Origin of the sequence: Collinsella sp. Sow4_D11, from assembly GCF_052116465.1 — a bacterium.
Lineage (GTDB): Bacteria > Actinomycetota > Coriobacteriia > Coriobacteriales > Coriobacteriaceae > Collinsella.
This window is the reverse complement of sequence record NZ_JBQKLA010000013.1, coordinates 1-57,671: the sequence shown is the minus strand read 5'-3', so window position 1 is coordinate 57,671 and position 57,671 is coordinate 1. Positions and strand designations below refer to the sequence as shown.

The following is a 57,671-nucleotide window of genomic DNA, read 5'->3' as shown; positions in this document are numbered from 1 at the left end:
AGCTCCAGCAATACCGTTAAGCTCGCGACGAGCGAGATGGTGAGCGCTATCAAGCAGGATCGCGTCGAAGATCTGACCTATACGGTTCAGGACGGAAGCGTGACGGGTCATTACTGGAAGGCGAAAAAGGACAAGGGCGACACGAGTGAGCTCAAGAGCTTTTCCTCGACCTATGTCGGCTCCGATTCGCTTGCCGAGCTCATGGCGGAGCATCCCGACACTAAGTACATCGTCAACACCAACGACCCCGATTTTTGGGGCGACTTGGCGATGAGCGTACTGCCGACGATTGCCCTGATCGCCATCATGTTCTACTTTATGCGCCAGATGATGGGCGCCAATAATAGGAACATGCAGTTTGGCAAGACCAACGCCAAGACCAACGAGGCTACGCGTCCCAAGGTCAAGTTCGAAGACGTTGCCGGCGTGGACGAGGCTGTTGAGGAGCTCGAAGAGATTCGCGATTTCTTGAGCGATCCGGACCGTTATCGCAAGCTGGGTGCCAAGATCCCGCGCGGCGTTTTGCTGGTGGGCCCTCCGGGTACCGGTAAGACGTTACTGGCCAAGGCCGTTGCCGGAGAGGCCGGTGTCCCGTTCTTTAGCATCTCGGGCTCTGACTTTGTCGAGATGTTCGTGGGCGTCGGCGCCAGCCGCGTGCGCGACCTCTTTAAGGAGGCCAAGTCTCAGGCTCCGTCGATCATCTTCATTGACGAGATCGATGCCGTGGGACGTCAGCGCGGAGCCGGTCTGGGCGGCGGTCACGACGAGCGCGAGCAGACGCTCAACCAGCTGCTGGTCGAAATGGACGGTTTTGAGGAAAGCGAATCGGTCATCCTGATCGCCGCGACCAACCGCCCCGATATTCTGGATCCGGCATTGCTGCGCCCCGGTCGTTTTGACCGCCAGGTTACGGTCGACCGCCCGGATGTGAAGGGGCGCGAGCAGATCTTGCGCGTGCATGCCGAGAACAAGCCAATGGATGAGGACGTTAAGTTTGAGAAGCTCGCCCAGATGACCGTTGGCTTTACCGGTGCCGATCTGGCAAACCTGCTCAACGAGTCCGCACTGCTTGCCGCTCGCCGTCATCGCTCCGTGATCTCGATGGACGAGGTCGAAGAATCGATGGAGCGCGTGATTGCAGGACCGCAGCGCAAGGGGCGCGTGATGACCGAAGCCGAGCGCACCACGATTGCCTACCACGAGAGCGGTCATGCTCTGGTGGGTCACATCCTGGAGCACTCCGATCCGGTTCACAAGATTTCGATTGTCAGCCGCGGTCAGGCTCTGGGCTATACGCTGCAGCTTCCGCAGGAGGATCACTTCCTCAAGACCAAGAACGAGATGCTCGACGAGCTTGCCGTGTTCTTGGGCGGTCGCGTTGCCGAGGAGCTCATGTGCGATGACATTACATCGGGCGCGAGCAACGATCTGGAGCGCGCGACCAAGATGGCGCGCGAGATGGTTACGCGTTTGGGCATGAGCGAGGAGCTGGGCACGCAAGTGTTTGGCGAGGCACAGCATCAGGTGTTCCTTGGTCGCGATTATGCCGATCACCAGGATTACTCCGAGGAGACGGCGCGCCGCATCGATATCGAGGTTCAGCGCATCATGCGTGAGGCCCATCGCCGTGCTGTTGAGATTTTGGATGCCCGTCGCGATCAGCTCGATCTGATGGCGAAGGTGCTGCTTGAGCGCGAGACCGTCGAAGGCGACGCCGTGAACGCCCTGCTCGACAACGACTGGGATGCCTACCTTGAGCGCGAGGGCGACATTCTGGCAGCCAAGGAGGAGCGCAACGCCAAGGCGGGCGGCGTGCCGACCAAAAAGCGCACGCCTCGTATGAGCGAGGAGGAGCTGGCGGCTGATGCCGCAGCTTTTGCGCAGGCGGCCATGCAGGAAGATGCCGAAGTCGCATCCGATAGCGCTGACGATGTCGAGGCTGCTGACACAAAAAAGGCCGATGGCGACACCGAGGCCGACGAGTAGTCTTTGTCGCGAGAGCCTCCGCGGGGAAACCTGCGGAGGCTTTTTTCGAGCGATATGGGGCCATCTGTTGATTGGGGACAGACTTAAATGAGCGTTTTCACGCATTTAAGTCTGTCCCCAATTAACATTGCTGCGGTACTTTGCTTGACTAAAGCGTACAATACCGCCTATGCGAAAGGGGAACAGATGATCAACGAAACCATGTTTGCTCGCGGCGCGGAAAGCTCTATCATCCGCGAGATCTTTAGCTATGGACTTGAACGCAAGGCACGGATCGGTGCGGAGAACGTATTCGATTTTTCGCTGGGCAACCCGAGTGTTCCGGCGCCCGCTGCCGTGGCGGAGTCCATCAAAAAGGCCTTGGAGCTGCCGAGCGACCAACTGCACGGATACACGCCCGCACCAGGCCTACCGCAATGTCGTGTCGCTGTGGCCGAGTCGCTCAACCGTCGTTTTGGCACGAGCTATGAGGGTAAAAATGTCTTTATGACCGTGGGTGCGGCGGCTTCGCTCACCTGCACGCTCAACGCTGTTACCAACCCCGGTGACGAGGTCATTGTTATCGCCCCGTACTTTCCGGAGTATCGCGTGTGGATTGAGAAGGCCGGCTGTACGTGTGTCGAGGCACCCGCCGATGAAGACACGTTCCAGCTGAGTGTGGGCAACGTGCTCAAGGCGATTACTGATAAGACGGCGGCCGTCATTATCGACTCGCCCAACAACCCGACCGGTGCCGTATATACGCGCGACACGCTGACGCGACTGGCCAATGTTCTGCGCGAGGTCAATGCCAAGCGTGATCCCGAGAATCCGATTATGCTCATCTCGGATGAGCCGTACCGCGAGATCGTGTACGGTGCCGAGGTGCCCTGGGTACCCTCAATCTACGAGAACACCGTCGTGTGCTATTCGTATTCCAAGTCGCTGTCGCTGCCGGGTGAGCGTGTGGGCTGGATCTTGGTTCCCAACACCAATCCTCAGGCTGCTCGCCTTATGCCGGCCGTCGCCGGTGCCGCCCGTACACTGGGTTTTGTGTGCGCACCGGCGCTCTTCCAGCGCGTGATTATCGACTGCATCGATGAGCCGAGTGATGTCGAAGCCTATGCTCGCAACCGAACGGCGCTCACCGACGCATTGGCGGGGTACGGCTACACCTACGTTGAGCCGGACGGCGCTTTCTATCTGTGGGTGAAGGCGCTCGAGCCCGACGCAAACGCTTTTTGCGAGCGTGCAAAGAAGTACGAGTTGCTCGCGGTGCCTTCGGATAGCTTTGGCATGCCGGGTTGGTTCCGCTTGGGTTATTGCGTGAGTTACGAAACGATTATCAATTCGCTACCCGCTTGGAAACAGTTGGCGGACGAGTATCGTTAAAAGCAGAGCGCTCTGCCTACAATGTTTTACGTGAAACGGGGTTTGGTGTTAAACCGGACCCCGTTGTCATGGACGTTGTGTCTTTGGGATGGAGCGGTTTTACGACTATCGAAGGCTATGCGTACAATGAATATACGCGACGGCCATACCAGATAAGGAGACCTGATGCCCTACCTGCTTTCCTGTGACATTCATACCCATACGATGTTCTCTGCGCATGCATATTCGACCATTGAGGAGAATGTGTACTGGGCGGCAGAGCGTGGCCTGCAGGTGCTTGGATCTGCCGACCATCTGAGCTCTATGGTTACGGCTTGCCCCAATGACCTGCGCAGTTACCAGTTCTTTATCAACCAGGATATATGGCCGCGCATTTGGAGCGGCGTGTTGGTGCTGCGTGGCGCCGAGGCCGATATCGTTTCGCTGGACGGAAGTCTGTTTGGTGAGGACACTCCTGTCACGCTCGATATTGCCGGCGATTCGTACAGCCGTCAGCATTCGCTGTTCGATCGGGTTACGCGTAATTTGGATTATTTGGTTGCAAGCGTGCATAATCCGCAGTTCGCTGAAGGCGCGACGCTGGCCCAGACGACCGAGATGTATATCAATGCTCTGGAGCACCCCAAGGTGTTTATGCTGGGGCATACGGGTCGATCGGGCGTGCCGTTCGATATCGACGAGGTGTTGCTTGCTGCTAAGGCTAAGCACAAGATCATCGAGATCAACAATCACAGTCTTGAGCATGGCGTGGATGCCGAGCATTGGGACGTGTGCCGCAAGATTGCCGAGCGGTGCGCCGAGCTGGGCGTGGGAATTGGCGTCTCGACCGATGCGCACATTGGTATGGCAATTGGTAAGCTCGACCAAGCGCGCAAGATGCTCGACGAGATTCACTTTCCGCTGGATTTGATCGTGACGCGCGACCGCGAGACGCTACTGCGCGAGATGGCGGCAGCCGGCGTGTGTGACCTGCGCAAGAGGATGTAGCGGAGTTCATGAACCAAGTAAGGGGGCGGCCCAGACGGGTCGCCCCCTTCTTGTACCGGTGGATTAGCGGCGCTCGAGGACCGCTACAGTTTCGGTGTGGTCGGTATGGGGGAACATGTCGACGGGCGTGATCTTGAGCAGGCGATAGCCACCGTCGAGGAGCTGGTACAGGTCACGCTCTTGGGTCACAGGGTTGCAGCTGATATAGGTGATGCGGCGAGGTCTAAGCGCGCAGGCGGCTTCGAGGAACTCGGGGGTAGAGCCGGCACGCGGCGGATCGATGGAAAGGACGGTGACGCGCTCGTTGTTGTCGGCGGCATCTAGGATGTAGTCGGTGGCATCGTCGGCCATAAACCAGGCGCTGCGGGTAAGACCGTTGAGCTCGGCGTTGCGGCGTGCGTCGGCAATGCCCGCCGGGTTGCGCTCCACGCCAAGTAACATGATGCCGATGCCCTTGTTCTGAGCTTCTTTAGCTGCGCAAAGACCGATGGTGCCGCTGCCGCAGTAGGCATCCATGAGAACATCGCCCTGGTGCAGATCCATACCGTCGATAGCGAGCTGGTAGAGCAGCTCGGTCTGCTGCGGGTTGGTCTGGTAGAACGCGGTGGGGGAGATATCGAACTCGCAGCCGAGTAGCTGGTCGCGCATGCATTCAGCGCCATACACGATGTGGGTTTCCTCACCCAGGATGGCGTTGCCAGGGCGTCCGTTGATGTTTTGGGCGACGGTGACGATACGCGGATCGAGTGCGGCGATGGCCTCAAAGAATTCCTGCGCATGCGGCAGGTCGCGCTGGGCGGTAACGAGGGTGATCATGATCTGGTCGGTGCGCCAGCCGCAGCGAACGACGGCATAGCGAAGCAGGCCCAGATGCTTGTCCTCGTTAAAGGCGGGAATGTGCAGGCGCTCGGCCTCACGCGCAATGCCGTTAAGAATCTGACGGGCTCCCGGCGCCTCGACGGGGCATTCGGGAACAGCGACGATTCTGTGCGTGCCGCGCTCAAAAAAGCCGCAGCGGACAGCGCCCCCTTTGCCGGGGGCAAAGGGAGTGGCGGCCTTATGGCGAAAACCACGCGGCGCAGGATATTTGCCCGGGTCGCCCAGAGTAACGTCCATACCGCGAATGGGATCGACGGTTATGCCCTCACGCTCGCAAAGAGCAGCAAAAAGTTCATCCATAGCAGCCTGCTTGGTCGCCAGCTGCTTCTTATAAGGCCTGTTGAGCGCCGTGCATCCACCGCAAGCTTTCATGATGGAACAAGGCGACTTGGGATCAACGGCCTTATGAGCGGACCGGGACGACTCATTATGCGAGCGCTTGGAACGAGCTTGAGGCGCCTTATCCTCGCCCCGACGAAAGCTGGGGCGCTTGGTCTTAGCCTTGCCCTTGGCCGACTTACCCTTCGTGTCCTGAGACGACTTGGATTTCTTAGAAGATTTTTTCTCTTCCGACCCCTCAGCCGCCTCGATCAAAGCACGACGAGCCTTACGCTCCGCACGAGATTCTGCCATCAATAACTCCACTAATTCATGAATTAAAGCTGCAAGTATTGTACCGTGCCAAGCAAGCAGACGATATGCAAGCGGTTTAATCGTGTCAGTGATAAGCCCAACGACGGTTGCCCGCCGCGTGAGGGGTGTGGGGGTTAAGTTTATCGCGAGTTCCGCACGAACAGGAGGCCACTTAATGTGGCCTCCGTCGTGAGCAGGACTGTAGAGCAGGAAACTTAACCCCCACACCCCTCACGCGGCGGGCAAACTCGCCTTGTGCTCTATCACGCTAAAGTGTATGATTCTGAACGTTACATGACTCACTTTACTTAGCTAAAGTGCCATCAAGGGGGAATACCATGAATACCGATATGTCTCGTCGTCAGTTTGTTGGTCTAGCCGGCTCGCTCGCCACGGTGCTTGGCCTTGGTCTTGTCGGCTGCGGCGGTGGTGCCGACAAGGGTTCCACTGCCGGCTCTGCCGCGGCAAAGGACGCCAAGGGCGTTGTGGAGTCTAAGAAGCTCGTGGTGGGCTTTGACAAGTCCTATCCTCCGTATGGCTTTGTGGGCGACGATGGCGAGTACACCGGCTTTGATCTCGATTTGGCCAAGGCAGTTGCCGATAAGCAGGGCTGGGAGGTCAAGTACGAGGCCATCGACTGGGACGCCAAGGATACGCTGCTCAACTCGGGCGCCATCAACTGCATCTGGAACGGCTTTACCATGGAGGGCCGCGAGGACGACTACACGTTCTCCGAGCCGTACATGCTCAATGAGCAGGTGCTGGTGGTCAAGAAGGATGCGGGCATCAAGAATTGGGACGACCTTGCCGGCAAGACCGTGATTACCCAGACCGATTCTGCCGCGCAGGATGTGCTAGAGGGTGACCAGAAGGATCTGGCGGCGACGTTTGCCACGCTCGATACCATCGGCGAGTACAACACGGCTTTTATGCAGCTCGAGAGCGGCGCGGTCGAAGCGGTGGCTTGCGACCTTTCGATCGCCCAGTATCAGCTTGCCGCCAAGCCCGATGCCTATACGCAACTTGACAAGCCGCTGTCCAGCGAGCACTACGCCGTTGGCTTTAAAAAGGGCGACACCAAGTCGGCCGACGCCGTGACCGAGTCGCTCAAGGCGCTCTATGAGGACGGTACAGTCAAGGACCTGTGCGACAAGTATGCGAGCTACGGTCTATCCTTCGACAACTGGGTTTTGAAATAGCCACAGCACCCAACCTTGCGGCTCCAACCCTCCTCGCGTACCAAAGTACGCTTCGTCGGGCTTGTCGCTCGCAATCTTGGGCACTGTGCCTATTTCAATTAACACCTGCTGTTCTGTTGCTGTGAAAGAGAGCTTGGGTTGTCTATTCAGGTCATGATGCAGATGCTTGGCCAGGGTTTCTTGGTCAGTTTGCAGTTGTTTGTGCTCACGCTGTTGGGCTCGATTCCCCTGGGAATTCCCGTGGCGTTCATGCGTATGAGCAAAATCGCGCCGCTGCGTTGGATTGCGCGCATCTACATTTCGGTCATGCGCGGTACGCCGCTCATGCTGCAGATGTTTGCCATCTACTTTGCTCCGTATTATGTCTTTGGTATTTCGCTCACGCCCGATTCCAAGTGGACAGCGTGCGTTGTGGCATTCATCATCAACTATGCCGGCTACTTTGCCGAGATCTATCGCTCGGGTTTGCAGTCTATCCCGCGTGGTCAATATGAGGCCGCCGAGGTGCTGGGTTACTCACGCCTGCAGACGTTTTTGTACATTGTGATGCCGCAGGTCGCCAAGCGCATTTTGCCGGCGATGGGCAACGAGATCATCACGCTGGTCAAGGACACGTCGCTGGCGTTTGCCATCGGCGTGGGGGAGATGTTCTCGACGGCCAAGGCACTGGTTGCCTCTCAAGTGAGCATGGTGCCGTTTGCGATTGCGGCACTGATCTACTGGGTCTTTAACTTTGTGGTCGAGATGCTGCTGGGCGCCGCCGAAAAGCGACTTGACTACTACCACGACTAGCCTGTTCCGTCGTGCTTTTCAAACACATGGAGGTTCCCGTGTCCGGAACGGTAATGAATATAACGAGCGCGCGCAAGGCGTTTGGTGGCAATGAGGTGCTCAAGGATATCTCGCTCGAGGTAAAGCGCGGCGAGGTCGTGGCGATTATCGGACCTTCGGGCGGCGGTAAGTCAACGCTGTTGCGCTGCGCCACGCTGCTCGAGACGCTTGACGGCGGCTCGCTTTCGTTTGGTGATCTAGCCGTTGCGACGGATGCGGGATCGGGCACGGTGTATGCGAAAGGCGATGTGCCCAAGCAGGCGCGCTCGCGCTTTGGTCTGGTGTTTCAGAACTACAATTTGTTCCCGCACTATACCGTGATGAAAAACATTACCGACGCTCCGATCCGCGTGCTCAAGCGCCCGCGCGAGCAGGTCGAAGCACGTGCGCGTGAGTTGATCGCGCAGATGGGGCTTACGGGCAACGAGAACAAGGTGCCATGCGAGCTTTCGGGCGGTCAGCAGCAACGTGTGAGTATTGCGCGCGCCTTGGCGCTCGATCCAGAGATCTTGTTCTTCGATGAGCCGACCTCGGCACTCGATCCCGAGCTAACGGCCGAGGTGCTGCGCGTCATTAAAGACCTTGCCGCGCAGAATATGACGATGGTGATCGTGACCCATGCGATGCAGTTTGCGCGCGATGTTGCCGATCGCGTGGTCTTTATGGACGGCGGTCGCATTGTAGAGGAGGGTCCTGCCGAGCAGGTTATCGGCCATCCGCGCGAACGGCGAACGCGCGAGTTCCTGAGCCGTATCGAGGGCTAGGCTCAAGTAGACATTGAGGCGAAACCGCTGCAGGTCTTATGGCCTGCGGCGGTTTTTATTTGCGCCGATGGGACTTAATAACCGCCTCAGGCGTTTGCCCCCTCCTCTCGCCGCCCGTATTCATACGTGCGCCGAAAGGTGTGCATGGACAGTCGCCCGCGAGGGTAGGGTGGTGGCATAGGACATTTGGAGGGTGAGCCGGATCGGCTGCCGACCATGCTGCTCCCGGGACGGCATCGACCGCGAACTCTCCCCGTTGGCGTCGCGCATTGCGCGCGGCCCTGCAAGGAGGTCATCATGGGTGCTCCCAAGACCGGTAACGTAAGGAACGTGGTGCTCGTAGGCCAAGGTGGGGTGGGCAAGACTTCACTCGCCGAGGCCATGCTCCACCTTTCCGGCAAGACCGCCCGCCTGGGCGGCCACGACGGCACCAAGCCCACGCTCGACTATGACCCCGAAGAGGTCAAGCGTGCGTTTTCCATCTCGACGACCATTGCGCCGATCGACTGGAAGGGTGCGCGCATCAATGTGCTCGATGCCCCGTGCTACCCCGATTTTATCGGCGACGCCTTTGCCGCGATGAGCGTCTGCGAGACGGCTCTGTTTGTGGTCGACGCCGAGGCCGGCCCGCAGCCTACGACGGTTAAGCTCTGGTATGCCGCCGAGGACCTGCGTCTGGCGCGTGCGGTGTTCGTAAACCGCCTGTCGCGCTCCGAGGCCAGCTTTGCGACCACGATGGACCTGCTGCAGGAGCGCTTTGGCACGCGCCTGGGCGCCGTGACCCTTCCCTGGGGCGAGGGCGAGGACTTTGACGGTATCATCGACCTGGTGCGCATGAAGGCGCGCCATTGCAACGGCGCCGAAGCCGTTGAGTCGGAGATTCCCGAGGAGTATCGTGCCCAGGCCGAGGAGGCCCATGACCATCTGTGCGAGCTGGTGTCCGAGGCTGACGACGAACTGATGATGAAGTACTTGGAAGGCGAGGAGACGCTGACGCAGGAGGAGCTTGAAGGCCTGCTGTCGAAGGCGATCGCCGAGCGCATCTTTGTGCCGGTCTTTGCGGGCGATTGCATTAAGGAGCAGGGCGTCAACTCGCTGATGGACGACATCGCCACGTACTTCCCGGCGCCGACGGACTACGGCGAGATGCCGCTCATCGACGGTGATTCGCTCAAGATCTCGAGCGACGATGACCGCCCGGTGGCGTTTGTGTTTAAGACCCTGGCCGATCCTCAGCAGGGTCGCATCAGCTTCATCAAGGTGCTGACGGGTACGCTTGAGCCGGGCCTTGAGCTGATCAACGCGCGCACCCGCAAGAGCGATCGTCTGGCTCACCTGTATGTGATGTGCGGCCGCGACATGACCGAGGTCGGTCACGCCTATGCCGGCGATATCATCGTGGCGCCCAAGCTGGCGGCCGAGACGGGCGATACGCTCTCGATTACCGGCAAGGTCGAGGCCGCGGCGTTTAAGTTCCCCAACTCGCAGTACCGCATCGCCATCGAGGCCGAGAATCGCGGCGACGAAGAGAAGCTCTACACGTTTATCGAGAAGGCATGCAAGGCCGATCCGACCATGAGCATCGACCGCGACGAGGAGACCGGCCAGACCATCATTTCGGCGGTGGGCGAGGCGCAGGTTTCGGTCCTGCTCAATCGTCTTGAGGACCGTACCAAGGTCGCGGCCAAGAGCGTGCCGATTCGCATCCCGTATCGCGAGACCATTCGCCGCACGGCAACTGCCCAGGGCCGCCACAAGAAGCAGACCGGCGGCGCCGGCCAGTATGGTGACTGCTGGCTGCGCGTAGAGCCGCTCATTGGGCCCGACGGTACGAGCGACGGCTATGAGTTTGTGGACGAGGTCGTAGGCGGCCGCATTCCGCGCTCGCTGATCCCTGCCGTGGACAAGGGCGTTCAGGAGACCATGAAGGACGGCATCATTGCCGGCTACCCGCTTACGGGCATTCGCGTGGCTGTGTACGACGGGTCGTATCACAGCGTCGACTCCAACGAGATGGCGTTCCGCGCGGCGGCTCGCATCGGCCTGCGCAAGGCATGCGCCGACGCCGACCCGGTGGTGCTGGAGCCCATCGAGGAAATCACGGTGACTATTCCCGAGAGCTACGCCGGCGCCGTGATGGGCGACATCTCGGCCTCGCGCGGTCGCGTGACGGGTATGGAGACCGATGAGCGCGGAGACACCGTGGTCATCGCTCAGGCGCCTCTCGCCGAGCTGACGGATTACTCGACGCGTCTGCGCTCCATCACGCGCGGCACGGGCGACTTTACCATGAAGCCTGCGGGCTATGAGCAGGTGCCTTATGACGTTCAGGCCAAGCTGGTCGAGCGCTATGAGGAGGGCCGTGCCAAGTAGCGTTGGGCGTTGTCTGTAACATACATGCCGATGCAAGGGCCGCTCTGGGCAATCCAGGCGGCCCTTTTTGATCCCTGGGGGATGGAGGAAAACGGTTCATTTTAAGTTTTGGGGCAGCTTGGCCGGCCCTAGTCTCCCGAGGCCTGATTGCGGCCGGTAGCGTAGTCGATCTGCACATGCGGCTGCAGATTGTAGCAGTACACGTGGAAGCAGAGGGCCTTGCCGTGGTCCTCGACCGATTGCGCCTCAAGACGCACGCCACGGCAGACGAGTTCCTCTTCGTTGTACATGGGCGTGACACGGTAGAGCACATGGTTGCCCGTCTCGCGGATGTAGCCGAGAATCTGCTCCTCAAATGGCAGCATGCCCGTTTCGTTGAGATAACGCGTGCCGGTGAGGAGATTCTTGCGGTTGGCGTTTTCGCCGCAGAGCGACCAGGCGATGAGGTGACAGCGATTGTAGAGGCTCTGGCCCGGAATAAAGTCGTAGCGCTGCTGGCGCCATCCGGCGGGATGGATACGCGAGATATCGCCGCGCTCGCCTTGACCGAGCGATTCGGGGCCCACGCAAGCGAGCGCTTTGCGGGTGCGGCCCAGGCTGTCGAGCTTGGAGAACTTCTTAAAGCAGCCCTCTTCGGCGGCGTGCTCGTATTCATCGAGCGTGAATGATGGTGTGCCCAACGGGTGCGTACTGTCGGCTCGCAGGGCAACATAGGGGTTACCCGCGTAGTCAGGAATGCTGCTGAGGTATACGCCGCGGGCGCGGTCGAGATTGGGGTTTTCGACCTCGTCGATGGGGGTGGCGGCGCTGTCCGCGGAAGCGTCATCACCGGTGTCGGGTGCGGCGGAATGTGGCTTATCGCCAGAGTTCGGGCTGTTTTGGGAGTCTGTGGAGTTTGCCGTTCCCGATTCGAGTCGGGCAACCAGGTCTGCCTCGTCGTCGGTGCGGCTGGGACTCTCGTCTTGCTTCTCGGCCAGGGCTACCGCCTGCTCATCACTTTGCGGCGAGAGCAGTCTGGGCGCTCCGTCGAGCGATCCCGTAAACAGCGCAAACCCCAGCACCACAGCGGTGCCGATAGAAAGTGCTTGCTTGTAGGCGGACTTGCGCGACATGGTGACTCCTGGACGGACGGTTGGGAGTCTACCAGTCTAGCAGGAGCCGCCGAGGGGCGTTCTATCGAACAAATACTTAAGATTTGGGACAAACGCTACGGATTCATTTGCCTCATTTTTGACGTATGGCTAGATCGAGGTAGAACCGAGCCAGTTGAGCTTGCATTCGAGAATACGCTGCTCACCGGGCGTGCTGCTGCCATCGAGTAGCGCGAGGAGCATCTCGGCCGCCTCTCTGCCTTCCTGGTCGACGGGCTCGATGATGGTGGAGACGGTCGGCGTGGTGAGGTTGGTCCAGTCTTCGCAGTTGAGTCCCAAAAGGCCGATTTGCTGCGGAAGCAGATGGGCCATGGGCTGGAGGGCCTTGTAGACACGGGGAAGTGCCCACTGATTTTGCACGAAGATAAGGGTTCGCTTGGCGGGGTTGAGCTTGTATTTAAAGTACTCGGTAAGCTCACTGACCGACGGCTTGTTGTGGTCGATGGAAATCGCTTTGTAGAGCTGTCCGTTCGCTGCCAGCGCCTCGGCATACCCCTGAAAACGCTCCATGCGGGTGCGCATTTCGGTCATGTTGGCGGCAATGGAAAAGAAATCTTCGTAACCGGCGTCGAGGAGTACCTGCGTGGCGTTGTACACACCGTCGTAAAGGTTGGTCTTGATCCAGCTGGTACCTGGGCTATAGATGGCCGCATCGAAAAAGACGACCGGCTTGCCGGCGCGTCTAATGCGGTCGTGCACGGCTTTGAAGTTTGCCGTGGGCTGGATGATAAAGCCATCGACGCCCAGCGAGAGCATTTTGTCGACATACATGAGCTCGGTCTCGGGGTTAAAGTTGCTCGTGCAAACAACCGTCTGGTAGCCCGCGGGGAGCATGACCTGCTCCATGCCGTTGAGGACGAGGCCCGCCCATTTGTTGGTGTTATCCAAGATGATGATGGCGATGACGCGGGTCTGTTTGCCGGTGAGTGTTTGCGCCTGGGCGTTGGGGACGTATCCCAGCTCCTTTATAACGCGCGCGATCTTTGCCTGCGTTTTGTCGCTGAGCTTGTCTCGTTTGTCGTTGAGGTAATACGAGACGCTGGCTGTTGAAGTTCCCGCCTCGCGGGCGACGTCTGCGATCGTAACGCGCTGTTTGGTCACAGCGACTCCTTCCGACAAATTGCGTTGTTTGGCGCGGTGGTTCACGTTCGGGTTGCGGGCACACGATTCTGCCTGTCCTTTCGCCCTTTTATGAGTATGCAACAATACCGTATCCGTGGGGTCCGAAATTCGTGGCGGTTATGCAAGCCTGCCGTCTACCGAGAAATCTAAATACTTCTTGACTTTTAAAAAAGAGATCAAAAACGCAGGATTCATTTTTGGTTAAACGCATAACTAAATTGCATAACCAACGCTCTGACCTGCGCGTTTACCGAAATAAGCTGGTATTAAGAAAAATGAGCACCTATATTGGTCTTGTCGAAAAGACAGCAAGTCCAAACGGCAGGGGATGCTCCGGAGGCCTCCGCAAACGGTGTCTTGCGCACGCAACTCTATGAAAAGAGGGAAGCAATGAAGATCGTAGGCGTTGCCGCCTGTACCGTGGGTATCGCCCACACGTATATGGCCCAGAAGGCGATTCAGGATGAATGCGCCGCCCGTGGCATCGAGTGCAAGGTCGAGGCTCAGGGTGGCCTGGGTATCGAGAATGAGCTCACGCAGGAAGACGTGGACTCCGCCGACCTGGTCCTGGAGTCCGTCGACGTGGGTGTCGAGAACGAGGACCGTTTTGAGCAGAAGATGGCCGAGGGCAAGTTCCTCAAGGTCGGTACTTCCGATGTGATCGCCGATCCGGTCAAGATCATCGACCAGGCTGTTGAGATTATCAAGGCGACGGGTGGCGCCGTTGACGCGCCCAAGGCCGAGGCCAAGGCAGAGAAGAAGGCCGTCTCCGCTGCCCCGCAGGCCCCGACACCGGCGTCCAAGCAGTCTATCTTTGCCGATCCTGGTAAGACGCTGCTCAATGCATTCAATACCGGCGTTTCCTATTTTATCCCCATTGTCGTTATCGGTGGCGTGTTCCTCGCCTTCTCGTTGGCATCCGGTACTGCCGGTGCTAACGGCATGGAGGTCACCAACCCGTTGATGGTGAGCCTTAACACCATCGGTATGGCCGGCATCTCTATGATGATTCCGGTGCTTGCGGCATACATCGCTTACTCGATGGCCGGCAAGCCCGCGCTTGCCCCCGGTTTTGTCCTGGGCTACTTGGTCAACAACGCCGTCGTCACCCCGAGTGGCAACAGCGTTTCGACCGGCTTCTTGGGCGCCATGATCATGGCTGTCATCTGTGGTTACTTTGTCCGCTGGATGAAGACCTGGAAGGTCAACAACACCATCCAGACCATCATGCCGATCCTGATCATCCCGATTCTGACCTCGCTCGTCCTGGGCATGGCCTACATCTACATCCTGGCCACGCCGCTTGGCTTTGTGATGGATTGGCTCACCAGCGTGCTCGGAAGCCTGCAGGGCGGCTCCGCCGTCGTCCTGGGCCTGGTCATTGGCGTTATGACCGCCTTCGATATGGGTGGTCCCGTCAACAAGACCGCTTCGACCTTTACTATGGCCATCATGGCATCCGGCATCTACGGCCCCAACGGTATGTTCCGCGTCGCTGTCGCCATTCCCCCGATTGCTTGCGGCCTTGCTGCGCTCATTGCCAAGAACAAGTTCGATGACGCTGACCGTCAGATGGGTATCTCCGCACTGTTTATGGGCTGCATCGGTATTACCGAGGGCGCTATCCCCTTCGCGGTCAAGGATCTCGGTCACACCCTTCCCGGCATTTGCATCGGTTCTGCCGTGGGTGCGGCGCTTGCCGCCTTCCAGGGTATCGACTGCTACGTCCCGCACGGTGGCTTTATTGTCGCCCTTGCCACCAACAACGTCGCGCTGTTCTGCCTGGACATCGTGATTGGCTCCGTGGTCGCCGCTGCAATCCTGATTGCCATGAAGCCCACGCTCGACAAGCAGGCCAAGTAACCCTTTAAGGGCTCCGGTTGTGCGGAGGGATGGATTTGACTCCGCACAACCGCCCCTACACAACAAAATCCATCCGTACTGATAGGGCCCGCATCTGGGTCCCAGGGAACTTTTGTCAAAAATCCTCTGGAGAAGGAGAACAAAATGTCCAACCTCACCATCCGCCAGGCCGTTCAGGGCATGCTCAAGCTGCAAGATAGCGGCGATCACGCAACCATGGTCGGCATTGGCCCCATGAGCCCCAACCTGATTCAGGCCGTGTTCGAGCTTGCCAAGGACGAGGATTTCCCGCCCATGTTTATCGCTAGCCGCAACCAGGTCGATATGGACGAGATGGGCGCCGGCTACGTCAACGGTTGGGACCAGAAGCGCTTTGCCGCCGACATCAAGAAGGTTGCCGACGAGGTGGGTTACACCGGCCCGTACTACCTGTGCCGCGATCACGGCGGTCCGTGGCAGCGCGACGAGGAGCGTAACGCCCACCTGCCCGAGGACGAGGCCATGGAGCTCGCCCGCAAGTCCTTCGTCGCCGACATGGAGGCAGGCTTTGACCTGCTGATGGTCGACCCCACCAAGGACCCCTATCAGATCGGCAAGGTTATTCCGCTCGACGTGGTGCTTCGCCGCACGATCGATCTTATCGACTACCTTGAGCAGTACCGTCGCGAGCATAACCTGCCCGAGGTCGCCTATGAGGTCGGTACCGAGGAGACCAATGGCGGCTTGACCTCTACCGATAAGTACGAGGAGTTCATTTCTCAGCTGCAGCCCGAGCTCGAGAAGCGCGGCTGCCCCATGCCCACCTTTATCGTCGGCCAGACCGGTACGCTCACCCGTTGGACCGAGCAGGTTGGCCATTACAACTTTAAGAACGCCCGCGAGCTCGCCGACATGGCAAAGCGCTACGGCGTGGGCCTGAAGGAGCACAACGCCGACTACCTGGACGACGCGACGCTGCTCGAGCACATTCCGGCTCACGTGACGGCTTCCAATGTCGCCCCTCAGTACGGCACCGAGGAGACCCGCGCCTACCTCAAGCTCTGCGCTACCGAGCAGATTCTGGTCGACAACGGCCTGTGCGACGATCCCTCCGACCTGTATCACACGCTGCTGGTCAAGGCTATCAAGACCGAGCGCTGGCGCAAGTGGATGACCGGCGATGATGTCAACCTGCAGGTTGACGACATTCTGGCCGACGACGAGCTCAGCCTGAAGATTCTGGATGTCTCCGGCCACTACGCGTTCAACGATCCCGAGGTCAAGGAGCAGGTCGAGAAGCTCTATCGCAACCTCGCTGCCCAGGACATCGACGGCAAGCGCTTTGTGATCGAGCACATCAAGCGCCCGATTAAGCAGTACGTCGTCGGTCTTAACCTCAAGGGCGTCACGAGCCGCATCGAGAAGGCTCTCGAGGACTAGGTAGTTCCGGCGTTTTGACAAACGCCGGACCGGTCGACGCTGCGCGAGCATCTGCCGGGCAATCTGGCGCTCAAGCCGTCGCTCGCGTACCAAAGTACGCTTCGCTCCTCTTTCGCACCACCTTGCCACGGCAGCTGCCCGCTCGCTGACGTTGGTTCGACCAGTGATTGAGCCGTTGTCCTTAGATTGCTAGCTATTCATTCGAAGGAGTTTGTACCATGAAGTTCTTTATCGATACCGCCAACCTTGACGAGATCGCCGAGGCCAAGAGCTGGGGCTGCCTTGCCGGCGTCACCACCAATCCGTCCCTGTACGCCAAGACCGGCGGTAAGCTCGCCGACTTTGAGCCCCATATGCTCAAGATTGCCGAGCTCTGCGAGGGTCTGCCCGTGTCTGCCGAGTCCACCGCGACTACTGCCGAGGGCATGATCGAGGAGGGCAAGCGTCTTGCCGCCCTGGCCCCCAACATTGTGGTCAAGCTCCCCGTCTGCGAGGCCGGCCTCGCCGCCTGCCGCGCGCTGGCCGATGCGGGCGTGCGCGTCAACATGACGCTCGTCTTCTCGCCGACCCAGGCCTTGATGGCCGCCAACGCCGGCGCCCGCTACATCAGCCCGTTTGTGGGACGCTTCGATGGCATCGCCGAGGACGGTATCTCGCAGCTCGACAACGTTGTGACCTGCATCAAGAACTATGACTGGACCGGTAAGAACGTCGACGACACCGTCGAGATCATCACCGCATCCGTCCGCACGCCCAATCACGTGACCCAGGCGGCGCTACTCGGTGCCGATATTGCGACCGTCCCCATGGCCGCTCTTAAGAAATGCCTGCATCACCCGCTGACCGACCAGGGCCTTGCTTCGTTCGAGGCCGACTGGAAAAAGGTCGTCGAGGCACAGTAACGATGGTTCTGCCGGCCTAGCATTTGTTATGCCGGGCCGGCGTGCTCAAGAGAGGAAACTCCATGACCGATCAGGAACTGGCCAAGATTGCCAATGAGGTTCGCCGCGGTATTGTCGCGGGCGTCCATGCCGCCAAGTCGGGGCATCCGGGCGGGTCGCTTGGCGCCGCCGACATTATGACCTACCTCTACTTTGAGGAAATGGATGTCGACCCGGCAAATCCGAGCCGCGCCGACCGCGACCGCTTTGTGCTCTCCAAGGGCCATTGCGCTCCGGCACTCTATGCCGTGCTCGCCGAACGCGGGTTCTTTCCCAAGGAGGAGCTCGAGACGCTCCGTCATATCGGCAGCCGCCTGCAGGGCCATCCCAATATGAACGACACGCCGGGCGTCGACATGTCTACCGGATCGCTCGGTCAGGGTATCTCCGCCGCGGTTGGAATGGCGCTCGCCGCAAAGCACTGGGGTGACAGCTATCGCGTCTACACGCTGTTGGGCGACGGCGAGTGCGAGGAGGGGCAGGTATGGGAGGCGGCCATGTTCGCCGGCAACCACGACCTGGATAACCTCGTCGCTATCGTCGATCACAATGGCCTGCAAATTGACGGCAGTATCGACGAAGTTAACTCGGCTATGCCGCTTGCCGACAAGTTCCGTGCCTTTAAGTGGCATGTGATTGAGCTCGCCGACGGTAACGACATGGCGCAGATTGCCGCCGCCTTTGCCGAGGCCCGCAAAGTGAGCGACTCGCCTGTGGCCATTATCGCCGAGACGGTGAAGGGCAAGGGCGTTTCCTTTATGGAAAACCAGGTGGGCTGGCACGGCAAGGCACCCAACGATGAACAGTTTGAGCAGGCCATGGCCGAACTCGCAGCAGCAGGGGAGGAGCTCTAATGGCAGACGTCAAGAAAGTCGCCACGCGCGTTAGCTATGGCGAGGCACTTGTCGAGCTGGGCAATGAGCACGATGACTTTGTGGTTCTCGATGCCGACCTGGCTGCCGCCACACAGACCGGCAAGTTTAAGGCTGCGCACCCTGAGCGCTTCTACGACGCCGGCATTGCCGAGAGCAACTTGATGGGGCTCGCCGCCGGCATTGCGACCACGGGCCACGTCGCCTTTGCGAGCACCTTTGCCATGTTCGCCGCCGGCCGCGCGTACGAACAAGTGCGTAATTCCATCGGCTATCCGCACCTCAACGTCAAAATCGGCGCCACGCATGCGGGCATCTCGGTCGGTGAAGACGGCGCCACGCATCAGTGCTGCGAGGACATCGCGCTCATGCGCACGATCCCGGGTATGACGGTGATCGTTCCCGCCGATGACATCGAGGCTCGCGCTTGCGTGCGCGCCGCCTATGAGTTTGAGGGGCCGGTCTACATGCGTTTCGGCCGCCTGGCAACACCGGTCATCAACGACCGCGAGGACTATGAGTTCAAGATTGGTCGCGGCGTGGTCGTGCGCGAGGGGTCCGATGTGACCATCATCGCTTGTGGCCTCATGGTTGCCGAGGCGCTTGAAGCTGCCGAGGCCCTCGCTGTCGATGGTATCGATGCCGAGGTTATCAACATGCACACGATCAAGCCGCTTGATGAGCGCCTGGTAGTTGCCAGCGCCAAGAAGACTGGTCGCGTGGTCACTGCCGAGGAGCACTCGATTATCGGCGGTCTTGGCGAGGCCGTGGCCTCGGTGCTCGCGGAACAGCATCCGGTGCCGATGCGACGCGTCGGCGTGCGTGATGTGTACGGCGAGTCTGGCCCTGCGGTCGATTTGCTGCACGAGTTCGGTTTGGACGCCGACGGTATCGAAGCTGCGGTCAGGTCTGTGTTGTAAGGAAGGTTTCCATGGGATTTGTATCTGCCAACCAAGTGACGATCGGGTATACTGCCGCCTCGCGCGAGGACGCCCTGCATTATTTGTCCGAGCAGGCCATCGAGCTCGGTTTTGCCGATGACGCATCTGCCGTAGAGGCTGCCTTTATTGCTCGCGAGAACGAGGCCGAGACCGGCCTTGTCGCCGGTTTTGCCGTTCCGCATGCCAAAAGCGACGCGATTCACACGCCGGGCGTTGCCGTGCTTAAACTGGCCGAGCCCGTTGAATGGCCGAGCTTCGATGGGGTGCCCGTCGATGTTGCGCTCGCACTGTACGTGCCTGCCGGCGAGGCTGGAACCACGCACCTGCGCTTGCTCTCCAAGGCTGCCGTGATGCTGATGGACGCCGGCTTCCGTGACAAGGTGCGCGCGAGCAGCGATCCCATTGAGATTGCGGAGCTCATCAATAGCGGACTCGAAGACTAGAACGGTCATCCCGTTCAACCAATCGATCCTTCTCCAAGGAAAAGGGCCGCGACGCCATAGAGGTGTCGCGGCCCTGTTTGCGTTTCCCCAGATAAAACCTGCCAAAATAAACCTGTCCCTTTTTGGCAGGCTGCGTCATAAAGCTTCTGTCTATGTAATAAAAGTACAATATGATATATACGTTATATACAAGCTTATAACGCGCAGCAGATTTGCGGTAACGCAAGCCGATGAAGGGGTCGATATGATCAAGGCTGTTATTTTTGACATGGATGGAACGCTGATCGATACCGAGCGTTTGGACATGAGGGCATGGAAGGTGGGCGCGGCCGAGCTGGGGATCGCGATTGATGATGCGTTAATCCATCAGTTTATCGGCCGTTCGAATGCCGATGTTAAGGACATCCTTGAGGCGCATTACGGCAAGGGCGAAACCGCCGACGCGATTTTTGCCCGCAACATTGAGCTACACAGCGAGATGGCCAAGACCGACCTGGAGCTTAAGGCCGGCGCCGCCGAGTGCCTCGACGAGCTGCTGGCTGCGGGCTATCACGTGGGCCTTGCGACGTCGTCACGCCGCGTCGCGGCCGAGCGCAATCTTAAGACGGTCGGCCTCTTTGACAAGTTTGAGACGGTGACCTGCGGCGAGGACGTCGTGCACGGCAAGCCCGACCCCGAGATGTATCTGCTTGCCTGCGAGCGCGCGGGCTTTGCCCCCGAGGAATGCGCTGTGGTCGAGGATTCGCGCAACGGCTGCGTCTCGGGTATTACGGCCGGCTGCCATGTCTTTGCCGTCCCCGACATTGTGCCGCTGCCGCAGAATGTGGTGGATGGCTGCGAGGCCGTGCTCGATACGCTGTTCGACCTGACGGCGGCGGTCAAGGCCGTGCGCTAAAGGTATGCGCCGAGATCGATGACGGTGGCTTCGGAGTGGCCGCTTGCCTGGGTGCCGGCGCGCTCGGCGATCTGGGCGCCGATGCCGTGGCCGTCGGCTGCGGCATTCCGCTCTCCGGCGTCAATGATCTCAATTTTGATATCGGGATACAGGGCGAGGGCCTTGTGGATGCCAAGTATGCGCAGGGCGAGCTGCATGAATGCCTCCCTGTCCGTAACGGTGATTTGGCGTGGCACTCTTCGCGTTTCCCCAGATAAAACCTGCCAAAATAAACCTGTCCCTTTTTGGCAGGTTACTGGTTCATATTGCCGTGGATGTAGGAGGTGACTTCGGGGGAGATGTGGCTGCAGCCCAGCTCGCGCAGTGCGGACTCGATGGCGGCGGGCAGCGGGGTCTTGCCCTCGGCATTGACGGTAGCACCGCCGAGAGCGGCAATCTTGGCGACATCTGCGTGAGCGGCTTCAATACGCATGCAGCCGCCGACCAAGCGCGCGCGAACCTGCGACAGACCAAGATCGTGCAGGTAGTCCTCGCAGGCGCGGATTAAATCGACCTTCTCATGCGTAAGCTCCTCGCCTGTGGGGACGCGCGTGGCAAGACAGGCTCCCGCCGGCAGGTTCCAAACGGGATAGCCCCATGCGCGCAGCAGCTCGCGCTCTTCGTCCTTGGTAAAGCCGACCTCCATAAGAGGGGAGCGTACGCCGAGCTCTTTGGCAGCGCGCATGCCGGGACGGTAGTCACCGCGATCGCTTGCATTGCTGCCATCGATGACGGTGGGAAAGCCGAGCGACTTAGCGTGGTTGACGATGGCGGTAAAGCCGGCGTGCTTGCAGTGGTAGCAACGGTTGGCGTCGTTGCAGGCTACTTGGGGGAGCTGCAGCTGATCGACCGAAAGATTGAGCACGGGGAGCTTAAAATGCGGTCCCTCATTGGTTTGCCTGTCAACGGATCGCTCAAACGAGGTCTGTTCGGGCGTGCCGATGAGCGGCGTGGTGAGGTGAACGAGAAGCGTGCTGGCAGGCATGATGCGGGCGCAGACCGCGGCCAAAAAGCTGCCGTCGACGCCACCGGAAAAGCCGATGGCGACGCGTCCGTATGCCAAAAGCAGCTGTTCGAGCGCCGCGAGTTTGTCCTGAAGCTCCTTTGCAGGTGCGGTAGTGTCTGAAAGCATAAAACAATCCTTACCATTGAGTACTCGGTCGAAAACTATAATCCTATCAGACTGCTCGGCATATGACTTCTGGCTATGTAACGATAGTGCAATATGCTATATACGTTATATACAAGTTTGTAAAGTGCGCTAGAGTGGCCGTAATGCAATCCGGTGAGGGGACCGATATGATCAAGACTGTAATTTTTGACATGGACGGAACGCTGGTCGATACCGAGCGTTTGGGCATCAAGGCATGGAAGGCGGGCGCTGCCGAGCTGGGGGTCGCGATTGATGATGCGCTGATCCATCAGTTTATCGGCCGCACTCTGCCCGATGTCATGGACATCCTTGATAAGCATTACGGCAGCCATGAAACCACCGAGGCGATCTATGTTCGCCACAAGGAGATTCGCGACGAGATGGTCAAGACCGATTTGGAGCTTAAGGCCGGTGCCGCCGAGTGCCTCGACGAGCTGCTGGCTGCGGGCTATCACGTGGGTCTAGCGACGTCGTCGCGCCTCGCTACGGCCGAGCGCAACCTTAAGATGGTCGGCCTTTTTGACAAGTTTGAGACGGTGACCTGCGGCGAGGACGTCGTGCACGGCAAGCCCGACCCCGAGATGTATCTGCTTGCCTGCGAGCGCGCGGGCTTTGCTCCCGAGGAATGCGCTGTGGTCGAGGATTCACGCAACGGCTGCGTCTCGGGTATTACGGCCGGCTGCCATGTCTTTGCCGTCCCCGACATTGTGCCGCTGCCGCAGAATGTGGTGGACGGCTGCGAGGCCGTGCTCGATACGCTGTTCGACCTTACGGCGGCGGTCAAGGCCGTGCGCTAGACAGCTGCGGCGTTGAAACGGGCAATTGCCCACATTTACGCTTAAGCATAAGGGGTCCGGCAATGGCCGGGCCTCTTTTGCTTAAGCTGCGTTTTGGCATACTGGTCGACGTGCTATAGATACGCGCCCAGGTTGATGGCGGTGGCTTCGGCTTGGCTGCTCGCCTGGGTACTGGCGCGCTCTAAGAGGAACGGCCGCACGAGTTCCTGACGGTTGATGTCCTCGGCGGCTGTGACCTCGGTGACGGTGCGTGCGGCGGAGCCGATACGGACGCGTTTGGTTTTTGTCGGCGCCTTGTTCTCGATTTGCTCCACGAGCAGCTGCACGCCCTTGCGGCCAATTTCGTAACCCGGCGGTGCTACGGTGGTGAGAGGGACCGACCCGCTCCATGCAAGCGGGTTGCCGTCGCAGCCGGCCACGCGAACTTGCTTGGGGACGGAGATGCCTTTGTCGATCAACGCCGAGATAACACCCGAGGCCAATACGTCGGTTAGGCCGATGACAAAATCCGGACGCTCGTCAGCAGAGCGCTCGGCAATCTGGGCGCCGATGCCGTAACCGTCGGCAGCGGTATTCCATTCTCCGGCGTTAATGACCTCAATTTTGATATCGGGATACAGGGCGAGGGCCTTGTGAATGCCAAGCACGCGCAGGGTGAGCTGCATAAATGCCGCTCTGCCCACAACGGTGATATGGCGTGCGCCGCGGGCAATGGCGAGCTCGGCGATAATGCGCCCCTGCGCCTCGTTGTCGGCGGCCACGTAGTAACCGGGCTCGGAACAGTGGATGTCCAGATGGACAATCGGCACGGGCATCTTGGTCATGGCGGGGTGCCAGTCGGGGGATGCCATGGGCTGAACCATGACGCCGGACATCTGCGTGCCCATAAAATAGCGCAGGTAGTGGTCTTCGAGGATGTCGTCGTTATCGGCGTTGGCGATAAGCAGGTCGTAACCGTGCTTGCGGGCCTCGTTATGGGCGCCGCTGGCAATTTGGAGCGAGAAGCCGTGGTCGAGACGGGGGAGGACCAGGCCAAAGGACTTGGTGGTGCCTCCTGCGAGCTGACGGGCGCTTTGGTTGGGTAGGTAGCCAAGGCGATTGATGGTCTCGTTGATGAGTTTGAGGGTCTCGGGGCGCAGCTTTTCGGGATGGTTGAGCGCGTTGGATACCGTGCCCAGCGAGACCCCTGCCTCGCGCGCGACGTCGCTGATTTTTACCTTTGCCATAGCGGTCCCTTTGATGCGTTTCAAGTACAAGCCAGATTGTAGCATCGCCCGTCCCTAGGGTGTCAAAACCTGCCAATTAGGGACAGGTTTATTTTGGCAGGTTTTATCTGGGCAAACGCTATTGCCAGCGCGACCACCACGAAGGGGGCAGGCACCTTTGTGGTGGTTTGGACCGGCTGGACGTGTGTGCATCGGGTGGTATCTAAGTTGAGATACCACTTCTGGTATATCAGCTTGCGCTTGCGTGAGTACAATACTCGAACGTTATACGTCTCAGCGCCCCTTGTGCGTGGACGTTTTGCAGTCACGCGAGCGAAGGGATTTATCCTATGTGCGGAATTGTCGGCTACACCGGCTCTGATATTGCAAAGAACATCCTTGTCACGGGCCTTAAGCGTATGGAATATCGCGGCTATGACTCCTCGGGCGTCGCACTCGAGGTGGGCGAGGGCACGGCGGCTCACCTCGACGTCATTCGCCGCGTGGGCAAGGTCGCGGGCCTGGAGAGCGAACTTACCAATGTCGACAGCGACGCCACCTGCGGCATCGGCCACACCCGCTGGGCTACCCACGGCAAGCCCTCCGTTGTCAACGCCCATCCCCACACCAGCTGCGACGATCGCATCGCCATCGTCCACAACGGCATCATCGAGAACTTTGCCGAGCTGCGTGAGGAGCTGGAGGGCCGCGGCCATCACTTTAAGAGCGAGACCGACACCGAGGTCTTTGCGCACTTGATCGAAGAAGCCTATGCCGAGACACACGACCTGATGGCTTCTGTGCACGAGGCCTGCACTCACGTGGTGGGCGCCTATGGTTTGGCCGCCGTTTCTGTCGATGAGCCTGGCGTGATCGCCGTGGCCCGCAAGGACTCCCCGATTGTGGTCGGCGTCGGCGAAACCGGCTCCTACGTTGCCTCCGACGTGATCGCGCTTATCGATGCCACCCGCGATGTCGTGGTGCTCGAAGACGGTCAGTTTGCCAAGCTTACGCCCGCAGGCGTCGAGTATACCGACGAGGCTGGCAACGTGATTGAGCCCAAGCTTACCCATATCGACTGGGACCTGGATATGGCCGAAAAGGGCGGTTATCCCGACTTTATGCTTAAGGAGATCCATGAGCAGCCTCGCGTCGTGCGTGATACCCTGGTGGGCCGCATGACCCCCGCCGGTGAGCTCGATATCGACGAGCTGGGCCTTTCGCTCGAGGAGCTCAACGATATCGACCGCGTGTATGTGATTGCCTGCGGCACCAGCTACCATGCCGGACTTATCGCCAAGAACCTTATTGAGGGTTGGGCTCGTATTCCTACCGAGGTCGAGGCGGCAAGCGAGTTCCGCTATCGCAACCCCATCATCACGCCGACGACGCTTGTCGTGGCCGTGTCCCAGTCGGGCGAGACGGCCGACACCCTTGCCGCCATTCGCGATGCGCGCATCAAGGGCGCCAAGGTCTTTGGCATCACCAACGTGCTGGGCAGCCCGGTGGCGCGCGAGAGCGACGGCGTTATCTACACCAAGGCCAACAAGGAGATTGCAGTTGCCTCGACCAAGAGCTTCATCGGTCAGGTCGTGAGCCTTACGCTTTTGGCCCTGCTGCTGGCGCAGGTTAAGTACCGTCTGACCACCAAGCAGGCGCGCATGCTGTTCCGCGAGCTTTCCGATACGGCCGAGCAGATCCAGTGGATCCTGGATACGCAGACCGAGGCCGTGCACGAGGCCGCGCTTGTCTGCAAGGACGCGCAGTCTGCACTGTTCGTGGGTCGCGGCATGGGAGCCGCCATTTCCTACGAGGGCGCGCTCAAGCTCAAGGAGGTCAGCTACCTGCATGCCGAGGCATATGCTGCCGGCGAGATGAAGCACGGCCCTATCGCGCTGATCGACCCGGGTTTCCCCGTTATCGCGGTTGCAACCAAGAGCGCAACATACGACAAGACGGTGTCGAACCTCATGGAGTGCAAGGCGCGTGGCGCCAAGGTCATCGTCGTTGCTACCGAGGGCGACGAGGAAATCAACAAGATCGCCGACTGCATCATTCGCGTGCCGGCCGTCCGCGACGTATTCAGCCCCATCACGGCGAGCGTTCCGCTGCAGCTGCTCGCCCGCGAGGTTGCCATCCTGCGCGGTTGCGACGTTGACCAGCCCCGCAACCTGGCCAAGAGTGTCACAGTAGAGTAATCGAGTTCCGTCATCCTAACAACTAAGGCCCGGCTTCGTTGCAGCGGAGCTGGGCCTTGTTGCATTTGCCCAAGTAAAACCTGCCAAAATAAACCTGTCCCTTTTTGGCAGGTTAGCGGAGCTTGCTGGTCTCGAAGTACTCGGGATATTGGTCCAGGACCTCGGTCTGGTTGCGGAACATCATATGCAGGTGCTTGCTGACCAAAAAGCTTGCCTCGATAGGATCGCGACCGGCGATGGCGCGGCGGATTTGCTTGTGCTCGTTAACAATCTCCTGATTGTCGAGCGCCTGCGTCGCGGCGCGCAGCCAGCGGAAGCGCTCCAGGTCGGCATTGGTCGCCTCGAGCCACGACCACACGGTGCTGCGGCACGCAATGCTAAAGATCATGCGGTGCATGAGGTTGTCGCTTAAAAAGAAGCCGATGCGGTCCTCTTCGGCCATGGCTTTTTCCTGCAGCGCGATGGCTCGGTCGAGCTGCTCGATGCCTACCGAGGTGGCACGGGCGCAGCACTCCACAATCACCTGCTTTTCCAGGTGCTCGCGAATGTAGCAGGCACTCTCGGCAAGGGTGAGGTTGATGGGCGAGACATAGGTGCCGCTTTGGGGCACGGTGCGCACTAGGCCCTCTTGCGCCAGACGCACCAGTGCCTCGCGCACAGGGGTGCGCCCCATATCTAGGTCGTCGCAAAGCTGCTTGACGCCCAACTTTTCGCCCGGCTTGTAGTCCAGGTAGACTATTTTGCGTCGAATGGTGTGGTAGGACTGGTCCTGTAGGCTCGTTTCCTGCTCGCCGACGTGCATCGATTCTTCCATAGCGCCTCGCAACTGTTCTATCACACTCATATGTCAGTTGTTAATTATGCCGCGAATCAGCTCTCCGCGCTGGGTAATTCGGTTGTTGCCCGAGAACTTTTGCGGCATCTTAGTCTGTTTTTGCGCATGGTTGTGCTCGATGTTGCCGTATCATAAGCCGTCGCAAATGTGAAATAGAAAGAAGGAATCCCATATGCAACTGGTAAATATCGTACGCGAGCGCTGGAAGGGTGTCTTGTTCTGCCTGATCATCGCCATCCCTGCGTCGTTGCTCGGCAAACAGATTGAGGTGGTCGGTGGGCCGGTATTTGCCATCCTCTTTGGCATGGTTCTGGCGCTTGTCTTTCCCAAGAATCGTCGCGAACAGCTCGCCGCCGGCGTCGCCTATACGTCTAAAAAAGTCTTGCAGTACGCGGTTATCCTGCTTGGCTTTGGCATGAACCTCTCGCAGATTCTGTCCAAAGGCGCCCAGTCGTTGCCGATTATCGTGGCTACTATCTTGACCTCGCTCATCATCGCCTTTGTGCTCTGCCGCGTTATGAACGTGCCGGGCAAGATCGCGACGCTTGTGGGTGTGGGTTCGTCGATTTGCGGCGGTTCCGCCATCGCCGCGACCGCGCCCGTCATCGATGCCGACGATCGCGAGATTGCCCAGGCTATTTCGGTCATCTTCCTGTTTAACGTTATCGCGGCGCTCGTGTTTCCAACGCTTGGAGGCATGCTTGGGCTGACCAACGAGGGCTTTGGCCTGTTTGCCGGTACCGCTATCAACGACACCTCGTCTGTAACGGCTGCGGCGAGCGCCTGGGACAGTATGCATCCCGGCGCCAATGTGCTCGAGAGCGCTACGGTAGTCAAGCTCACCAGGACGCTGGCTATTATTCCCATCACGTTGGTCCTCGCATGCTGGCAGATGCATCTGGCGCGCAAGGCCGGCGGCGACGCCAAAAGCACGTTCTCCCTTAAGCGCGCGTTTCCCATGTTTGTGCTGTTCTTTGTGCTGGCGAGTGTGGTCACCACAGTGTTTCAGCTTCCCGCGTCCGTTACGGCGCCCATCAAGGAGCTGTCGAAGTTCTTTATCGTGATGGCCATGGCGGCTATTGGCTTTAATACCGATATCGTCGAGCTGGTCAAAAAAGGCGGCAAGCCCATCGCATTGGGCTTTTGCTGCTGGATTGGCATTGCGTGCATGGGTTTGGGAATGCAGCACGTGCTGGGAATCTGGTAGAGAAGTAGCCCATTTACGTGCTGGTTGCTGGTGGCCGCATCCTCGCGGTGGAGCGATAGGAGCTCTTGCGGGTATGGCTTGTCCGCAGGTTAATAGATCCCGAAGAGCTCTTATCGCCCCGCCAGGATGGCGATGCGGGGCAACACCTATACTCGCAGGACGGCGCTTTCTGCCCTATAGTGTTTGGTGAGCAATATCGTTCAATTTTGAAACACTCGGTCGTGCGACCGTCGGCGGTTGTACGTCGCAGCGGACAGGGGCAAATCATGGATAGCGATGCCAAGCTGAACATCTTGACCGATGCCCTAGCTGCTGCCGGGGCCTCGGCATTGGCAATCGATGCGCGTGGGGACGTCGCGATCTCGACCATGAATGACGCGGCGCTTGAGCGGGATGTGGCGGCTTTTGTCGCTGAGCGCCTCGACCGCATAGGAGACGGCGCGCGTCTGGTTATGGGGCGTGCGGGTACGCGCCTGAGCCTGACCGTTCGCCCCACCGACAAAGAGGGCGGGGGCCTTTGGGTCATCGTGGTCCGCGAGGTGCGCGCCGCCGTGGCGCATGCGGGCATCGAGTGGCTCAACGCCGACGAAGTTGAGGCCCGCTACGAATCGAGCGCGTACGGCATCGTCGAAGACGCGGCAGCGGTCGCTGCCCCCGTACGGGAGAGCCATGCGCGCGGAGTGCCCCTTATGCTCGAGGGCGAGCTGGGCGCGGGACAGGATCAGATTGCAAAACGCCTGTACCTGGATGGACCCTATGCCGACCAGCCCTTTGTGTCCGTTGCGCTCGATGAGCTTACGGATCGCGGTTGGCGCCATCTGCTCAAAAGTTCTGAATCGCCGCTATTCCAAACGGGGCTGACACTTTGCATGGGCGGCTGGCATGCTGTTGGCCCCCAACGCCTGCGCGAGCTCGTGTCCGCAATGATCGACACGGCGCTCGCAACTCGTTGCCATGTGGTGTTGACGGCAAACGACATGCCAGGCGGCGGCGAAAGCGATCAGGCTGCTTTTGTAACCGAGCGTCTGGCCTGTGCAGTGAGTGTGGCGCCGGCGATTGCCGAGCAGGGCGGCGCGTCGGAAAAGGTTGCGCGCTATCTGGAGTATCTGGCAGATATGTTTGAGACGGGTGTCCCATGGCTGTCCGCCGCCGCGGCAAAGACGCTCGATGCGTACCGCTGGCCGCGAAATTACTTGCAGCTGCGCGAAGTCTCTGAACGACTCTATATATTAGTAGGGGCGGGTACGGTGGAGCGTGCCGTGGCGGAGGAGGTGCTCGCCCAGGAGGACGTTATCAAGACCGCGACCTTTGGTGCCCCAACGCTCGAAAGCGATTTGTATATCCTACGCCCTCTGGCCGATACCGAGCGCGATATCGCTCGGTTGGTCCTGCAGCACCTTCACGACAACCGGACGCGTGCGGCAGAGGTACTCGGTATAAGTCGCACGACCTTATGGCGTCTGCTGAAGGACAACGACCACTGAGCAAGGTGCCGTGACCGCGCGCGGCGCGTGTGATACAGTCCAAAGCAGTATTGTTTCGACTGTGTTACGGCGTGCGGGGGAGTATGGCGGAGACTTCAAAAACGAACCAAGCGAAACGAACTGCGGCGCCGGTCAGCCGACGTACGACTTCGCGGACGTGGGGCAAAAGCGCCTCGGGGTTTGATGGCTCGTTCAAGCGCACTAAATATGGCTATCCTTCGGCAAGCGCCCGCTTGGCCATGCAGGCCGAGTCCTCGTTGTGGGGACGAAGGCGCGTGGTGGGCTCAAAGCTCAGGCACGATGGCACACTTGGCTACATTAGCCGCGGGGCGGCTCGCCGCAGCGGGCTCAATCCGGCTGGTTGGCATCGTTATGTTCCGATTGCGGTCGTCGTTGCAGTGATTGTCATCGCGCTCGCGGCGCTTGGCTACGCCGGCGGCGGTGCGAGCCTGGACGCGATGTTCAAATCGCCCGAACTTGCACATGTTGGCACGGAGCTTGTTGAGGGTGCACAAGACCAGACGGGCGTCGCGCCCCAGCGCGGTATCGTTGCGGCGGCCTCCACCATCGCCGACGCGCAAAAGGATGAAGGCGAACAGGGCGATGGCGCCAAAGCGACTCGAACGAATGAAACGACGACAAATCCATCGGCAAGATAAGTTGCTAGTGGGGTAGCAAATTTGGGACGGGGCCTTTTAGCTGCCCAAGTGTCGAATGCCAGCAGCAGCTCATTCGATGTCAGTCGCCAACAGCGAGCGGGCCGCATTTGCGCCAAGGTGACGCGAAATGAGAGGGCGCTGACCTTCTTCGCATCCTCGAAATTGAACGTCAAATTGGCGTGAATGCGGCCCGCGCAGCGTCAGCAGGTCCGCCGTTCGGTAGAACGGCGGAACTAATTACCTAACGTACACCACGTTGTCGCGGCGCGGCTTTGCCTCGGATAGCGTGTCCTCGGCATAGCCCAGAATGCAGTTACCGACACCGCGCAGGCTGCCGTCGGCGGGCAGGCCCCAGCTGGCCAGCAGCTCCAGGCCCTCGGGCGAGTCAAAGACCTCATGCGCGCGGTGAATCCAGCACGAATCGACACCCAGTGCATAGGCGGCGTTGAGCAAGTTGCCCATGGCGAGTGAGCCGTCTTCCAGATGTGTGGGCACGCTGCGGTCAACCAGCACCACCACAACGGTCTTGGCGCCATAGAAGGGGTCGCTGTTGCTGCCCATGATCTGGGCGTTGAGCTGTGAGAGACGCTCGACGGTCGCGGGGTCGGTGACGGCGACAAACGTCACCGGCTGGCGGCCCATGCCGCTCGGTGCATATTGGCCGGCTTCGATAATACGTGCAAGCTTTTCGGCCTCGACGGGACGATCGCTGTATTTGCGGCAGCTGCGGCGGTGAATGAGTGCTTCGATAGTCTCCATGGTGTCTCCTTGCGGTGGCGTTGCAGATGCCCCGTTCATACCCGTCGGGCTCAAACGATAGACGGTCAAGTGCCCGGCAACAGGATAGATTCCAATTGGGTAAGTAGGTTTGCATAAAAGTACCTTCAAAATGTGACAAGCCAATGGGATGGTTAAACGTTTTATCCCGTCTGCCCTGCGGTTTTTACCACTTGCCTAAATGACGAACGCATAACCTCTGATAAAGGTTTTACTAAAGGAGTACCAACGTTTATCAACGCGCCGTGGTGGCGCCGGGCCAGGAGGTAACTATCATGTTCCAGGCTGGAGATGTCGTCGAGACCGATTTCGAAGGATTTCTGAAGCTGCTGCGTTCCAAGACGCGCGCTTTTGTGACGATTGACGATCACGAGTACTACATCACGCACACCGATGGCTATTGGCGTGTTCAGGATTGCGAGGCCCTCAACGATAAGGGCCACTTTACTGACTGCTCCGAGCTGGTCAACACGGTTTGCGAGGTCGTCGAGCTGCCTTGGATCTGCGGCAAAAGCCTGCACGATAGCTTCTCGGGCGCTACGGTCTACGAGGCTGTCACCGCTTAACAGGCAATAAAACCCGATTTTCACGTGACCGCTGGCGCCGCCCCCGCGCCGGCGGTCTTTTTCTGCCGATAGGCCATAAAAGTGCAAGCATGTGCGGAGAACCTGTTGACGATAGTCAAAACTCGGACTAATCTAGAGATACAAAATTGGTCAAAAATCGGACAATCGAATGGTGGGATAGATGAATAGTGCGGTTACGCCGGTCGACTTCGACCGGTTGCTCAATGGACTCGACCATATCTATTCGGAGTTCTCGCGCGCCTGCGGCCTTTCGGACTGCGCTTACTGGATGCTCGTCGATACCAGCACGGCAGGCGGCAGTATTGCCGTAAGCCGTCTGACAAGCGAATGGTTCTACAGCAAGCAGACCATCAACTCGGCAATTAAAACCTTGACGGCGCGGGGCTTCGCAACGTTGGAGTTTGCCGAAGGCAGCCGTAAGAACAAGGTTGTGCGTTTGACCGAAGCGGGCATGCGGTTTGCCGAGCAATATGCGCTGCCGGCGCAAGAAGCCGAGCAACAGGCTTTCGAAGTGCTCGAGCTCTGGGAACAGCGCGAAATCATGCGCCTAATCGAAAAATTTTCCCATGCGCTCGGCGATGAGTGCGATGTCTTTAAGCAGCATATCGCTGCCGAGAATCAAGGTGAGGGTGAGTCGTGCGACTGTTAATGAGGTTTTTGAAGCCCTATCGAGGGCTTGTCGCAGTGACGCTGCTGGCGCTGCTGGTGGATAACGTCGGTACGCTGTTGGTTCCCACGATGCTGGCGAACATGGTCAACACCGGCATTACCACGGGCGATGTCGACTACATCTTACGCAACGGCCTATACATGTTTATCGCGACGAGCATGGCTAGCGGCGGCACGGTGCTGGGCTGCTATCTTTCGGCGCGTCTGGCGGCTAACGTGGCCTGCGACATCCGCAATGCCGTCTACGACAAATCACTCGAGCTGTCCGCCAGCGATTTTGAGCGCTTTGGCACCGGATCGATGATCACGCGCTCACTTAACGACATCAACGTGATTCAACAGGCTGTCCTTCAGACGATTCAGCTGGTGCTGCCGGTTCCGTTCCTGGCGGTGGCGGGCATCATCTTCGCTTGGCTCATCGATCCGGCCATGGGCGTGCTTCTGGGCGTCGTGGTTGCGATCGTGCTGGTTGCGGCGGTCTTTACGGTCGCCAATGCGGCGCCGATTTTTATGCGATTACAGGGTTTTATCGACCGCATGAACGTGGTGCTGCGCGAGAACATCGTGGGCGTGCGCGTCATCCGTGCGTTTAACAAGGAGCGTCGTGAGGAACAGCGCCTGGACGAGGTGTTCAGCGATTACGCGGCCAACGCCATCAAGGTCAACCACCTGTTTGTGGGCCTTGACAGCTCCACCTTCTTTTTGATCAACATCGCCGAGGTGGCGGTGCTGTGGGTGGGCGGTAGCCGGGTGGGCGCCCATGCCATGCAGATTGCGAGTATCTCGGCGGTGCTGGAGTATGCAATTCTGATCCTGTTCTTTGTGATGATGGCCCAGATGGTGGTGCTGACGCTTCCGCGTGCTGCTGCGTGCCTGAACCGTGCGCAGCAGGTGTTGGAGATTGAGCCGAGCATCGTGGACGGCGAGCGTACACTGGGTGACGGGGCGCCCGCCTCCGAGGACGATGCGGATGCTGTTGCCGTGTTCGACCACATGTCGTTTCGCTTTGACGATGCCGACGAGGACACCCTGTGCGACCTGAGCTTTGCCTGTCGTCGCGGTCAGACGACCGCGATTGTGGGCTCGACGGGCTCGGGCAAGTCGACGGTGGCAAAGCTTCTGCTGCGCTTCCACGATGCCACCAAGGGCGTCATTCGCTTGGACGGCATCGATTTGCGCGACCTTTCGCAAGATGAGATTCGCGGGCGCATCGCCTATGTGCCGCAGAAGGCGTGGCTGTTCTCGGGCACCGTGGCAAGCAATCTGCGCTTTGGCAACGAGGACGCGACCGAGGCGGACATGCTTCATGCGCTGCAGGTTGCCCAGAGCACCTTTGTGCTCGATCAGCCGCGGGGGCTCGATACTCCGGTTGCCCAGGGCGGTACGAACTTTTCGGGCGGCCAGCGTCAGCGTCTGGCAATCGCCCGTGCGCTCATGAAGCATGCCGATCTGTATATCTTCGATGACAGTTTTTCGGCCCTGGACTTTAAGACCGATGCGGCCTTGCGCCATGCGCTGCAGGACGAGACGCGCGACGCCGCGGTGCTCATCATCGCGCAGCGCATCTCGACGATTTTGCATGCCGACCAGATTGTCGTGCTCAAGGATGGCGAGGTTGTGGGCCTGGGCGCGCACGAGGAACTTATGGAAACCTGCGAGGTGTACCGCGCCATCGCGGAATCGCAGATGAAGGGAGGTGAGTAGCATGACCGAGGAGCTCAAGAAGCGCAGCGACGCTATCGATGCCGTCGTTGTGGACGCGGCCGAGGAAGCGGTCGAGCAGTCTGCCGCGTCGACCGAGCTGGATGCCGCCGCCAGGGCCGCGGCCGAGCGCGAGGCTCGTCGCCAGGCGCTGTACGAGGAAAACGAGCGTGCCGAGGACGAGCGCGCCCGTGCCGAGGCAGAGCGTATGCGCGACGTGGACGACGAAGAAGAGGACGAGACGCCCCGGGATACCTGGGCGACGGTGCGCCGCTTGTGGAGCGAGGCCGCCGGCGACCATTGGCGCTTCTATATTGTATTCGCGAGCATTGTGTTCTACGTCATCTTTAACACCGCCGCGCCGGCATATAGCGCTCATGTTATCGACGAGCTGTGGGGCCATATACAGGTGGCGTTTGCCAGCGGAACGACCTTCAGCATCACCTGGGACCAGTGCGGTAAGACCATCTTTGTCTACTTTTTGATCTGGACGGCCGCCGGATCGTTCTATGCGCTGCAGAGTTTTTTGATGTCGAGCGTCGCCGAGCGACTCAACCTGCGTCTGCGCAACCGCATCGCGCAGAAGCTCAGCCGCCTGCCGCTCGCCTACTTTGACGCGCATCGCCCCGGCGAAGTGGTCAGCCGCGCGACCAACGACTTGGACAAGATGTCCGAGAGTATGCAGCGCGGATTGCTGCAGCTGCTGGTATCGATCGGTACCGTGACGGGTGCCATCATCATGATGTTTGTCTATAGCGTCAAGCTCACGTTGGTCTTTTTGGGCTTTACGGCGGTATCGCTGCTGGTAACCAAGGTGGTTTCGCGTCGTACGCATGATGTGACGGGCGAGCGTCAGGAGTGGGTGTCCAAAATCACGAGCGCGGTCGAGGAAGGCTATTCAGGCCGTTTGGTGATTCGCGCATTCAACCGCGAGCATCAGAGCTCTGCCGAGGTGCACGAGGCCTCGAGGGAGCTAGCGCGCGTGAGTACCAAGGCCGACTTTATGATCAATGCCGTCGGCCCTGCGGTTCGCTTTATCGGCCGTTTGGCGCAGATCGTGATCGCGCTGGTGGGCTGCAGCATGCTGGTCGCCGGCCACATGACCGTCGGCGTGTTCCAGGCGTTCTTCCAGTTTATCTACGGGGCGTCCGAACCCATGACGCAGCTGTCGTTCACTTTCAACTCGCTGCAGAGCGCGCTGGCGAGTGCGGAGCGCGTGTTCGACCTGCTCGATGAGCCCGAGATGGAAGCCGATCCGCTGCCGGGTGAGGCTGCCAGGCTGCCGGGTCGCATTGAGGGCCGCGTCTCCTTTGAGCACGTGCGTTTTGGTTATTCGCCCGACAAGCCGCTTATGCGCGACGTGTCGTTTACCGCCGAGCCGGGCCAGAAGATCGCCGTGGTGGGAACCACGGGCGCGGGCAAGACCACGCTCATCAACCTGCTCATGCGTTTTTACGAGATCGATGGCGGGCGCATTACGCTCGACGGCGTGGACACGAGCTGTATGGACCGCGGTGAGCTGCGCCAGCAGTTTGGCATGGTGCTGCAGGACGCCTGGCTGTTTGACGGCACGATTGCCGAAAACATCGCCTACGGCTGTCCCGAGGCGACGCGCGACGAGATCGTGGCGGCTGCGCGCGCCGCGCAGGTCGACTTCTTTGTGCGCACCATGCCGCAGGGTTATGACACGCGGGTGGCCAACGATGCCGAGAGCATTAGCCAAGGGCAGCGTCAACTGCTGACCATCGCACGCGTGCTGCTCAACAACCCGGCGATTCTCATCCTGGACGAGGCGACGTCGAGCGTGGATACGCGCACCGAGCTCGCCATCGGCCGTGCTATGGATGCGCTTATGCGCGGGCGCACGAGTTTTGTGATCGCGCATCGCCTGTCGACGATCGTGGACGCCGACCTGATCTTGGTCATGGATCACGGCAACATTATCGAGCAGGGCACGCATAAGGAGTTGCTGGCTGCCGAGGGCGCCTACGCCGACCTCTATCTGAGCCAGTTCGCATGATGTGACAAAGGGACAGTCCCCTTGTCACACACATCGCATTCCCGGCACGGGACAAATGAGTCAGACGACGCGGTCCCTGACGGGCAGGTGACGTGGGACGCTTGTTGTCAGGTTTGTTTGTCCCAAAAATTAATAAAGCAGGGGATTGGCAACGCGTGATCTATCGCATTCGTTGAACAAGAAATGTGTGAATCGTTGACAGTTTCTATGAATGTGCTTCCTTGGTGCGCATTTGACGCATTCTGTTTGAGATTATAATTATGAAGATTTCTGTCGCGAGTACATTTCGGTACGGCACGACCGCATAGAGGAAGGCGAGAGCATATGAGACGGATCAACTGCAACCGGGCATTGGCCGGGCTGCTGGCGGTGGTGATGGCCGTGGGCCAGATCCCCACGCCGGCACTGGCCGAGGCGGCCCAATCCGCCGATCAGGCGATATCAGAGCAGGGTGGGGGTTCTGAAGTAGCGACCGGTAGCGATACCGGGGAGGCTGTGCCTGCGGAGGATGAGTCCGCCGCCGAGGACGCCGCTGCGACCAACGCGGAGCAACAGCAGGGGGACCGTGTTGCCACCTACGCAGCCCGTGCAAGTAGGAGTATCCGCGAGGCGGGCTCCAAGTGGGGCGATGTCTCAAAATCCGACGTCTATTGGGCGGTCGGTGCGGGCAAGTATCGTATTTGCCTCAACGGCACGGACAATTGGACCGAGATTGAATCCTGGCTCTTGAACCCTGGCTCCGCGAATCTTGAACCCGGCGTCTATGCGGTCCAAGAGTACAAGAAGGTCAGTGGCTCGATCTTTAATCCTAAGTTCGGCTGGGTCGATGACGGCAACTTGACCCTCACCCGCTATTGGACGGCTACCGTTGTCACCGAGGGCGCGGCTGACGCTACGGGCGCGCAGCTCGGCGGCATCTTCGTTGACGGTACGTCGTACGCAAACGCGGGCACCTACGACATCGACGAGGGTACAACCAAGACCTTTACGGTCCAGAATGTCGACGACTACAAGGTCGATAAGGTCCAGATCGACGACAATACCGTGACGCCAGACGCCGATGGAAACTACACCATCCCGAGCAACGCCGATTCCCAAATTAAGGTAACCTATAAGGCCGACACCGAGGCGACCGTCAAGGTTGACGAGGCAAGTTCTGCCAACCTCAAGAGCCTGACCGTCGGCGGTACCTCTGCCGCCGCCGGTTCCAGCGTCTCGGTCAACGTCAAGAACTCCGTCTCCGTTGTTGCCACACCTGCCGATGGCTACGCCGTGGAATCCATCGAGTTCAATGGCAACACGTATCGCAACGGCGATGCGGGCCTCAGCTTCAAAAATCAGGTCGCGACGCTCACCCTGCCTGAGCTCACCAAGGACAAGACCTACATCCTCAAGGTCAACACCGTGAAGGCCGGGCTCGTTGGCATCGACGGTGCCGAGGTGGGCATCCTGGGCAAGGACAGCAGCACGTATAACGAGATTGTCTTCAACGCCGCCCTCGATGCTGCTAACAGCGTGCCTGCCGGGCTCACCGCCGGCGATGTGACTATCGAGTACAATGCCAGCTCGGTCTCGGTTAAAGATGTGTGGAAGTCGCTTGACTACACGCCTGCCTGGAACGAGTTCCTGCTCCATGCCTTTGGTAAGAAGGACTCCGAGCAAATCCAGATCAGCTATGCCGGTAACGACCAGTATCCCGCCAGCTCCATTACGCTCACCGTCAAGCCGGTCGACGGCCGCACTGTCACGCACATTTCGATGAACGCGGCTACCTCGGTCCAGTACAGCGAGGATTTTGATGCCCTGAAGGCCAAGGTCTACCGCCAGCTTGCCCCCACCGTCGTGGACGAGGTAACGGGCAAGCCGGTCAACGGTCTTTCTCGGAACGACTTTGAGATCGACGGCCTTGAGCAGAAGGTGGGCGAGTACGCCGTCACCATGAAGTTCAAGGGCAACGGCACCTACAAGCCCTCCGAGGCCACCGCGACCGTAACCGTGACCAAGGCCCCTTCCTCGGTCAAGGTCAAGAATACGAGCATTACGTATGGGAACACCGTGGCAGTCGCGGACCTGGTTTCCTCCACGCCGAGCAATAAAGAGACCGAGCCCGTTATCGTTGTCGCCGGTATCGATGGCGACGGCAAGGGCTACCTCTCGATCGATTTGAGCTACGTGGGTGGTGGCAAGGCGCAGAGCGCGATCAACTCGATCCTGCATCTCGATAAGGGTGTCACGCTTGACAGCCTCATCAACCTGCTCAACAACGATGCAACCATGACAGCCCTTAGGCTCGCCCTGAAGGCGGCGGGTGTTGAGAATCCCGACCAGGTGATCGATTCCCTTAAGAGCGCGCTCGACACCGCTCAGGATCTGGGCCTGGGAGGCTCCACTGTTGCCCTCGGCGGTACGCCCTCTAAGGCGGGCGTCTACCTGGTGACTGCGGTGGCTACGAGCGGCAATTACGAGACCTCTGCGGGCGTGGGCTACCTCACCATCGCACCTAGGACCGAGGACGTTACCCTCACGTGGAACGCCTCGACGCCCAAGGGCGGCTTTGCCGTTGGCAGCGAGGAGCTTGCAAACTTTGACTTTGGTGCGAAGGTCGTCGACAGCGATGCCGCGGTTGAGGGCGCAAAGGTTCGCTACCTGATCACGGGCATCGCCTACGACGGCAGCACGTTTAAGAGCACCGATCCCAACGTGAAGCCCACCAAGCCCGGCTGCTACACCGAGGTCGCTTACGTCCTGGGCGGCAACTACGCCGCAGCCCCCATCAAGCGCGCCTTCAAGATCAGCAGGCTCGAGACCACGATCTCGATGGGCGATGAGATCCACGAGTACGACGGTGCCGCGCAGGCCATGAACGCCCAGGTCTATGTGGGCGACCAGCCGCTCGAGGGCGCCGAGGTGACCTTCTCGTACTTTGGCATGAGCGCATCGGGCGCGTTTGACGTTAAGCTGGACGGCATGCCCACCGAGGCCGGCACCTATAAGGTGGTCGCAACGTATTTGGGCGATGCCCAGCACGCGACGAGCTCCAAGGCGACCACGCTGAAGATCAACCCGCGCGAGGTGTCCGTTAAGGCCAACAACGCCTCCAAGATCTATGGCGAGGCCGATCCTGAATCCGCCTACTCCTATGAGCTTATCGACCGCGGCACCACCACGTGGAAGGGCGGAGACCTTGCGACCGAGGTAAGCCCGACCGTCTCCTACCAGCGCGAGCCCGGCGAGAACCCGGGCGAGTACACGCTTCATATCAGCGCTGCAACCTGCAACAGGAACTTTAAGCTCAATGTGGCCGAGAGCGGGGTCTTTAAAATCTACGGCGCCCTGACCGTAAAGGTTGATGGCCATGGTACCGCTGGCCTTGTCGAAGGCGCTCCCGCGGGCGGCGAGCCCGGCACCCCGATCGGCGTGAACGCCGTGGCGGATGAGGGCTACGTGTTCACAGGCTGGACCGTCGATGAGGGCGACGCTAAGGTCGAGGATGCCAACGCTACCGAGACCATCGTGCGCATGGGCAGCAGCAACACTACGCTGACCGCACACTTTGAGCTTGCGATGACGCCCATTCAACCGATGTCCTACGTGACCGTTGAGGCGGGCGAGGGCGGCTCGGCCACGAGCAACCCGCGCGGTGCGCTCCCCGGCACCAAGGTTGCGCTCACCGCTGTGGCGGACGAGGGCTATGTCTTTGACCACTGGGAGGTTATCGACGGTGACATCGAGCTCGCGGATGCGGCTTCTGCCACGACGACCTTTTTGCTGGGCGAGAAAGCCGTGACGGTGCGCGCGCTCTTTAAGGCGGTGCCTGCGCCTGAGCCCGTGCCCGACCCCAAGGATCCGTCGGACGGTAAGGGCTCCGGCTCTGTAACGACCGTCACGGAGACCAGGTCTGCGGCCAAGAAGCAGGACGCAGCGGTGCTGCCCCATGCGGGAGACCGCACGTTCGCCCTGGTTACGGGCATCGCGATTGCCGGCGTCATTGTGCTGGCCGCCGGCTTTGCCCTGACGCGCCGCCATAACAGGCGCTAGCAGGTAAGGCGCCTTCACGGGGCGGCGTCGTCAGACTGATTTGTCCCTGACGGCGGGGGTTTGCCCGCATCGCATCCCCGGCACGGGACAAATGTGTTAGATGACGCCGTCCCTGACGGAGGGTTGCCGCGGGACACTTGTCGTCAGGTATATTTGTCCCAAAAATTAAGAAAGCGGGGGATTGACAACGTGCAATCCCCCGCTTTCTGCTTTACGGCCACGTCTCCGCAGCCGGCATCATGTGCATACCGCCCATGGCCTCCGCAACAGGAGCGGCTACCGATCTGCTAGCTCGCGTACCAGGGCCTTGAGCTCGGCCACCTCTTGCTCGAGCTCTGCGACGCGGCGAGCGTTCTCGGTGATGCCCTGACGGTTGAGGGCGGACTGCTCGGCGGCATCGTCAGGCATGTACTCGCGGTGCTGCTTGGCGTCGAAGCTCTCCTCGAACACGCGGCAGCCGTTGCGCTTGATGATGCGTCCCGGTACGCCCACGACGGTGCAGTTGTCGGGCACGTCCTTGACGACAACCGAGTTGCCGCCGATTTTGACGTTGTTGCCGATGCGAATGTTGCCGAGCACCTTGGCGCCCGTGCCCACGGTGACGTTGTTGCCCAGGGTGGGGTGGCGCTTGCCGGTTTCGTTGCCGGTGCCGCCAAGCGTGACGCCCTGGTAGAGCACGCAGTTGTCGCCCACGATGGTGGTTTCGCCGATGACGACGCCCATGGCGTGGTCGATAAAGAAATGCTTGCCGATCTGTGCAGCGGGATGAATCTCGACCCCGGTGATGTGGCGGGTGATTTGCGAGAGCACACGGGCGAGCGAGCGATGACCGTGCTCCCACAGCCAGTGCTCGGGCACGTGGTTCCACTTGGCGTGCAGGCCAGGATAGGAAAGGAAGATGACCAGACCGTTTTGCGCGGCGGGGTCCTGCGTCTGGACGGTCTTGATGTCCTCGCGAATGGTATTGATAAAGCTCACCGGCCGCCCTCCCTTAGCGCCATGGCAATGCGATTTAATAAAGTATAGCGATTCGCTAGGGATTAGGAAGAATAATCTTGGCGGCTTTGCATGACAGGTGTCAGTTATGCAAACTTGCTGGTAATGGAGTCATGCTTTTGTGGGGTTGCGCACGAGGGGGCACCGCAACCGTATACTGGTCAACTTGGACGTATCCGCGCCCACAACTGAGAGGTTTTACTTCATGGGTTTCATCAATTTTATCGCCGAGCTGCTCAAAGACCCGCGCACCGCGATTGCCAGCTGGATCGCCGCCGGCCCGCTTATGGCCTACGGCTGCGTGTTCCTCATTATCTTCATTGAGACAGGCGTGGTGTTCTTCCCGTTCCTTCCTGGCGATTCACTGCTGTTTGCTTCGGGCTTCTTTGCCCATAACGGTGGCTTTAACATCGTGGCCCTGCTGGCCGTAGCATGGGCCGCTGCCATCCTGGGCGACCAGTGCAACTTTATGATCGGTCACTTCTTTGGCAAAAAGATCATCGCTTCGGGTAAAGTCAAGGCCATGACGCCCGAGCGTATCAAAAAGTCCGAGGACTTCTTGGACAAGTGGGGTCACCTGGCCATCTTCCTCGGCCGTTTCTTCCCGTTTATCCGCACCTTTGTGCCCTTTATCGCCGGCATGGGCGGTATGCACTGGCGCAACTTTGTCATCTACAACGTGCTGGGCGGCATTACCTGGTCGACGGTCTTTACACTGCTGGGCTACTTCTTTGGCGGCATTCCCTTTGTGCAGGAGCACTTTGAGTTGCTGATCATTGGCATCGTTGCCGTGTCGATCATCCCGACTGTAGTCGGCCTGGTTAAGGCTAAGCTCGGCAAACAGAACGCGTAGGCGTCTAAAACCGATTGGTGCAAAAAGACCCGCCACTTGGATGACGGGTCTTTTTTGTTGTGCGAACGATATGTGGCGTTGAGTGCGAGGCTATTGGACCTCGCTCAACTTCTGCAGCACACGCCCTTGGACCTCAAGGTAATAGGCCTGGTCCTCGGCGGAAAGCGAGCTCTCGTCGACGCTGTCAAATTTCTGCGACCACTCGCTGTACTGCTGCATCATCGATCCGTAGTCGGCAAGCATCGATGCGGTGTCGTCTGAATTCTCGTACTTTTTCATGAACTCGACGTAGCTGTTCATAAACTGCTCGTAGCCGTCCATCATGGCACGGAAATCGGACGAGGATGTGGCTGGGGCGGATTCGGCCTGTGAATCAGTGGCTACCGCATCAGTGTCGTCGGCCGCGTCTGCCTGTTCGCTGTTGTCCTGCGGCTTCTCGAGCTCGATGTCGAGGGACTTTTGGCTACTGTAGTAGGACAAGGTCAGCTTTGCTCCGCTGGGTGCCGTTGCCTCAAAATCATCGGTGCCTTCGCCCGAGAAATCGGTATAGCCAGCTTCTTTGCAAGCTTCGACGTAGCTATCGTAGTCGGCTTGTGAGACTTCTTTCAGCGTTGCCGAGAAAGATTCGGAGCTGTTCTCGTATATCTCGCCCTTGTTTATCTTGGGCTTGGGCAGTTCGGTCGCGAGACCGCTGCTGGGCCAGGTGAATGTTTCGACGGTTTTTGAGGGGCCCGAAGAACTGCAGCCGCCCACACAGGAGCTGATGCGTGCCACGATAATCAGGATAACGAGCACTGCCAGAACGATCGGCCATTTTTTCTTACCTTTGGGCGGCTTGCCGTCAGGCGTCGACACCGTTTGGGGGACGCCATTATCCCTGCTGCCCGAAGCTTCCCAATCCATAGTATTTCCTTCCCTCGATATGGATGACACTGCTTCGAATTGTGGCTGTGGGCTGCGGGGATTTCATCAGCTGCCAACTGAATCCGGTGAGAAATTCAGTTGGCAGCTGATGAAATTATTTGCCCGGTGTTTAGGATGGGAGGAAAACGTTGGACGGGAGATGGCGGCGTGGACGAGTACAATCTGGCACCCGGCGAGCTCATCATCATGCAGACCTCGAATGTGCGCTTGGGCGTTGGCTCTGGTAGCGAGGCTCTCGATGAGATCGTGCTTACAAATATGAATCTAATCTTGGTCGCAACGGTCTCCGAGGGGCTGTTTAAAACTCGACGCTATCTCAAGCGCTGCCCGCTCGATTCGATTCTGTGTTCGGCAGATGTTCCCCAAGCTATCGCAGCGCGTGTGAATAGTACGCCGGTGCTGCGAGTCGCATTTTCGGAGGAGACCGTTACGGTGAGCTTTACCGAAGGCGGCAAGCGCCTGGCCGACCGTTGGGCCGAAAGCGTGCGCCGCGCGGCGGCGGGCAACATCGATGCCATTGATACCTCGGAGCTTCCCTCGGGCACTGCGGCAGAGATTGCAGATTTTGTAGACGGTGCCGTGGGCGTTGTCGGGGCAGTTGGCGACTCCATTGGCAGTGCCTTGGGTGCTTCTCTGAAGGCGCAAAAGCCTCATGCCGAGAAGATGGCCGCAAAGGTGACAGCAAAGTGTCCCGGATGCCATGCGCCCGTCGCGGGGCGCAAAGGCCAAGGCGTTGTTTGTTCGTACTGCGATACCAAGTTTGTGCTGTAGGGTGAGGTAATCGTGGGTATTGTAAATGTTGCGATTGACTCGCTTGGCGGCGTCCTTGCCGATCAATGGAAAGATATTGTCACTGCCAGTCATTTTGACGAGCACGTTGTTGTCGCTCCGGGGGTGCGTAAGGTTGGGCAAAACGGGCGTGGCGGAAACTACGGATCGAGTGACGTTCTGTCCAACGGCTCGCTCATTTTTGTTCCCGAGAACACCGCGGCGTTTATTTTTAGTCAGGCGGGCATCGAGCAAGTTATAACGGAACCGGGCGGTTTTGAGTATCGCGACGGCGAAGCGTCGCTTTTTGATGACCACGACCGTGAGGAGCAGGGCGTCCTCAAAATGGTCCTCGGACAGGCGGCGCGTCGTGTCGGCTATGCGGGTATGCCACCGTCGCAGAAGCGTGTGGCGTTTGTCAATCTGCGTGAAATCCGCGGCATCAGGTTTGGCACGCGTGGACCGCTTGCGTATAACGACTTGTTTTACGGCGCGGATCTTGAGGTCTTCGCGTATGGTCAGCTGTCGCTGCAGGTAGTGGATGCCGAGCGTTTTATCAGGAATTTTCTTCCTGCGAACGTCTATAGCTATTCGTTTGACGACCCGCGCGCACGGAGCATGCTGATTGCAGAGTTTCTGGCTTCGCTCATCGTGGCCACGAATGCCTTGTCGTCCGAGGTCCGAATTTCGCAGCTGCCGTCACACGTCAACGAAATTCGCCATATGATCCTGGACGAGGGCGATAACGCGGGGTCATGGCAAGATCGCTTTGGCATCAAGCTTGTGCAAGTCGCCATCGAAAACATTGAATTCTCCGATGAGTCGCGCGAGCTTATCAAGAGCTATGCGAAAAAGAAGCTGGATGTTAGCGCTTACGAGGGGGTTTCTAAGCAGGCAGCCGATGTGGCGGCTCAGCAGATGATTGCCGAGGGCGTACGCGAGAACGGGTTTGGCGCCGCGGGCGGCATGGTGCTCGGCATGGGGCTGGCGGGAATGCTCAACCCCCGTAACGCCTCTGTAGAAGGCGGCGCGGGCGCGGTCTGTACGCCGGATACGACGGAGCCCAAGGAGGCGCCAGGGGGTGGTGCCGAGTCCGCGCGGACGCTTGAGGATCAAATAGAGGCCGTTAAGAAATTCAAAAAGCTTCTCGATGCCGGGATTTTGACGCAAGAGGAGTTTGATGCCAAGAAGCGTGAGATTCTAGGGCTGTAGAAGTATGGAAGGGCCGGCGCGATGCCGGTCCTTCTTTGTGCTGCGGAATTATTCGCGGTGCCCTCCGGTTCTACCACTGGGCTGCGTAAATATCGCAGCTTGCGTGCGGGGGCGGATTGTGGACATCGACCGAAACGGGGGTCGTGGAACTGACGGCGGGGCAGTCGGCAAAGTTGTTATAGCCGGCAACGATGTTGCCCTGCTTGTCGCGCAGGATGGCCGATAGGAACACCTGGGTCTTATCAAAGCCGCTCGGGGCGCTTTGGAGTTTGAGCTTTGCCAAGAATGACTGCATGCCGTCTGTCCCAGCGGATTCGGTACTATCGAAAATTTCGTACACCGGCGCTTCGGTGGCGGTGGCAAGTGCAACGCCGCTGGGTGTGACTGCCTCGAACTCAACGCGCGCGGGAGCGGTGCCATTTCCCGTCTGATCGCCAAAGTAGACGGTCTGGCCGGGCTCGATGGCGCTGTAGGTTTTCTCATCCGTAAAGATCAGGTTATCGTCCGCATCGTATCCGGAGACCTTAATGGTGGGAAATGCGATAGCGGCAGGGCCGTCGGAGTTTTTAAGGCCGATGCCAAAATGGACGTACCCCTGCCCATCAACCGACCAGCCTGATTCCGCGATCGAGAGCTCGGCGGATAAACGGTTGGCATTGCTTGCCGTATTTGCTTTTTTGGATGTCGAAACGCCGTCAGACTGGCCGGCTTGCGATGAGGACGTGGGCCCGTTGTTGCTTTCTCGGTCTGCGTGGAATGTCGAGATGGCAATCGCGCCGACTGCCATCAGCCCGGCAAGCATCGCGGTGACGAGTGCCAGTTTTAGCAACAGGCCGCCAAAGGTCCGCGTCCTGCTTTTGCCTGGATTGCGCTTAGGCGCATGCGTGCCCGCCGCCATTTGGGCATGGTCGACCTGCCCATCTGTGCCAGAAGATGCCCTGTCGTTTCCCGGTCGAGACGAGCCGGCGAGCGCCCCTGCCAGCTCTGCTGCAGACTGAAATCGCGCGCTTGGCTCAAACGAGCAGGCGCACGTGATGGCATGGGCGAGCGTCGCGGGTGCATTATCAAGATTCTTCTTAAGAATCTGCTCGTAAGCCTCGTCATCGGGCCGGACACCCGTAAGCGCAAAGCCAAGAACGCGTCCGATGGAGTAGACATCACTTCGCGCATCGGTCTGGGCAAAGCCGTATTGTTCGGGCGAGGCGAACCCCCAAGTTCCGAGGGAAGTCGTGTCCTTGCTTGCCCCTTCGACGCGCATGCGGGCAATACCGAGGTCGATGAGGTGCGCGCCGTTCGCGGCAACCACGATATTGTTGGGGGAAATGTCACGGTGGACGATGCCGTGTCTGTGGAGCTCCTCGGCCGCCTCGCAAAGCTCGATGCCAAGCGATGTCGTCTCTTCCGGCGTCAACGGCCCATCGGTTTCGATAACTTTGGAAAGCGACCGACCCGGCACAAAGTCGTAGACGACAACAAAGTGCTCGGGTAGTTCGTAGGTCGCCTCGACGCGGGGAAGGCGGGGCGAGCTGCATTCTGTGAGTGCCGACCATACATTGCGGCGGGCAAGCTCCTGTCGAATCTTCTTTCGCACGAAGGGACCGGCTCCGTCAATCGTGACGAGTTCGGTAATGCCGTCTTCGCCGCGTGCGAGCACCTGCTCGACGCGATAGGTGTCGTCAAGGCTCATGGCATGCATGAGCTGGTTGTCGTTCAAGCCGTCCTCCCTTCATGGTAGCTGGGCAAATGCCCCAAAAATAATATGCCAACGATTGTTCTGTTTGTTCAGTTGGCAACTGAATCGCGTATGGAGCCGATAGAGCCGCGGGGCTCGCGCGGACGTGGGCGTCTATTTGAGCGGGTTGGTTCCCAGAAGCGTTTTTTCACCCAGGCGGTAGAGCTCGTCGTCGGTGCACGCTCGGCTCATGCCGCGTTCGATGCACCAGATGACGATGGCGTCGCGGCGATCCTTGCACCAAAGCTCGGCGACGCTATCGAGTCTCAGAAGGCGCTGCGTCTCTCGAAGCGTGCAGCCGATACCGAGTGCCAACATGATGGCGTGGTCGCGGCCGGGGCGGCTTTTGCCGGCAAAGATGTCGTACACAACGGTCGGGTTAAGGCCCGAGTTGCGTGCGACGTCCGAGCGCTTGATGCGGCGCTCGTCGATGAGGCAGCGCAAGTACGAGGGAAGCGTTTGGTCGACGGTTTCGCCTTCGTCCAGATAGGCGTCGATGCTCGAACTGGCCAACAGCCGCTTGAGCAGGTCTTCCGTCAAGTGTTCGCGTTTGTTCTGAGTTGCCAAGGGGGCTCCAATCATCGTCTCGACTTAGAGTATATCGATAGGGCGGTCGCGGGGCGCATGGGGCGAGTGGACGCCGCGGCTTGGAGGACGCCTATTTACCCTGGTGAATTCCGAAGCAAATGAAAATACTTTACTTAGTTAAAGAAAAACGTTTTATCCGACGCGCGCGGGGAGTACAATCTCGTCCATGCGAATCGACGTGCCATCGGCTTCGATGTTGCCCGCGTGTCCCGTCCGGCTCTACGCTCCGGGCGTGCGACGTTGCGACACGGTCGGCCTCGGTCCTTGCGTGCGGGTTCGCGAGTATGCAACTGTGTATGTAAGGAGCGACATATGACTGTCGAGAAGAAGGATATCGATTGGGGTAGCCTCGGCTTTGGCTACATGAAGACCGATTACAGCTACGAGGCTCATTGGAAGGATGGCGAGTGGGACGAGGGCGGCCTGACCACCGATCACACCATGCATGTCTCCGAGTGCGGCGGCATCTTCCATTACTGCCAGGAGGTCTTCGAGGGCCTGAAGGCCTACACCGCCGCGGATGGCAGCATCGTCTGCTTCCGTCCTGACATGAACGCTGAGCGCATGTATAACTCTGCCCAGCGCCTCGAGATGCCGCCGTTCCCCAAGGACAAGTTCGTTGAGGCCGTCAAGCAGGTCGTTTCTGCCAACGCCGCCTGGGTTCCGCCTTTCGGCTCCGGTGCGACCCTGTACGTGCGTCCGTTTATGATTGGCTCTGGTGACGTGATTGGCGTGGCTCCTGCTCCTGAGTACACGTTCCGCATTCTCGTGACTCCGGTCGGTCCGTACTTTAAGGGCGGCCTTAAGCCCGTTAAGCTGCGCGTTTCCGAGTATGACCGTGCAGCCCCGCATGGCACCGGCAACATCAAGGCCGGCCTGAACTACGCTATGTCCCTTAAGCCCACGATGGAGGCCCATCGCGAGGGCTATGCCGAGAACCTGTATCTTGACTCCGAGTCTCGCACCTATGTCGAGGAGACCGGTGGCGCCAACGTCCTGTTCGTGAAAGAGGACGGCACCCTCGTCGTTCCGCAGTCGCACACCGACTCGATCCTGCCCTCCATCACCCGTCGCTCGCTCGTTCAGGTCGCTCAGGACCTGGGTATGACTGTTGATCAGCGTCCCGTCGAGTGGGCCGAGGTCAAGGCCGGCACCTTTGTCGAGTGCGGTCTGTGCGGCACCGCTGCTGTTATCTCCCCGGTCGGCGAGATTGACAACAAGGTTTATGGTGCCGACGAGACCGTGACCTTCCCGGCTGGCTGCACCGAGATCGGCCCTGTTATGAAGAAACTTCGCGAGACCCTGACTGGTATTCAGTCTGGTGCTGTTGAGGATAAGCACAACTGGGTTTATACCGTCGCGTAAGCTGTCTTGTATGTTCGGCCCGAGGGCGACCTTCCTTTTCGGCGCGTCCTCGGGCATGAAAGAACCCCCGCTGCGCACTACGTGCGGCGGGGGTTCTTTCGTCCTGCGGAGTGCGCCTGGGTGTGGGCTCCATAAGGAGCTTGGCCCTAGTGACCCCGCGCAGTTCTGTAGGAAAACCGCGCACCAGGAAGAGGTGCGTGCGCGGTTTTCCGGTTGCCGCTCGCCTGGGGTGGGACGGGGCGTACATTTTTGGGAGTTTTCAGCAGCCGGGTGCGCATGCATACGGGATTTTGGGCGAAAGTCAGGCGCCGTGAGCCGCATCCTGTAGAAAATGAGTGATCCCTGAGGTGCTGAGGGCTCAGAATCAGGGTTTTCAACGCGGTTTTGTGGGCCCGTTCCTGTTCCTTTGGGCTCCAGGATGCTGAAAACTCCAAAATTTGCACGCCGCCTTCTGGGGTACCTGTGGGCAAAAAGCAACCGTCCCGCCGAAGTATGCATTCGACGGGACGGTTTATGCGGTTTATGCATATACCCGATTAAGGATACGCTGCGGATCTGTTAGAACTTGACGGTCGGTGCCTGGCGGGCAGCTTCGGCGGCCTCGAAGCCCTGGCGCTCCTTAAACTGGAAGATGCCGGCAAAGATAACGGCCGGGAACGTCTGGATGGCGTTGTTGTAGCTGAGCACGCAGTCGTTGTAGCTCTGGCGCGCGTAGCTCACCTTGTTCTCGGTGTCCTCGAGCGTAGCCTGGAGCTGCATAAAGTTGGTGTTCGCCTTAAGGTCGGGGTAGGCCTCGGCCACGGCAAAGAGCTGGCGCAGTGCACCGGTCAGCACGTTGTCGGCTTCCATTTTGGCCTCGGGGGTGGTGGCGCTTACGGCGGTGTTGCGCGCGTTGATCACGGCGGCGAGCGTGTCCTGCTCGTGCTTGGCGTAGCCCTTGACGGTCTCGACCAGGTTGGGGATCAGGTCGTTGCGGCGCTGCAACTGCGTGTCGATGTTCTGCCAGGCGTTATCGATACGATTGCGCTTGGTAACCATGTTGTTGTAGATGCCAGCGATGGCGCAGACGATCACAACGACAACAACGATACCGATGATGACGGGAAGCATGATGTCTCCGTTTCGAATGGCAGCGGCGTTTTGCGCCGGCCGTTGTTGGTATAACGTATCTAGTATACCCGCAACCTTTGGCGGTGCCGAACTTTCCGGTAAGCGTTTTGTTTCAACCAGGGAGGGGGCGCCAATATCGAACGGGTGGTACAGGTGTAAGATATGCGACAAATTACGGAATGCTGTCTACGCCTTGAGGATGGTGATACGGATGGACCTTCGCATCAAGAAAACCTATCGTGCCCTGTTCGACGCCTTTACCGAGCTTTTGGAAGAGCATCGGTTTGAGGATTTGACGGTTGCCATGCTTTGCGACCGGGCCCTGATTCGCCGCACGACGTTTTATAAGCATTTTCGCGATAAAAACGATTACTTTGCCTTCTATATCGATGAGCTTATGACGGGCCTGCCGCAAAATCAGACCAACGCAGCGGACGCGGAGCCGCTTGTGGATGTACAGGCGCTTCGCCATGAGGTCTTTGACGATGCCATGAATATGGTTCTGGCGCATGAGCAGCTCATGGATAACCTTTTGGCGAGTAGCATGTCGGGCATGCTGACCGGCATGATTTGCGACCGCATCGCGCATTCCATCCGTGAGCGCGTGATGAGCTCGCTTGCCGAAGACGCCCTGGCGCCCGTTTCGCTCGAGACGACATCGGAATTTATCGCCGGTGGCATTATTCGAGTGTTTACAAATTGGTGGGAATCGGGCCACGATCTTGAGCGTCGACCCGAGATGGCCGACGTGGTCGATGCGCTGTTTGAGCGCACCATGACGCCGGTGAATCACTAAGGTGGCGGAGAGAGGGGGATTCGAACCCCCGGAACGCTCTCGCGCTCAACGGTTTTCAAGACCGCCGCATTCAACCGCTCTGCCATCTCTCCGTGAGTCGTAATGATAGCATCGTTTTGAATTTGCAACAGGGAAGGCGAACGATGACGATCACCGAAATCGACGAGAAGTTCATGCGCGAGGCGCTGGCGGAGGCGCGCGCCGCTGCGACAGTGGGCGAGGTGCCGATTGGTGCTGTGGTGGTGCGTGCGGGTGAGATTGTCGCGAGGGCGCATAATCGCCGTGAGCTCGACCAGGACCCTTCGGCACATGCCGAGTTTTTGGCCCTGTGCGCCGCCGCTCAGACGCTTGGGCGTTGGCGCCTTTCCGATTGTACAGTCTACGTGACGCTCGAACCCTGCTGCATGTGTGCGGGGCTTATGGTTAACGCGCGCGTGGGGCGTTGCGTGTATGGTGCGGCCGATGCCAAGGCGGGAGCGGTGGGCTCGCTGTATGACCTCAATGCCGATTCGCGCCTGAACCATCGGTTTAATGTGACCGCCGGCGTGCTGGCAGACGAGTGTCGCAGGGTACTGAGCAGCTATTTTGCCGGTTTGCGCGGTGTGGATGGCGCCGCGTGCGGCTGCGGTCTAAGCCTTGAGGCGCATGCCGTCCATGCCGAGGCACTTGCGGGTGTTGGGGATCTCGCCGACGTGACGCTCAACTTTGGTCCTGTGCAGCGCCGGCCCCGCCGTGTGCTGTTGGCGATCGATTCCTTTAAGGGCAGCGTTTCGAGCGCGCAGGCGGAGGCGGCCGTTGCCGAAGGCGTGTGCCAGGTGTGGCCCGATGCCGAGCTGAGCGCTTTGCCGCTGGCAGATGGTGGCGAGGGAACGCTCGATGCCGTCGCCGCGCGCGGTGGCGAGCTTTTGACCTGCGAGGTTGCAGGCCCCTTGGGCGATCGCGTGTCTGCACGGATGCTGGTGGATGCCGAGCGCGAGTCGGCTGTAGTTGAGATGGCCGAGGCGGCGGGTATTGGGTATTCGCCCTGCACGGAATCGGCGGCGCTTGCGGCTTCGACCTATGGCGTGGGCGAGCTCATGCTTCGCGCGGTCTGTGCTGGGGCAAAGACTATCTATATTGGCTTGGGCGGCAGCGCTACCAACGATGGCGGCGCCGGTATGCTGCAGGCGCTGGGCGCGCATCTTGTCGATGAGTGTGGCTGCAATATCGCCCCCGGTCTTGCGGGCCTTGAGCAGGCGGCGAGCGTTGATTTGGCGCCGGCGCTTGAGGTACTGGGCGGCGTGCGTGTCGTGGTGCTCTCCGATGTCGAGAACCCACTCGTGGGGCGTCGCGGCGCGCTTGCGGTGTTCGGTGGACAGAAGGGCCTGCCGACGGGGGATGCCGAGGCCCTGGGCAAATACGACGGATGGATGGTCGGCTATGGCCGCCTGCTCGATGCGGCGATTGCTAGGGCGCGGGCTCAGGGGTTGTTGCGCACACCCGAGGGCGCACGGGCATTTGGCTCGGTGCTCGGCGTGCCCGGCGCGGGCGCGGCGGGTGGCTTGGGTGCCGCACTGCTGGCGCTCGGCGCCGAGTTGCGCTCGGGTGTAGAGACGGTGCTCGACCTCGTGGGGTTTGACGAGCGCGTGCGCGATGCCGACCTGGTCATAACGGGCGAGGGCAATATGGACGAGCAATCCGCCGCCGGTAAGGCGCCGGTGGGCGTGGCCCGTCGTGCGAAGCGATATAGCAAGCCGGTGGTCGCCGCCGTAGGCGGTCGTGCCGACAGCTTGGATGCGGTGTATGGACAGGGTATCGACTTGGTTCTGCCGGTCTGCCGCAGACCCATGCCCCTTGACCAAGCGCTCGACCCCCAGGAAGCCACAACCAACCTCATCTGTGCCGGCGAGGCAGCCGCTCGAGCCTACGACCTCGGCCGTATTTAAGTTTATCCAGGCAAGTCTCAATAAGTTGCGGTGGAATAGTTCCTGTTTTTGGCCTTGGCCGTAAAACAGGAACTATTCCACCGCAACTCAAAAGTAGTCTTTTTGGCCCCGTCCCAAATTAGCTACCTTGCCCCATCGGGCAGGAGCGGGTAAGATATACCAAGCGCCAAGCGCGTTCGATGGGTTCGGATGACGACATGTTCCGAATCTGGTCAGGTCCGGAAGGAAGCAGCCATAAGGAGCCTCTGTCGGGCATCCGAATCCATCGAGCGCACGGGCGCTTTTTGGTGCCGCGATGCGGTCCCGGTGCCGGCGGGCTGTTTGGTGTCTCGCTGGTCCTCGGCTTTGCCTGCGGGATCGCTCGACTACCAAACAGCCCGCCGGCACCGGGACCACTTCGTCCAAAAATCACCCGTAGAGGGCGCATTTATCTGAAGAATTGAATCCCGTGCTTAGCGCCGCTCGCTGGCGTTGCCAAAACATCGGCTGCTACATACCTTGGGCGCTAGTGACCGTCGCCCTTACATCTGTAACGAGTTGCTTACGCATCTCCAGGGTTCTCCGTACTATCATGAATCAGATTGAAGAGAGATGATGATAGGGAGCGCCTTTTTATGATTGAGCTGCTCAGGCGTTTTGGTGGTAAGTTTCGCCGGTATATGGTGATTGGCCCTGCGTGTAAGTTGATCGAAGTGATTTTTGACCTGCTTACGCCGCTGGTGATTGCCCAGATGATCGATAAGGGTATTGGCGCACGCGATGTCAACGCCGTCGTCCACTACGGTATGCTGCTTGCCGCCATGGCTGTGATCGGCATCTCGTTTACGCTCGTCTGCCAAAAGATGGCGGCGCTGACCTCACAGGGCATGGGTACCGACATTCGCGGCGCGCTCTACCAGCACATCAATAAGCTGGGTTATGCCGAACTCGACCGCTTTGGTACGCCGTCGCTCATCACGCGCATCACCAACGACGTCAACCAGGTGCAGCTTGCCGTGGCGCTGGGCGTGCGCATGCTCATCCGCTGGCCCTTCCTGGCGGTGGGCTCCATGTGCGCGGCCCTTGCCATCGACTTTAAGCTCGGCATCATCTTCTTGATTTGCACGCCCGCCATCGGCTTGGTGTTTTGGTTTGTCATGGCGCGCTGCATTCCGTATTACAAGCAGCTGCAGGCAAAGCTCGATCGCATCGCGCTTATCTGCCGCGAGGGCCTTTCGGGTGCCCGCGTGGTCCGCGCGTTTGTGCGCGAGGATCACGAGCGTGAGCGCTTTGCCCTAGCCGCCGATGAGCAGGCGCATGTTGCCATCGCGGTGGGCAAGCTCTCATCAATCCTTAACCCCGTCACGTTTTTGATGATGAACCTGGGCGTGTGCGCCATCCTGTGGGTGGGTGGCATCCAGGTCAACGTGGGCGAGCTTACGCAGGGCCAGGTTATGGCGTTCGTCAACTACATGACGCAGACGCTCACCTCCATCGTGTACGTCGCCAACCTGGTCGTGGTCTTTACCAAGGCGAGCGCCAGCGCGTCGCGCATCAACGAGGTGCTCAATTGTGAGCCGAGCATCACCGACGAGGGCAACCAGCCGGTCGCGCTGCCCAAGCCGAGCGAACTGGCGGGTGGCGCTGTTCCGGTTCCCGCACTGAGCTTTGACCATGCGAGCTTTTCGTTTGGCGCCGGCGCTGCCAACGCCGTCAACGATGTGACCCTGGAACTGCCGCTGGGCAAAACGCTCGGCATTATCGGTGGCACGGGTAGCGGAAAGTCCACACTCGTCTCGCTTATCCCACGCCTGTACGATGCGAGCACCGGCAGCGTGAGCGTGATTGGTGCCGACGTGCGCACCTGGCCGCTCGACCAGCTGCGCCATGTGGTTGCGACCGTTCCGCAACGTGCATCGCTGGTGAGCGGCACCATCCGCAGCAACCTGACCTGGCGCGACGAGGCGGCAACCGACGAGGAGCTGTGGGCAGCACTCGATATGGCGCAGGCCAGCGAGTTCGTACGCAACAAGCCGCAGGGCTTAGATGCCCCGGTCGAGGCGGGCGGCAAGAACTTTAGCGGTGGCCAGCGCCAGCGCCTGACCATCGCACGTGCCCTGGTGGGCTCTCCGCAGATCCTGATCATGGATGACTCCGCCTCGGCGCTCGACTTTAAGACCGACGCAGCGCTTCGCCGTGCCATTCGCGAACGAAGCGTGTGCGGTACCGCCGAGGGCGGGCTGCCGCTGACGACCATCATCGTGAGCCAGCGCGTCTCGACCGTGCGCGATGCCGACATGATTTGCGTACTCGACCACGGCTCGGTCGCGGGCCTGGGCACGCACGATGAGCTGTATGCAAGCTGCCAGCTCTACCGAGAGATTTGCCAGTCGCAGCTTCGCCGCGAGGAGCTCGAGGGTCAGCAGGGGAGTACGGCGCCCACGCCCGCTCCAAGCCCCGCGTCCGCCCCAGGCGCCCCGACCGCCCCCGCATCCGTCTGCGCAAGGGAGGGCTGCTAAATGAATCCGTACACTTCTTCCGGTTCGGTCGCCACGATGACGGCCAACGTGTCCGGCAACGATAACCTCAACGACCTGGGCGACGGTCCGCGCCAGCCCGGCGATCCCGAGCGCTATCCCGTGGGCGCGGTAACTCGCCGCCTGCTGGGCTATGTTCGTCCGCACCGCATTTCGTTTGTAGCGTCGTTTGTGAGTGCCGCCGCTTCGGTGATCTTGCAGCTCTACACGCCCATCCTCGTCGGCGAGGGCATCGACCTGATCGTCGCCGCCGGGCAGGTGGACTTCGACGCGCTGCTGCCGCTTGTCACCAAGCTCGCTATTGTCGTCGTAGGTGCTGCGGCTTTCCAGTGGCTGCAGGGCTACTGCGTCAACCGCCTGTCCTACGAGACGGTGCGCGACATGCGCGTGGAGGCGAGCGACAAGCTCAGCCGCATGCCGCTCAGCTTTATCGACAGCCATGCCCACGGCGACCTTATGGGCCGCGTGGTCAACGATGTCGATCAGGTGGGCGATGGCCTGCTGCAGGGCTTTACCCAGCTTTTCACCGGCGTTATCACCATCGTGGGCACGCTCGCGTTTATGCTTTCCATCAACCTGACCATGACGCTCGTGGTGGTGCTCGTCACGCCGCTTTCCATTTTTGCAGCCGGTGCTATTGCCAAGCTCTCCAACAAAAGCTTTACGGCACAGCAGCGCATCCAAGGCCAGCTCGGTGGCCATATCGAGGAGTACGTGGGCGAGCAGAAGCTTGTCGACGCCTTTGCCTATGGCTCCAACGCGCAAGCGAGCTTCGATGCCCTCAATGCCGAGCTCTACACCGCGGGCGAGCGCGCGCAGTTTATGGGTTCGCTCTCCAACCCCGGCACGCGCTTTATCAATAACATCATCTATGCCGTGGTCGCTGTGATCGGCTGCGTGGGCGTGATCACGGGCGTGCCCGCGGCGCTTACGGTGGGCGGCGTGCAGATCTTTCTGTCCTATGCTAACCAGTACACCAAGCCGTTCAACGAGGTCACCAACGTTATTACGCAGATCCAGGCGGCGTATGCCTCGGCGCGCCGCATGTTTGCGCTGCTCGATGCGCGCGAGCAGGAGCCCGACGCGTCGGACGCTACAGAGCTTGCCGCACCGCAGGGCGAGGTCGCCTTTGAGCATGTGGACTTTAGCTACGTGTCCGACCGCAAGCTGCTGCAGGATATCTGCATCGAGGCCAAGCCCGGCATGCGCTTTGCCCTGGTCGGCCCTACGGGCTGTGGCAAGACAACGCTCATCAATTTGCTGCTGCGTTTTTATGATATCGATGCCGGCCGCATTGCGGTCGATGGCCGTTCCTCGCGTGAATACACGCGCGCAAGCCTGCGCCGTGCCTTTGGCATGGTGTTGCAGGATACATGGCTGTTCGAGGGCACGGTGGCAGATAACATCGCCTACGGCTGTCCCGATGCCACGCGCGAGCAGGTTATCGAAGCTGCCAAGCGCGCGCATGCGCACAAGTTTATCGTGCAGCTGCCGCAGGGCTACGACACGGTGATTGGCGAGGACGGCGGCACGTTTAGCCAGGGTCAAAAACAGCTGCTGTGCATCGCTCGCGTCATGCTCACCGACCCGGCGATTTTGCTGCTGGACGAGGCGACCTCGAGCATCGATACCCGCACCGAGCTGCAGGTGCAGGCGGCATTCGACGAGCTCATGGCCGGTCGCACAAGCTTTGTGGTGGCGCACCGCCTGAGCACCATTCGCAACGCCGACTGCATTTTGGTGATGCGCGACGGCGAGATTATCGAGCGCGGCACACACGACGAGCTGCTGGCGGCAGACGGCTTCTATGCCGATCTTTACCGCAGCCAGTTTGCCCAGTAGGGGCCACCGATTAGCAGCAGGTGGTTTACATCTGTCACGTTGGTACTAAGATATTCATCTAATAAATTGCATTAGTGGCTTTAGTTTTGGGGGAAACGAGGCAACGTGACTATGACGTGCTCTTTGGTGGTTAACAGCAAGAGCGGTAATACCAGGATGGTTTCGGGCGCGATCAAGCGCGCTCTGCAGGCTGCGGGTGTTGAGTTTGTCCATGCCGCGGCGTTGAGCGACGATGCGGATGCAGATCAGGTTGCGCTCGAGGCGCAGGGCGCCTGCGCGGCCGACACGGTGCTCGTCGGTTTTTGGTGTGACAAGGGCGCGTGCACGCCTTCGGTCGCGGCGTTGCTCTCCACCTTGCACCGCAAGCGCGTCTTTTTGTTTGGCACCTGCGGTTTTGGCGCCGACCAGAGCTATTATCAGCAGATTATCGATCGCGTGACCTCCAATTTGGCCAATGATGCCGAGCTTGTAGGTTGGGCGATGTGCCAGGGCAAGATGGGCCCTGCGGTCAAGCAGCGCTACGAGGCCATGCTCGAGCAAGATCCCGACAACGCCCGCGCTAAGATGCTGCTCGACAACTGGGTTGCCGCGAAGGACCATCCGACCAAGGAAGATCTGGACAACATGGCGGCAGCCGCCAAGAAGGCCGTGCTGGGCGAGTAGGTCTATCGCTGCCGCGCGTGCGAAATAATACAGAAGCGAAAGCCTCGAAATCCTCGAGGCTTTTTTCTTGACACTCGCGGGTGCAACCGTGGCAAGCGTGTGGGGCGACATTTTCCATCACCCCGATGACGAGGCCGTCCTGGACGACACGCTCAATGCGTCCGCTGGATGTATTGAGCGTGGGACGGGCTTTCCGGATGGGCAGGGTTTCGGAAAGTGCGTCCCAGAATCGGCGCGGGACTGCGGACAAAAAGTTGGACCGTTGAGGTCCGGAACGGAGTCCGCATGGCATACAGTAGGAGAATGGTGGAGAGGGCCAGGGCGCTTCGCGGCGCCGGGCTC

At 59.7% G+C, this 57,671-nt stretch carries 46 protein-coding genes, 1 tRNA gene and 1 other RNA gene (1 of these 48 running past the window's edge); 34 read left to right on the top strand and 14 right to left on the bottom strand.

What is annotated here, in order from left to right; all coding sequences use genetic code 11:
* The 3 genes from ftsH to ACTQ40_RS06755 form a co-directional block, all read left to right on the top strand.
* A protein-coding gene (ftsH, locus tag ACTQ40_RS06765) for an ATP-dependent zinc metalloprotease FtsH (RefSeq protein WP_441049310.1) crosses the window boundary here: on the top strand, nt 1–1,986 show its 3' portion. Its footprint begins 162 nt before the window's first position; 1,986 of the gene's 2,148 nt are visible here — the last part of the coding sequence; its start codon lies beyond the left edge, outside the window; it ends in the stop codon at nt 1,984–1,986.
* A gap of 186 nt (nt 1,987–2,172) precedes the next feature.
* A complete protein-coding gene (locus tag ACTQ40_RS06760; RefSeq protein ID WP_441563671.1) occupies nt 2,173–3,357 on the top strand; it encodes a pyridoxal phosphate-dependent aminotransferase in 1,185 nt (394 codons plus the stop codon).
* Between the two features lie 165 nt (nt 3,358–3,522).
* The gene (locus ACTQ40_RS06755) at nt 3,523–4,344 is read left to right on the top strand and encodes a phosphatase (protein ID WP_441563670.1); all 822 of its coding nucleotides are present in this window, start codon (nt 3,523–3,525) and stop codon (nt 4,342–4,344) included.
* Between the two features lie 63 nt (nt 4,345–4,407).
* Here ACTQ40_RS06755 and rlmD read toward each other — a convergent pair whose 3' ends face one another.
* Nucleotides 4,408–5,856, bottom strand: a complete 1,449-nt coding sequence (gene rlmD, locus ACTQ40_RS06750; RefSeq protein WP_441563669.1) for a 23S rRNA (uracil(1939)-C(5))-methyltransferase RlmD — start codon at nt 5,854–5,856, stop codon at nt 4,408–4,410.
* Nucleotides 5,857–6,194: 338 nt separating this feature from the next.
* Between rlmD and ACTQ40_RS06745 the strand changes: the two genes are divergently transcribed.
* The 4 genes from ACTQ40_RS06745 to ACTQ40_RS06730 all read left to right on the top strand — a co-directional run bounded on the left by ACTQ40_RS06745 (nt 6,195) and on the right by ACTQ40_RS06730 (nt 11,023).
* Nucleotides 6,195–7,055 (top strand): transporter substrate-binding domain-containing protein, encoded by an 861-nt coding sequence (locus ACTQ40_RS06745; RefSeq protein WP_441563668.1) that lies wholly within the window; start codon nt 6,195–6,197, stop codon nt 7,053–7,055.
* Between the two features lie 138 nt (nt 7,056–7,193).
* Nucleotides 7,194–7,847 carry an amino acid ABC transporter permease gene (locus tag ACTQ40_RS06740; protein ID WP_233502679.1) on the top strand — a complete coding sequence of 218 codons (654 nt, stop codon included), beginning with the start codon at nt 7,194–7,196 and terminating at the stop codon, nt 7,845–7,847.
* A gap of 53 nt (nt 7,848–7,900) precedes the next feature.
* The gene (locus ACTQ40_RS06735) at nt 7,901–8,650 is read left to right on the top strand and encodes an amino acid ABC transporter ATP-binding protein (protein WP_195838601.1); all 750 of its coding nucleotides are present in this window, start codon (nt 7,901–7,903) and stop codon (nt 8,648–8,650) included.
* A gap of 297 nt (nt 8,651–8,947) precedes the next feature.
* Nucleotides 8,948–11,023 (top strand): elongation factor G, encoded by a 2,076-nt coding sequence (locus ACTQ40_RS06730; protein ID WP_154517778.1) that lies wholly within the window; start codon nt 8,948–8,950, stop codon nt 11,021–11,023.
* Nucleotides 11,024–11,151: 128 nt separating this feature from the next.
* On the opposite strand, the gene ACTQ40_RS06725 is transcribed toward ACTQ40_RS06730, so the two are convergent.
* Together ACTQ40_RS06725 and ACTQ40_RS06720 are read right to left on the bottom strand one after the other, a co-directional pair.
* Nucleotides 11,152–12,135 carry a DNA/RNA non-specific endonuclease gene (locus tag ACTQ40_RS06725; RefSeq protein ID WP_441563667.1) on the bottom strand — a complete coding sequence of 328 codons (984 nt, stop codon included), beginning with the start codon at nt 12,133–12,135 and terminating at the stop codon, nt 11,152–11,154.
* A gap of 129 nt (nt 12,136–12,264) precedes the next feature.
* On the bottom strand, nt 12,265–13,275 hold the full coding sequence (locus ACTQ40_RS06720; RefSeq protein WP_441048885.1) for a LacI family DNA-binding transcriptional regulator: 1,011 nt from the start codon (nt 13,273–13,275) through the stop codon (nt 12,265–12,267).
* Between the two features lie 411 nt (nt 13,276–13,686).
* Between ACTQ40_RS06720 and ACTQ40_RS06715 the strand changes: the two genes are divergently transcribed.
* The 7 genes from ACTQ40_RS06715 (at nt 13,687) to ACTQ40_RS06685 (ending at nt 20,670) form a co-directional block, all read left to right on the top strand.
* Nucleotides 13,687–15,159: a PTS fructose transporter subunit IIC gene (locus tag ACTQ40_RS06715; RefSeq protein ID WP_441016594.1), complete on the top strand. Its 1,473-nt coding sequence runs from the start codon at nt 13,687–13,689 to the stop codon at nt 15,157–15,159.
* Nucleotides 15,160–15,303: 144 nt separating this feature from the next.
* A complete protein-coding gene (locus ACTQ40_RS06710; protein ID WP_427719788.1) occupies nt 15,304–16,578 on the top strand; it encodes a class II D-tagatose-bisphosphate aldolase non-catalytic subunit in 1,275 nt (424 codons plus the stop codon).
* Nucleotides 16,579–16,796: 218 nt separating this feature from the next.
* Nucleotides 16,797–17,480 (top strand): transaldolase family protein, encoded by a 684-nt coding sequence (locus ACTQ40_RS06705; protein WP_441563666.1) that lies wholly within the window; start codon nt 16,797–16,799, stop codon nt 17,478–17,480.
* 62 nt (nt 17,481–17,542) lie between these two features.
* Complete coding sequence (locus ACTQ40_RS06700) at nt 17,543–18,373, top strand: transketolase (RefSeq protein ID WP_441563665.1); 831 nt, start codon at nt 17,543–17,545, stop codon at nt 18,371–18,373.
* Nucleotides 18,373–19,311: a transketolase family protein gene (locus ACTQ40_RS06695; RefSeq protein WP_427795278.1), complete on the top strand. Its 939-nt coding sequence runs from the start codon at nt 18,373–18,375 to the stop codon at nt 19,309–19,311. Before ACTQ40_RS06700 ends, ACTQ40_RS06695 begins: the two co-directional genes overlap by 1 nt.
* Nucleotides 19,312–19,322: 11 nt before the next feature.
* A complete protein-coding gene (locus ACTQ40_RS06690; RefSeq protein ID WP_427795279.1) occupies nt 19,323–19,775 on the top strand; it encodes a PTS sugar transporter subunit IIA in 453 nt (150 codons plus the stop codon).
* Between the two features lie 244 nt (nt 19,776–20,019).
* Complete coding sequence (locus ACTQ40_RS06685; RefSeq protein ID WP_427795280.1) at nt 20,020–20,670, top strand: HAD family hydrolase; 651 nt, start codon at nt 20,020–20,022, stop codon at nt 20,668–20,670.
* Here ACTQ40_RS06685 and ACTQ40_RS06680 read toward each other — a convergent pair.
* Both ACTQ40_RS06680 and ACTQ40_RS06675 read right to left on the bottom strand, forming a co-directional pair.
* Nucleotides 20,667–20,867 carry a hypothetical protein gene (locus ACTQ40_RS06680; protein ID WP_441016603.1) on the bottom strand — a complete coding sequence of 67 codons (201 nt, stop codon included), beginning with the start codon at nt 20,865–20,867 and terminating at the stop codon, nt 20,667–20,669. The genes ACTQ40_RS06685 and ACTQ40_RS06680 overlap by 4 nt on opposite strands.
* A gap of 95 nt (nt 20,868–20,962) precedes the next feature.
* Nucleotides 20,963–21,841, bottom strand: coding sequence for a hypothetical protein (locus ACTQ40_RS06675; RefSeq protein ID WP_441563664.1), 879 nt, complete (start codon nt 21,839–21,841; stop codon nt 20,963–20,965).
* 167 nt (nt 21,842–22,008) lie between these two features.
* Here ACTQ40_RS06675 and ACTQ40_RS06670 point away from each other — a divergent pair, with 167 nt between their 5' ends.
* Nucleotides 22,009–22,659, top strand: a complete 651-nt coding sequence (locus ACTQ40_RS06670) for an HAD family hydrolase (RefSeq protein ID WP_427794355.1) — start codon at nt 22,009–22,011, stop codon at nt 22,657–22,659.
* Nucleotides 22,660–22,772: 113 nt separating this feature from the next.
* Here the strand turns inward: ACTQ40_RS06670 and ACTQ40_RS06665 are convergent, their stop codons facing one another.
* Nucleotides 22,773–23,885 (bottom strand): LacI family DNA-binding transcriptional regulator, encoded by a 1,113-nt coding sequence (locus tag ACTQ40_RS06665; RefSeq protein ID WP_441563663.1) that lies wholly within the window; start codon nt 23,883–23,885, stop codon nt 22,773–22,775.
* A gap of 329 nt (nt 23,886–24,214) precedes the next feature.
* On the opposite strand from ACTQ40_RS06665, the gene glmS reads away from it, so the two are divergent.
* Entirely contained in the window at nt 24,215–26,062 is a 1,848-nt protein-coding gene (glmS, locus tag ACTQ40_RS06660) for a glutamine--fructose-6-phosphate transaminase (isomerizing) (protein WP_441563662.1), read from the top strand.
* Nucleotides 26,063–26,174: 112 nt separating this feature from the next.
* Here the strand turns inward: glmS and ACTQ40_RS06655 are convergent, their stop codons facing one another.
* On the bottom strand, nt 26,175–26,906 hold the full coding sequence (locus ACTQ40_RS06655; protein WP_441563661.1) for a GntR family transcriptional regulator: 732 nt from the start codon (nt 26,904–26,906) through the stop codon (nt 26,175–26,177).
* A 163-nt stretch (nt 26,907–27,069) separates the two neighbouring features.
* Here ACTQ40_RS06655 and ACTQ40_RS06650 point away from each other — a divergent pair, with 163 nt between their 5' ends.
* From ACTQ40_RS06650 to ACTQ40_RS06640, 3 genes are all read left to right on the top strand, one after another.
* Nucleotides 27,070–28,104: a YeiH family protein gene (locus ACTQ40_RS06650; RefSeq protein WP_441563660.1), complete on the top strand. Its 1,035-nt coding sequence runs from the start codon at nt 27,070–27,072 to the stop codon at nt 28,102–28,104.
* Nucleotides 28,105–28,370: 266 nt separating this feature from the next.
* Nucleotides 28,371–29,588 (top strand): helix-turn-helix domain-containing protein, encoded by a 1,218-nt coding sequence (locus tag ACTQ40_RS06645; RefSeq protein WP_441563659.1) that lies wholly within the window; start codon nt 28,371–28,373, stop codon nt 29,586–29,588.
* Between the two features lie 83 nt (nt 29,589–29,671).
* Nucleotides 29,672–30,247 carry a hypothetical protein gene (locus ACTQ40_RS06640; RefSeq protein WP_441563658.1) on the top strand — a complete coding sequence of 192 codons (576 nt, stop codon included), beginning with the start codon at nt 29,672–29,674 and terminating at the stop codon, nt 30,245–30,247.
* A 237-nt stretch (nt 30,248–30,484) separates the two neighbouring features.
* Here the strand turns inward: ACTQ40_RS06640 and ACTQ40_RS06635 are convergent, their stop codons facing one another.
* A complete protein-coding gene (locus ACTQ40_RS06635) occupies nt 30,485–31,006 on the bottom strand; it encodes a nitroreductase family protein (RefSeq protein WP_441555004.1) in 522 nt (173 codons plus the stop codon).
* Nucleotides 31,007–31,299: 293 nt separating this feature from the next.
* On the opposite strand from ACTQ40_RS06635, the gene ACTQ40_RS06630 reads away from it, so the two are divergent.
* The 5 genes from ACTQ40_RS06630 to ACTQ40_RS06610 all read left to right on the top strand — a co-directional run bounded on the left by ACTQ40_RS06630 (nt 31,300) and on the right by ACTQ40_RS06610 (nt 40,039).
* Complete coding sequence (locus ACTQ40_RS06630) at nt 31,300–31,590, top strand: CDP-alcohol phosphatidyltransferase (protein ID WP_441555005.1); 291 nt, start codon at nt 31,300–31,302, stop codon at nt 31,588–31,590.
* A gap of 181 nt (nt 31,591–31,771) precedes the next feature.
* Nucleotides 31,772–32,260 carry a MarR family winged helix-turn-helix transcriptional regulator gene (locus ACTQ40_RS06625; protein ID WP_441563657.1) on the top strand — a complete coding sequence of 163 codons (489 nt, stop codon included), beginning with the start codon at nt 31,772–31,774 and terminating at the stop codon, nt 32,258–32,260.
* On the top strand, nt 32,260–33,984 hold the full coding sequence (locus ACTQ40_RS06620; RefSeq protein WP_441563673.1) for an ABC transporter ATP-binding protein: 1,725 nt from the start codon (nt 32,260–32,262) through the stop codon (nt 33,982–33,984). The genes ACTQ40_RS06625 and ACTQ40_RS06620 overlap by 1 nt, the downstream gene beginning before the upstream one ends.
* A gap of 1 nt (nt 33,985) precedes the next feature.
* Nucleotides 33,986–36,001: an ABC transporter ATP-binding protein gene (locus ACTQ40_RS06615; protein WP_441563656.1), complete on the top strand. Its 2,016-nt coding sequence runs from the start codon at nt 33,986–33,988 to the stop codon at nt 35,999–36,001.
* Nucleotides 36,002–36,325: 324 nt separating this feature from the next.
* Nucleotides 36,326–40,039: an InlB B-repeat-containing protein gene (locus tag ACTQ40_RS06610; RefSeq protein ID WP_441563655.1), complete on the top strand. Its 3,714-nt coding sequence runs from the start codon at nt 36,326–36,328 to the stop codon at nt 40,037–40,039.
* A 276-nt stretch (nt 40,040–40,315) separates the two neighbouring features.
* Here ACTQ40_RS06610 and cysE read toward each other — a convergent pair whose 3' ends face one another.
* A complete protein-coding gene (cysE, locus tag ACTQ40_RS06605) occupies nt 40,316–41,017 on the bottom strand; it encodes a serine O-acetyltransferase (RefSeq protein ID WP_441563654.1) in 702 nt (233 codons plus the stop codon).
* A 223-nt stretch (nt 41,018–41,240) separates the two neighbouring features.
* Between cysE and ACTQ40_RS06600 the strand changes: the two genes are divergently transcribed.
* A complete protein-coding gene (locus tag ACTQ40_RS06600) occupies nt 41,241–41,888 on the top strand; it encodes a DedA family protein (RefSeq protein WP_441540792.1) in 648 nt (215 codons plus the stop codon).
* A gap of 90 nt (nt 41,889–41,978) precedes the next feature.
* Here the strand turns inward: ACTQ40_RS06600 and ACTQ40_RS06595 are convergent, their stop codons facing one another.
* Nucleotides 41,979–42,791 carry a DUF6591 domain-containing protein gene (locus ACTQ40_RS06595; RefSeq protein ID WP_441563653.1) on the bottom strand — a complete coding sequence of 271 codons (813 nt, stop codon included), beginning with the start codon at nt 42,789–42,791 and terminating at the stop codon, nt 41,979–41,981.
* 168 nt (nt 42,792–42,959) lie between these two features.
* On the opposite strand from ACTQ40_RS06595, the gene ACTQ40_RS06590 reads away from it, so the two are divergent.
* A complete protein-coding gene (locus ACTQ40_RS06590) occupies nt 42,960–43,583 on the top strand; it encodes a hypothetical protein (RefSeq protein ID WP_441038847.1) in 624 nt (207 codons plus the stop codon).
* A 12-nt stretch (nt 43,584–43,595) separates the two neighbouring features.
* Nucleotides 43,596–44,792 carry an SPFH domain-containing protein gene (locus ACTQ40_RS06585; protein WP_441563652.1) on the top strand — a complete coding sequence of 399 codons (1,197 nt, stop codon included), beginning with the start codon at nt 43,596–43,598 and terminating at the stop codon, nt 44,790–44,792.
* Nucleotides 44,793–44,862: 70 nt separating this feature from the next.
* Here the strand turns inward: ACTQ40_RS06585 and ACTQ40_RS06580 are convergent, their stop codons facing one another.
* The gene (locus ACTQ40_RS06580) at nt 44,863–46,506 is read right to left on the bottom strand and encodes a serine/threonine-protein kinase (RefSeq protein WP_441563651.1); all 1,644 of its coding nucleotides are present in this window, start codon (nt 46,504–46,506) and stop codon (nt 44,863–44,865) included.
* 132 nt (nt 46,507–46,638) lie between these two features.
* Nucleotides 46,639–47,091, bottom strand: a complete 453-nt coding sequence (locus tag ACTQ40_RS06575) for a helix-turn-helix domain-containing protein (RefSeq protein ID WP_138340479.1) — start codon at nt 47,089–47,091, stop codon at nt 46,639–46,641.
* 333 nt (nt 47,092–47,424) lie between these two features.
* Here ACTQ40_RS06575 and ACTQ40_RS06570 point away from each other — a divergent pair, with 333 nt between their 5' ends.
* Nucleotides 47,425–48,477 (top strand): branched-chain amino acid aminotransferase, encoded by a 1,053-nt coding sequence (locus ACTQ40_RS06570; RefSeq protein ID WP_154517834.1) that lies wholly within the window; start codon nt 47,425–47,427, stop codon nt 48,475–48,477.
* A 558-nt stretch (nt 48,478–49,035) separates the two neighbouring features.
* Here the strand turns inward: ACTQ40_RS06570 and ACTQ40_RS06565 are convergent.
* Nucleotides 49,036–49,587 carry a LemA family protein gene (locus tag ACTQ40_RS06565; protein WP_427719860.1) on the bottom strand — a complete coding sequence of 184 codons (552 nt, stop codon included), beginning with the start codon at nt 49,585–49,587 and terminating at the stop codon, nt 49,036–49,038.
* A 211-nt stretch (nt 49,588–49,798) separates the two neighbouring features.
* On the opposite strand from ACTQ40_RS06565, the gene ACTQ40_RS06560 reads away from it, so the two are divergent.
* On the top strand, nt 49,799–50,383 hold the full coding sequence (locus tag ACTQ40_RS06560; RefSeq protein WP_441038853.1) for a TetR/AcrR family transcriptional regulator: 585 nt from the start codon (nt 49,799–49,801) through the stop codon (nt 50,381–50,383).
* A 2-nt stretch (nt 50,384–50,385) separates the two neighbouring features.
* On the opposite strand, the gene ACTQ40_RS06555 is transcribed toward ACTQ40_RS06560, so the two are convergent.
* Nucleotides 50,386–50,475, bottom strand: a tRNA-Ser gene (locus tag ACTQ40_RS06555).
* A 51-nt stretch (nt 50,476–50,526) separates the two neighbouring features.
* On the opposite strand from ACTQ40_RS06555, the gene tadA reads away from it, so the two are divergent.
* From tadA to bilS, 5 genes are all read left to right on the top strand, one after another.
* Entirely contained in the window at nt 50,527–52,308 is a 1,782-nt protein-coding gene (tadA, locus tag ACTQ40_RS06550; protein WP_441563650.1) for a tRNA adenosine(34) deaminase TadA, read from the top strand.
* A gap of 176 nt (nt 52,309–52,484) precedes the next feature.
* An RNA gene (gene ffs / locus ACTQ40_RS06545) (signal recognition particle sRNA small type) lies at nt 52,485–52,580 on the top strand.
* Nucleotides 52,581–52,922: 342 nt separating this feature from the next.
* Nucleotides 52,923–54,806 (top strand): ABC transporter ATP-binding protein, encoded by a 1,884-nt coding sequence (locus ACTQ40_RS06540; protein WP_441563649.1) that lies wholly within the window; start codon nt 52,923–52,925, stop codon nt 54,804–54,806.
* Nucleotides 54,807–56,666, top strand: coding sequence for an ABC transporter ATP-binding protein (locus ACTQ40_RS06535; protein WP_441563648.1), 1,860 nt, complete (start codon nt 54,807–54,809; stop codon nt 56,664–56,666). It abuts the gene before it with no gap.
* 111 nt (nt 56,667–56,777) lie between these two features.
* Entirely contained in the window at nt 56,778–57,329 is a 552-nt protein-coding gene (gene bilS / locus ACTQ40_RS06530; RefSeq protein ID WP_427719646.1) for a flavodoxin family protein BilS, read from the top strand.
* The last annotated feature ends 342 nt before the right edge of the window (nt 57,330–57,671 follow it).

Excerpts from the sequence above, each read along its gene's own strand:
- ACTQ40_RS06760 (WP_441563671.1), top strand. The coding sequence starts at position 2,173 with ATGATCAACGAAACCATGTTTGCTCGCGGCGCGGAAAGCTCTATCATC.
- ACTQ40_RS06755 (WP_441563670.1), top strand. The coding sequence starts at position 3,523 with ATGCCCTACCTGCTTTCCTGTGACATTCATACCCATACGATGTTCTCT.
- rlmD (WP_441563669.1), bottom strand. The coding sequence starts at position 5,856 with ATGGCAGAATCTCGTGCGGAGCGTAAGGCTCGTCGTGCTTTGATCGAG.
- ACTQ40_RS06745 (WP_441563668.1), top strand. The coding sequence starts at position 6,195 with ATGAATACCGATATGTCTCGTCGTCAGTTTGTTGGTCTAGCCGGCTCG.
- ACTQ40_RS06735 (WP_195838601.1), top strand. The coding sequence starts at position 7,901 with ATGAATATAACGAGCGCGCGCAAGGCGTTTGGTGGCAATGAGGTGCTC.
- ACTQ40_RS06730 (WP_154517778.1), top strand. The coding sequence starts at position 8,948 with ATGGGTGCTCCCAAGACCGGTAACGTAAGGAACGTGGTGCTCGTAGGC.
- ACTQ40_RS06725 (WP_441563667.1), bottom strand. The coding sequence starts at position 12,135 with ATGTCGCGCAAGTCCGCCTACAAGCAAGCACTTTCTATCGGCACCGCT.
- ACTQ40_RS06715 (WP_441016594.1), top strand. The coding sequence starts at position 13,687 with ATGAAGATCGTAGGCGTTGCCGCCTGTACCGTGGGTATCGCCCACACG.
- ACTQ40_RS06710 (WP_427719788.1), top strand. The coding sequence starts at position 15,304 with ATGTCCAACCTCACCATCCGCCAGGCCGTTCAGGGCATGCTCAAGCTG.
- ACTQ40_RS06705 (WP_441563666.1), top strand. The coding sequence starts at position 16,797 with ATGAAGTTCTTTATCGATACCGCCAACCTTGACGAGATCGCCGAGGCC.
- ACTQ40_RS06700 (WP_441563665.1), top strand. The coding sequence starts at position 17,543 with ATGACCGATCAGGAACTGGCCAAGATTGCCAATGAGGTTCGCCGCGGT.
- ACTQ40_RS06695 (WP_427795278.1), top strand. The coding sequence starts at position 18,373 with ATGGCAGACGTCAAGAAAGTCGCCACGCGCGTTAGCTATGGCGAGGCA.
- ACTQ40_RS06690 (WP_427795279.1), top strand. The coding sequence starts at position 19,323 with ATGGGATTTGTATCTGCCAACCAAGTGACGATCGGGTATACTGCCGCC.
- ACTQ40_RS06685 (WP_427795280.1), top strand. The coding sequence starts at position 20,020 with ATGATCAAGGCTGTTATTTTTGACATGGATGGAACGCTGATCGATACC.
- ACTQ40_RS06680 (WP_441016603.1), bottom strand. The coding sequence starts at position 20,867 with ATGCAGCTCGCCCTGCGCATACTTGGCATCCACAAGGCCCTCGCCCTG.
- ACTQ40_RS06675 (WP_441563664.1), bottom strand. The coding sequence starts at position 21,841 with ATGCTTTCAGACACTACCGCACCTGCAAAGGAGCTTCAGGACAAACTC.
- ACTQ40_RS06670 (WP_427794355.1), top strand. The coding sequence starts at position 22,009 with ATGATCAAGACTGTAATTTTTGACATGGACGGAACGCTGGTCGATACC.
- ACTQ40_RS06665 (WP_441563663.1), bottom strand. The coding sequence starts at position 23,885 with ATGGCAAAGGTAAAAATCAGCGACGTCGCGCGCGAGGCAGGGGTCTCG.
- glmS (WP_441563662.1), top strand. The coding sequence starts at position 24,215 with ATGTGCGGAATTGTCGGCTACACCGGCTCTGATATTGCAAAGAACATC.
- ACTQ40_RS06655 (WP_441563661.1), bottom strand. The coding sequence starts at position 26,906 with ATGAGTGTGATAGAACAGTTGCGAGGCGCTATGGAAGAATCGATGCAC.
- ACTQ40_RS06650 (WP_441563660.1), top strand. The coding sequence starts at position 27,070 with ATGCAACTGGTAAATATCGTACGCGAGCGCTGGAAGGGTGTCTTGTTC.
- ACTQ40_RS06645 (WP_441563659.1), top strand. The coding sequence starts at position 28,371 with ATGGATAGCGATGCCAAGCTGAACATCTTGACCGATGCCCTAGCTGCT.
- ACTQ40_RS06640 (WP_441563658.1), top strand. The coding sequence starts at position 29,672 with ATGGCGGAGACTTCAAAAACGAACCAAGCGAAACGAACTGCGGCGCCG.
- ACTQ40_RS06635 (WP_441555004.1), bottom strand. The coding sequence starts at position 31,006 with ATGGAGACTATCGAAGCACTCATTCACCGCCGCAGCTGCCGCAAATAC.
- ACTQ40_RS06630 (WP_441555005.1), top strand. The coding sequence starts at position 31,300 with ATGTTCCAGGCTGGAGATGTCGTCGAGACCGATTTCGAAGGATTTCTG.
- ACTQ40_RS06625 (WP_441563657.1), top strand. The coding sequence starts at position 31,772 with ATGAATAGTGCGGTTACGCCGGTCGACTTCGACCGGTTGCTCAATGGA.
- ACTQ40_RS06620 (WP_441563673.1), top strand. The coding sequence starts at position 32,260 with ATGAGGTTTTTGAAGCCCTATCGAGGGCTTGTCGCAGTGACGCTGCTG.
- ACTQ40_RS06615 (WP_441563656.1), top strand. The coding sequence starts at position 33,986 with ATGACCGAGGAGCTCAAGAAGCGCAGCGACGCTATCGATGCCGTCGTT.
- ACTQ40_RS06610 (WP_441563655.1), top strand. The coding sequence starts at position 36,326 with ATGAGACGGATCAACTGCAACCGGGCATTGGCCGGGCTGCTGGCGGTG.
- ACTQ40_RS06600 (WP_441540792.1), top strand. The coding sequence starts at position 41,241 with ATGGGTTTCATCAATTTTATCGCCGAGCTGCTCAAAGACCCGCGCACC.
- ACTQ40_RS06595 (WP_441563653.1), bottom strand. The coding sequence starts at position 42,791 with ATGGATTGGGAAGCTTCGGGCAGCAGGGATAATGGCGTCCCCCAAACG.
- ACTQ40_RS06570 (WP_154517834.1), top strand. The coding sequence starts at position 47,425 with ATGACTGTCGAGAAGAAGGATATCGATTGGGGTAGCCTCGGCTTTGGC.
- ACTQ40_RS06565 (WP_427719860.1), bottom strand. The coding sequence starts at position 49,587 with ATGCTTCCCGTCATCATCGGTATCGTTGTTGTCGTTGTGATCGTCTGC.
- ACTQ40_RS06560 (WP_441038853.1), top strand. The coding sequence starts at position 49,799 with ATGGACCTTCGCATCAAGAAAACCTATCGTGCCCTGTTCGACGCCTTT.
- tadA (WP_441563650.1), top strand. The coding sequence starts at position 50,527 with ATGACGATCACCGAAATCGACGAGAAGTTCATGCGCGAGGCGCTGGCG.
- ACTQ40_RS06540 (WP_441563649.1), top strand. The coding sequence starts at position 52,923 with ATGATTGAGCTGCTCAGGCGTTTTGGTGGTAAGTTTCGCCGGTATATG.
- ACTQ40_RS06535 (WP_441563648.1), top strand. The coding sequence starts at position 54,807 with ATGAATCCGTACACTTCTTCCGGTTCGGTCGCCACGATGACGGCCAAC.
- bilS (WP_427719646.1), top strand. The coding sequence starts at position 56,778 with ATGACGTGCTCTTTGGTGGTTAACAGCAAGAGCGGTAATACCAGGATG.